Origin of the sequence: Pseudomonas sp. KT_2_4, from assembly GCF_041410225.1 — a bacterium.
GTDB lineage: Bacteria > Pseudomonadota > Gammaproteobacteria > Pseudomonadales > Pseudomonadaceae > Aquipseudomonas > Aquipseudomonas paracarnis.
On record NZ_CP166962.1, the window covers coordinates 3473361 to 3529996 of the forward strand.

Sequence of the window (56636 nt, forward strand, 5' to 3'; positions counted from 1 at the left end):
GGCACAAGGGCAGGCCACCACCAGCAGCACGAGGGCGCGGTAGATCCAGTCAAACCACACGCCCGCCATGAACAGCGGCGGAATCACCGCCACACCGAGGGCAAACAGGAAGACAGCCGGGGTGTAGACCTTGGAGAAACTGTCAACAAAGCGCTGGGTTGGCGCCCGTGCCCCTTGCGCCTGTTCCACGGCGTGAATGATCCGCGCCAGCGTGGAGTTGTTGGCCGCGGCGGTGACCTTGTACTCCAGGGCGCCGGCCTGGTTGATGGTGCCGGCAAACACTTTATCGCCCACGGTTTTTTCTATCGGCAGGCTTTCCCCGGTGATCGGTGCCTGGTCGATGGTGGACTGGCCGGCCGTGACTTCCCCGTCGAGCCCGATGCGCTCGCCAGGCTTTACCCGCACAATCGCCCCAAGATCAATGCTTTTGACCTCCTGTTCCAGCCAGGAACCGTCAGCCTGGCGCACCGTGGCCTGTTCCGGAGTCATCTGCATCAGGCCGCTGATGGCGTTGCGCGCACGGTCCAGGGACTTGGCCTCGATCAACTCGGCCACGGTGAACAGGAACATCACCATCGCCGCTTCGGGCCACTGGCCAATCAGGATCGCGCCCGTCACCGCGATGCTCATCAAGGCATTGATATTGAGGTTGAAGTTCTTCAGGGCAATCCAGCCCTTCTTGTAGGTGGTAAGGCCGCCGCTGAGAATCGACACCAACGCCACCAGCGCGATTACCCAGGTGGGCGCCACACCGGTGAAGTGCAGCACCTCGGCCCCCAGGGCACCCACGCCCGACACCGCCAGCGGCCACCAATGTTTCTTGGCGGGCGGCGCGGCAGCGGGGCTGCCTTCTTCGATAGGGTCGGCCTGCATGCCGATGGACTTGATTGCCTCAATGATCGGCGCGGTGTTCGGCAGGTCATGGGTGACGCCGAGGATGCGGTTGATCAGGTTGAATTCCAGTTGCTGCACGCCAGCGAGCTTGCCCAGCTTGTTCTGGATCAGCGTCTGCTCGGTAGGGCAGTCCATGGCCTCGATACGGAAGGTGCTCAGGCGCGAGCCGGCGGTGGGTGCCTCGCTCAGGGTCACGATGGCAGGCCCGGCAGCGCCGGAGCAGCAGGAGCCGGAATGGCCGTGGTTATCCACAGGCGTGAGTTTGGCGGGCCCATGGTCATGTTTGTGATCATGGCCGTGGTCATGATCGTGATCGTGATCGTGATCATGCTTGTGGTCGTGCTTGTGCGGGGTATGAATGGAGTGGCTCATCAGGTCGCGTCCGTAAAGGTGCCTGTTGCCAAGTAAAGACCCTGTAGCCACTATAGGGTCAAGCGCCCATTTGGAGATTGCTGCGATGAAGATCGGCGAACTGGCCAAACTCACCGATTGCCCGGTGGAAACCATCCGTTATTACGAGAAGGAAAACCTGCTGCCGCCCCCGGCACGCACCGACGGCAACTACCGCGTGTACACCCAGGCGCACACCGAGCGGCTGACCTTTATTCGCAACTGCCGCAGCCTGGACATGACCCTCGAAGAAATCCGCAGCCTGCTGGGTCTGCGCGACAGCCCCCAGGACCAATGCGAAAGCGTGAATGCCTTGATCGACGAGCATATCCACCATGTGAAAGCGCGGATCGACGGGTTGTTGGCCTTGCAGGAACAACTGCTGGACCTGCGCCAACGTTGCGGCGGTGGGAACCAGTGCGGGATCTTGCAGCAGTTGGAAGTCAGCGGCGGGATTGCGGCCAGCGAGGCCGAGCCTTCGCATGTGGGCAGAAGCCACGGCCATTAACTCAAGCGAACACCAAACCTATGTGGGAGCTGGCTTGCCTGCGATAGCGGCGGGCCCGCGACATTGATGTCGCCTGACACTCCACTATCGCAGGCAAGCCAGCTCCCACAGTTTCTGACCGCAACAGGCTCTAGATAGCCACGTCGGCCTTGATGCTTGGGTCGGCGTCGTAGCCCACAATCTCAAAATCTTCGAACTTGTAGTCGTAGATCGACGCAGGCTTGCGCTTGATCACCAGTTCCGGCAGTTTTTTCGGCGTACGCGCCAACTGGGTCTGGATCTGTTCCATGTGGTTGCTGTAGGCGTGGGTGTCGCCCGTGGTGACGATGATCTCGTGGGGGATCAGGTCGCACTGCTGGGCCAGCATGTGGGTCAGCAACGCCAGCGCGGCAGTGTTGTACGGCAGCCCCAGGAATACGTCGGAGCTGCGGATATACAGCTGCATCGACAGATGGCCGTCATGCACGAACGCCTGGTACAGCAAATGGCACGGCGGCAGGGCTTGCTTGCCGTTACGCGCGTTTTCCTGCGGGCTCTGGGTTTCGTCCGGCAGGTATTCGACGTTCCAGCCGTGGAACAGGATGCGGCGGCTGTTGGGGTTGGTCTTGAGCGTGTGCACCATGTAGTCGATCTGGTTGATCGTGCCGCCGTCCTTGGTCGGCCAGGCGGTCCACTGCTCGCCGTAGACCGGGCCCAGGTCGCCGTCTTCGGTGGCCCACTCATCCCAGATCTTCACGCCATTTTCGTTGAGCCACTTGATGTTGGTGTTGCCGCTCAACATCCAGATCAGTTCGTTGGCGATGCTTTTGAAGTGCAGCTTCTTGGTGGTCAGCAGCGGGAAGCCGTCGGCCAGGTTATGCCGATACTGACGCGCAAACACAGCCTTGGTGCCGGTGCCCGTGCGGTCGCCCTTGGTCAGGCCATTGGTCACGACGTCCTGCAGCAGTTCGAGATATTGCTTCATGTTTTTACCCGTATCGTTGAAGCCAAGACCTCCTGGTCCTGGCATTCGAATTTAAAGCGCGGCGTTCTTCAGCGGCTGCGGGCGATTGTACGCCCACCACAGCATGCCCAGGCCCGCCAGGATCATTGGCAAGCTAAGCACCTGACCCATGGTCAGCCAGCCCCATGCCAGGTAGCCCAACTGCGCATCCGGTACCCGTACGAATTCGACGATAAAGCGGAAAATCCCGTAGAACAGCGCGAACATGCCCGACACGGCCATGGTTGGGCGTGGCTTGCGCGAGAAGATATAGAGAATAAGGAACAGCGCCACACCTTCCAATGCGAACTGGTACAGCTGCGACGGGTGGCGCGGCAGTTGCGCCGGGTCGCTGAACGGCGGGAACACCATCGCCCACGGCACGTCGGTCGGCTTGCCCCACAGCTCGGCGTTGATAAAGTTACCAATGCGCCCAGCACCCAGGCCGATCGGCACGAAGGGGGCGACGAAGTCCATCAGCTGGAAGAACGACTTGCCATTGCGCCGGCCAAACCACCAGGCGGCGATCATCACGCCGATAAACCCGCCGTGGAACGCCATGCCGCCCTTCCACACTTCGAAGATCAGGGTCGGGTTGGCGAGATACGCAGACAGGTCGTAGAACAGCACATACCCCAGGCGCCCGCCGACGATCACCCCCATCGACATCCAGAACACCATGTCGGAGAGCTTCTCCTTGGTCCAGGTCGGGTCGAAACGGTTCAGGCGCCGGGAAGCCAACAGCCAGGCGCCGCCGATGCCGATCAGGTACATCAACCCGTACCAATGGATTTTCAGCGGACCGATGGCCAGGGCCACCGGGTCGATCTGCGGGTAAGGCAGCATTGCGACTCCTCGTTAAAACATTTAGTCATGACGCACCGGACCATGCCGATGTGCGATTAAGCCTGCGTTACAGCGGCGAGATCAAATTAAGAAGTTCACATACACGCCAAATAGCCCGGCATGTTAACGGATCAGAGGTGCACGGCCCAACTTCGAGACGATGGAACACCGGCGCGTCTGTGGGTAGAGTGGCAAAAACACAAAAGGGGTCACCCAATGTGCCTGATTGTTTTCGCCTGGCGACCGGGCCATGCCCAACCGCTGATCGTCGCGGCCAACCGCGATGAGTTCTACGCCCGCCCCAGCCTGCCGCTGGCCCAGTGGGCGGATGTGCCCCAGGTTTATGCCGGTCGCGATCAGGAGGCCGGGGGCACCTGGCTGGGGGTGAACGCGGATGGGCGCTTTGCCGCCTTGACCAACATCCGCGACCCGCACCAGCCACCGGCACGCAAGTCTCGCGGCGAACTGGTTGCGCGGTTTCTCAGCGGTTCGCTGCCGATCGACGATTATTTGGCCGATGTGAACGGCCGCTCGATTGAATATGCCGGGTTCAACCTGCTGGTGGGCACGCAGGATGAGCTGTGGCACTACAACGCCAATGACACCGAGCCGACGTTGCTGAAGGCTGGGGTGTATGGATTATCCAATGCCGGGCTGGATACGCCATGGCCGAAGCTGGTGAAGGCCAAAGCAGCGTTCAGCGCCGTGCTGGAGAACCCCGAGCCTGAGGCACTGCTGGGGATTCTCAGCGACCCGCAGACCGCGCCGTTTGCTGAGCTGCCGGACACCGGCGTAGGCCTGGCGACCGAAAGCCTGCTGTCGAGCGTGTTTATCGCCAGCCCCAGTTATGGGACACGGGCGAGCACAGCGCTGATCGTGAATGCCGATGGGACGCGGCGGATGCTGGAGCGCAGCTTTGGCCCGCACGGGGGGCGGCTGGGTGAGGTGGACCTGATGTTTTAGCGCTGCTTGGACCACCGCTATCGCAGGCAAGCCAGCTCCCACAGGGGAATGCATTCCACAGGTGGGAGCTGGCTTGCCTGCGATGAAGGCGCCTCGGTCTTTGATCGTTCCCACGCTCTGCGTGGGAACGCCTCTTGTGACGCTCTGCGTCACGCTCTAAAAGCCGACGCGGAGCGTCCAGGGCTGCCTTCCCACGCAGAGCGCGGGAACGATCTGCTAGAAGCTCGCTCCTACAGGGTTTTGGCCGAGGCCGGGTTGATCATCCGGGTCAACCCCAGGTTTTTCAGCGCCAATTGCAGCGAGCTGTGGATAACTTGCGGGTTGTCGATGGTCATCAACTCGGCGAGCAAATCCTTGGCCCTGCTCAATTCCACCTGGCGCAGCATCCACTTCACTTTCGGCAAGTTGGTGGCGTTCATCGACAGGCTGTCAAAGCCCATCGCCATCAACAGCACCGCCGCCGCCGGGTCGCCGGCCATTTCGCCGCAGATACTCACCGGCTTGCCTTCGGCATGGGCGTCGCGCACCACGTGTTGCAGCGCTTGCAGCACCGCCGGGTGCAGGTAGTCGTAGAGGTCGGCCACCCGTGGGTTGTTACGGTCCACGGCCAGCAGGTACTGGGTCAGGTCGTTGGAGCCTACCGACAGGAAGTCCACCTGCCGCGCCAGTTCCTTGGCCTGGTACACCGCCGCCGGTATTTCGATCATCACGCCAATCGGCGGCATCGGCACATCGGCGCCTTCATCGCGCACTTCGCCCCACGCGCGGTGGATCAGGTGCAGGGCTTCTTCCAGCTCATGGGTGCCGGAGATCATCGGCAGCAGGATGCGCAGGTTGTTCAAGCCCTCGCTGGCCTTGAGCATGGCGCGGGTCTGGACGAGGAAGATTTCGGGATGGTCGAGGGTAACGCGAATACCGCGCCAGCCAAGGAAGGGGTTGTCTTCCTTGATGGGGAAATAGGACAGTGACTTGTCGCCGCCAATATCCAGGCTGCGCATCGTCACCGGTAACGGGTGGAAGGCTTGCAGTTGCTCGCGATAAATCGCCAGCTGCTCCTTCTCGCTCGGGAAACGCTGGTTGATCATGAACGGCACTTCGGTGCGGTACAGCCCCACCCCTTCGGCGCCGCGCTGTTGCGCACGGGCTACATCCGCCAGCAGGCCAGTGTTGACCAGCAGCGGTACCCGGTGGCCATCGGGGGTCACACACGGCAGCTCGCGCAGCGAATCCAGGCCCTGGGCCAGTTGCTTCTCTTCTTCCACCACCTCGGCGTATTGCTTGCGCAGCACGTCGCTGGGGTTGGTGAACACCTCGCCGCGATGCCCATCGACGATCATGTCGATGCCATCGACCTTGGAGTACGGCAGGTCCACCAGGCCCATCACCGTCGGGATACCCATGGCCCGGGCCAGGATCGCCACGTGGGAGTTACCCGAACCCAATACCGAAACCAAGCCCACCAGCTTGCCTTCAGGCACTTCGCCAAGCTGGGTGGCGGTCAACTCTTCACTGACCAGGATGGTGTTATCGGGGAAGACCATGTTGGTGCTGCGGTCTTCCTGCAGGTACGCCAACAGACGTCGCCCCAGGTCGCGCACATCCGATGCGCGCTCGCGCAGGTAGGCGTCGTCCATCATTTCGAAACGGTTGACGTGATCGGTGACCACCTGGCGTAACGCGCCCTGGGCCCACTGGCCGGTCTTGATCACAGTCTTGACTTCGTTACCCAGGGACGCGTCGTCGAGCATCATCTGGTACACGTCAAACAGCGCACGCTCTTCGGGGCGCAGCTGGGTGGCCAGCTTGGTCGACAGGTTGCGCATGTCGGCGCGCACGCCTTCGAGGGCGGTCTTGAACAGTTTGATTTCGGCGTCGATGTCACTGACGGTCTTGTCCGGCACCACATCGAGGTCGGCTGGCGGCAGCATGACCACCGCGGTACCCACCGCAGCGCCTGGCGAACCCGGTACGCCGACGAACTTGGCTTCCTGGATACCCTTGCCCTGGCGCCCCAGGCCGCGAATCGAGCCGGTCGCTTCGGCGTGGGCGATAACCCCGGCCAGTTGCGCGCTCATGGTCACCAGGAAGGCTTCTTCGCCTTCGTCGAACTGGCGACGCTCTTTTTGCTGGATAACCAACACGCCGACAACGCGGCGGTGGTGAATGATCGGCGCACCAAGGAACGAGGCGTAGCGCTCTTCGCCGGTTTCGGCAAAGTAGCGATAACGCGGGTGATCGGCCGCGTTCTCGAGGTTCAGGGGTTCTTCACGCGTCCCCACCAGGCCCACCAGACCTTCATTGGGCGCCATGCTGACCTTGCCGATGGAGCGCTTGTTCAAGCCCTCCGTGGCCATCAGCACAAAACGGTTGGTCTCGGGGTCCAGCAGGTAAACCGAGCAGACCTGGCTGCCCATGGCTTCCTTGACGCGCAACACAATAATCCCCAACGCCGCCTTGAGATCCTTGGCGGAGTTAACTTCCTGGACGATCTTGCGCAGCGTATTGAGCATGGCTCGGGGTCGAACTCCGTCGTCAGTCGCGCGCTAAAAGGCGCGGGGCAAGCTCTTTGAGAGCGCGACGATAAACCTCGCGCTTGAATGTCACCACCTGGCCCAACGGATACCAATAGCTGACCCAGCGCCAGCCATCGAACTCCGGTTTACCGGTCAAATCCATCCGCACCCGCTGCTCGTTGGAGATCAGGCGCAAAAGAAACCATTTCTGCTTCTGGCCGATGCACAGCGGTTGGCTGTGGGTACGCACCAGGCGTTGCGGCAAACGATAGCGCAACCAGCCACGGGTACAGGCCAGAATTTGTACATCTTCGCGCTCAAGGCCGACTTCTTCGTTCAACTCACGGTACAAGGCGTCTTCAGGGGTTTCGTCGGGGTTGATTCCACCTTGAGGAAACTGCCAGGCATCTTGGTTGATTCGGCGAGCCCATAGCACCTGTCCGGCATCATTCGTCAGAATAATGCCGACATTAGGACGGAAACCATCGGGGTCGATCACGGCAACAACCTCGCAAACGCATGTCGCCGCATTGTTCCACAAAGGTTGTTCCAGCGGCAACGAGGCTTCTTACCTTATGTGCACTCTTGTGAAAAGACCGTATTCTGGACGCCTTTTTACAGACTTTTCAGCGAGTAACTGCAATGCGCCTGGCTTTATTCGACTTGGACAATACCCTTCTGGGCGGTGACAGCGATCACGCCTGGGGCGATTACCTGTGTGAACGCGGAATTCTCGACGCGGTAGCCTACAAGGCCCGCAACGACGAGTTCTACCAGGACTACCTGGCCGGCCGGCTGGATAACGCCGCCTACTTGAACTTCTGCCTGGAAATCCTCGGCCGCACCGAGATGGCCCAGCTGGACGCGTGGCACAACGACTACATGCGCGACTGCATCGAGCCCATCATGCTCCCGAAGGCCGTTGAACTGCTGGCCAGGCACCGCGCCGCCGGTGACAAGCTGGTGATCATCACCGCCACCAACCGCTTCGTCACCGCGCCGATTGCCGAACGCCTGGGCGTCGAGACCCTGATCGCCACCGAGTGCGAAATGGTGGATGGCCGCTATACCGGGCGCAGCACTGATGTGCCGTGCTTTCGTGAAGGCAAGGTGACGCGTTTGAACCGCTGGTTGGAAGAAACCGGGCATAGCCTGGAAGACAGCTACTTCTACAGCGATTCGATGAATGATTTGCCGTTGCTGGAGCAGGTGACGCACCCGGTGGCAGTGGATCCGGATCAGAATTTGCGCGCCGAGGCTGAAAAGCGTGGTTGGCCGGTGATTACACTGCGCAGCTGATGACGCTATCGCAGGCAAGCCAGCTCCCACATTTGGAATGCATTCCCCTGTGGGAGCTGGCTTGCCTGCGATGAACGCGACGCGGTCTAACGCTTTAAACCGGCTTGGCGCCCATCAGCCCTGCAATCGCCACAAACCCCACCAGGCTGACCACCGCCAGCACCAGGGTGAAATTCAGGCTCCCGCCCTCGCCCTTGCGCAGCCGATTGAGCCGCGCCACCAGCCAGAACCAGGCCAGCGCCGCCACGGTGTAGAGGATGCTGGAGCCCAAGATCCAGGTTTGCCCCAATGGCCAGCCGAGCAGGTGCACCAGCCACCAGCCGGTGAAGGGCATGCTCACCAGGCAAATCCCCATCAGCAGCCATACAAATGCCCAGGGGCGCTGCACGGTCGCGGCCGGGCCGGCGCTGCGTTTACGCCACGCCAATACCGCCAGGCCCAGGCCGCTGAGCAGCAGCAATACGGTGGCGGTGATGTGGATCACCTTGAGGGTGGTCAGCGTTTCCATGGTCTCTATTCCTTATAGGCCGCTCAGTCAGCGTAGTCGCTCAACCGAGGAACAGCTGGTAAGCCGGGTTTTCGCTTTCATCCCAGTACGGGTAACCGATTTGCGCCAACGCGGCAGGCACCAAGTGGCGCTCGTCCGCCGGTACTTGCAAGCCCGCCACCACTCGGCCGTCAGCCGCGCCGTGGTTGCGGTAGTGGAACATCGAGATGTTCCAGCGCCCGCCGAGCTTGTGGAGAAAGTTGAACAACGCCCCCGGCCGCTCCGGGAATTCGAAGCGAAACACCAACTCGTCGCTGACTTTGGCCGCATGCCCGCCGACCATATGGCGAATGTGCAACTTGGCCAGTTCGTTCTCGGTAAGGTCCAGCACCGGGAAACCCTGGCTGGTCAAACTGGCCACCAACGCGCTGCGCGGGTCGTTCTCCGGGTGGGTCTGCACGCCGACGAAAATGTGCGCTTCGCTGCCGGAGTGGTAGCGGTAATTGAATTCGGTGATCTGGCGTTTGCCCACCGCTTCGCAGAAGGCCTTGAAGCTGCCCGGCCGCTCGGGGATGGTCACCGCGATAATGGCTTCACGGCCTTCACCCAGTTCGGCGCGCTCGGCCACATGGCGCAAACGGTCGAAGTTGACGTTGGCGCCCGAGTCAATGGCGACAAAGGTCTGGCCGCTGACACCGCGGGTCTCGACGTACTTTTTGATCCCGGCCACGCCCAGTGCACCCGCCGGCTCGGTGATGGAGCGGGTGTCATCGTAGATGTCCTTGATCGCCGCACAGATTTCATCGGTGCTGACGGTGATCACTTCATCCACGTAGTCTTTGCAAATGTCGAAGGTGTGCTGGCCGATCTGCGCCACCGCCACGCCGTCGGCGAAGATGCCCACGGTCGGCAATACCACGCGCTCGCCCGCCGCCATGGCGGCTTGCAGGCAGTTGGAGTCGTCCGGTTCCACGCCGATGATCTTGATCTCCGGGCGCAGGTATTTCACATACGCCGCAATCCCGGCGATCAGACCGCCGCCGCCCACCGGTACGAAAATCGCGTCCAGCGGCCCTGGGTGCTGGCGCAGGATTTCCATCGCCACGGTGCCCTGCCCGGCAATGGTGTGCGGATCATCGTAGGGGTGGATGTACACGTAGCCTTTTTCGTCGACCAGCTTGAGCGAGTAGGCCAGGGCTTCCGGAAAGGAATCACCGTGCAGCACCACTTTGCCGCCCCGGGAGCGCACGCCTTCGACCTTGATCTCCGGGGTGGTCTTGGGCATCACGATGGTGGCTTTCACCCCCAGCACCTTGGCCGCCAGGGCCAGGCCCTGGGCATGGTTGCCGGCCGACGCGGTGACGACGCCGCGTGCACGTTCTTCGGCACTGAGCTGGGTCAGCTTGTTGTAGGCGCCGCGAATCTTGAACGAGAACACCGGCTGCAAGTCTTCGCGCTTGAGCCAAATCTTGTTACCCAGCCGCTCGGAGAGCTGGCGGGCAGTCTGCAAGGGGGTTTCCACGGCGATGTCGTAAACACGCGAGGTGAGGATTTTTTTGACGTAGTGTTCAAGCATCGGCAGGCATCTACTTCACGGGTTGGGCAGGGCCAAGGAGTCTAACCCAGCGTTTGGCCGGGCGACCACACGAATCCCGAGGTTTTGTTGGGTTATACTCGCCGCCCTCGTTAATTCCCCGCCCGTTCCGGAGCCCGCATGACCCAGGATCAACTCAAACAGGCAGTGGCCCAGGCCGCTGTCGATTTAATCCTTCCTAAACTCGACGACAAGAGCATCGTCGGTGTCGGCACCGGTTCCACCGCCAACTGCTTTATCGACGCACTGGCCCAGCACAAGGGCGCGTTCGACGGCGCCGTGGCCAGTTCCGAAGCCACCGCCGCCCGCCTCAAGGGCCATGGCATTCCGGTGTACGAGCTCAACACCGTGAGCGACCTGGAGTTCTACGTCGACGGCGCCGATGAAAGCGACGAGCACCTGAACCTGATCAAAGGCGGCGGCGCGGCCCTGACCCGCGAGAAGATTGTCGCGGCCGTGGCCAAGACCTTCATTTGCATCGCCGACGCGAGCAAGCTGGTGCCGGTGCTGGGCACGTTCCCACTGCCGGTGGAAGTCATCCCCATGGCCCGCAGCCACGTGGCCCGCGAGCTGGTGAAACTGGGCGGCGACCCGGTGTACCGCGAAGGTGTGTTGACCGACAACGGCAACATCATCCTCGACGTGTTCAATATGCAGATCACCAACCCGGTGGAGCTTGAGACGCAGATCAACGCCATTGTGGGCGTGGTCACCAACGGCCTGTTCGCGGCGCGCCCGGCGGATGTATTGCTGCTGGGTACCCCGGAAGGCGTGAAAACCCTCAAGGCCTGACCCTGTGGGAGCCGGGCTTGCCCGCGATGCAGACGACTCGGCGTATCAATGGATACCGAGGCGATGCCATCGCAGGCAAGCCAGCTCCCACATGTGTTAGCGCTCGACTCTAGAGCGATGTAACAAAAACGCTACTTTTCGCAGCACTCCTCGCCAAAACCGTGCGCTCTGTCACGGCACCCCCTGCCCCGCCTGGTATCCAATCCGTTACAAATTACAGCCACGCGACCCACGCGTTTAACAATGCGCCAATTCGCAGCCGCCCATGGAATGAGGCGCGCATTGTGCAAAGGGTCTGGGCTTGCACATTCCCATCACCTCAAGGAAGACCTTGTGATAAAGCCTCTAGCCTTCGCCATCAGCGTTGCCGGTGCCCTGCTGTCCACGCCTACCCAGGCCTACGATTACGGCCAGCACGCCAACACCACCCTGGAAAAACTGATCAACGACTACCCTGGCCGATATCGCGGCACGGCAAATTTTGCCGGGGCAGCCGACTGGATGCAGAGCCAGATGGGCACGGCCTATAGCATCAGCCGTCAGGACTTCACCTGGAACAACGGCAGCCGGGCTTCGCAAAACGTGGTGGCCTCTGCCGCTGGTACCAAGGCCCAGTACGTGGTGATTGGCGCGCATTTCGACACTTACTTCGGCCGCCCGACCCTGCAAGGCCTGGATGACAACGGTTCCGGCGCCAGCGTGCTGACCGAGGTGGCGAAGAACCTCAGCGGCCTGTCACTGGAAAATGGCCTGCAGGTAGTGGGCTTCGGCGCCGAAGAAGAAGGCCTGCGCGGCTCCCGTGCCTTTGTCGACTCACTCAACACCAGCCAGCGCGCCAACATGCTCGCGATGATCAACCTCGACAGCCTGATCACCGGCGACATGATGTACGCCCACGCCGGCCAGAACAGCACCGCCAACCCGGCCTTGGCCTCCTTGCGCGAGCACACCTTCCAGATCGCCAGGGAATTGAACATCCCCTTATTCAGCAACCCCGGCCTGGACCCGCAGTACCCGAAGGGCACCGGCTGCTGCAGCGATGGTGAAGCGTTTGAACCGCTGAATATCCCGATCCTTTATATAGAGGCCACCAACTGGGAACTGGGCGACCTGGACGGCTACACCCAGACCGACAACCCGAAAATCCCCGGCGGCTCGACCTGGCACGACCCGAACGAAGACAACAAAGCCGTGCTGACCGATGCATTCGGCCAGGCGCGCATCGACCAGCGCCTGCGCGACTATTCACGCCTGCTCAGCCGCCTGGTGCTGGAACTGACCAACGCCGACCTGATGGCCTCGACCGCTTCTGGCGGTGCCGTTGCGCGCAATATGCAAGACAACCTGCAGCGCCAGCATCAGGCCCTGGTGCGCCTGCATGATCGCCGTTGGCTGACCCTGCAAGCGGGCAGCCGCGGGGTCGGCAGCTTCGATGGCGAGATCGGCGTGGATGGCGAATACAACCCGGACAGCGGCTTCGACACGGCCCCCAACCCCGAAGCCCGGCGCGTGGGCCTGCATGCCCTCGGCGACTACCAACTGACTTCAAGCCTGAATATCGGCGCCAGCCTCAGCTACCTCAATGGGCGCGACAAACTGGAGCATCGCGGCAAGCTCGACAGCGACACCTGGCAGGCAGCCGTCTATGCACTGCTCAACGATGGCGGGCCACGCTGGCTGGCCGGTGACCTGAGCGTGGGCCACACGCGCTTCGACTCCAAGCGCAACCTGGTCATCCAGGCCAATGGCGGGCCGATCCTGCTCAACCAGCAACTGACGGGCGATACCGATGCCCTGGCGTTGGGCGCACGGGTGCTGGGTGGCTATGACTTTGACTTTGGCGCGATCAAGAGCGGGCCGTTCGCCGGCCTGGACTACAGCCATTACCGCATCGACAAGTTCCACGAAAAGCAGAACCTGCGCACGGCCCTAGAGTACGAAGAGCAGTCTTTCGACTCCCTGGAAGCCAGCCTCGGCTGGCGCGTGCGCGGCGCTGTTGCCCTGCCCTATGGCCTGAACCTGAAGCCCTACGGCGACATCGCCTGGGTCAAGGAATTGGCCGACGGCCGCCTGGACGACCTGCAACTCACCGCACGCGCCGATGGCCAGGCCCGCACCGCCAGGCTGGGCTCAGTGGATAAGAGCTTCGCTCGCGCACAACTGGGCAGCCAACTGGCGATCACCCCACAGTTGGGCGTGTTTGCCGAGGTCAATGGCCGCCTCGGGCATGCTGAAGGCAGCCAGACCGGTTATTCGCTGGGTGTGCAATGGATGTTCTGATCAGGGTTTCTTGAACACGTAAAACAGGTTGGGCTCGCTGACCATGTACAGCGTGCCGTCGTCATCCATGGCGATCCCTTCGGCCTGGGGCACGCGCTTGCTCAGGCCATGGCGCCCTTTAAGCAACGACAGACTGCTTAGAGGGCGACCATCAATATCCAGCTCCAAGACCAGGAACGACTCATCCGACAGCGCCAACAGATGGCCACTGCGCTCGTCGTATTGCAGGCTCGACAGGTCGCGCACAAACAGGCCGGCATCGCGCTTGGGGTTGTTGATCACATGTACCGAATAGGTTTTTTCCGGCTTGAAATGGGGAAACCCGTGCACCTCGTAGATCAGCATGGGGTCGCGTTCCTTGGCCACGAACAAGCGCTTGCCCACCGAGTCGTAGGCCAACCCTTCAAAGCCCTTGTTGCCGCCGACGTGCACGCCCAGGGTCATTTGCTCCGCATCGGCGGCGTCGAGGAACTTGGTGTCATCGTCCACATGCACTTTGATCAAGCGCTGCTGGCGCTCATCGCTGATGACGTAGATGTTGTCGCTGATAAATTCCACCGCTTCGGCATCGCCAAAGCCCACCAGCGGAATGCGCCGCAGGATCTTGCCCGCCAGCGACAACTCGACCAGTTCGGCGTTTTTATTGGTGACAGTAAACAGGCTTTTGCGCACGGGGTCGTAGGTCAGGGCCGAGACATCGTCGTCGAGCCCTTCGATCACCTGGCCTTCGAGGGTGACGCGATAATCCGCCAGGCCAATGGCGCGCTCATCCGCAGGCTGGTACCACACCTGCCAGTTGAACCAGGCGCGTTCGAACAGACGGAACTGCTGTGCCACCAGCCCGGCAGCGACTAGGGCGAGCAACAGCAGGATAAAAACAGCAGGTTTAGGGCGGGCAAGTCGACGCATCGGGGCGGGCTCAGAGAAAAAACTGGCGAATAGATATCAAGGTCACCTGAATTTAAACTTAAACGCACCGGACTGCCTGGCGAATGCCGTTTATAAAGAAAACTCTGACGTAATTCGTCAGTTATTTCTGCTTTTCAAAGCGATAGAACAGGTTTGGCTCACTGACCATGTACAGGTTGCCGCTCTCGTCCATGGTCACGCCTTCGGCACGGGGGATCGTATCTTTCAGGCCATTGAAGCCGCCAAGCAAGGTCATGAAGCTGACTTGCTCGCCCGTTTCATCCAGTTCCAGCAGCAGGTGGGAATCGGCGGACAGCACCAGCAAATGCCCGGTACGTGGGTCGATGGACAGGGCCGACAGGTTGCGCACATCCAGTTCGGTGCTGGCCAGTTTTTGCTTGTCGCCGGTCAGCGTATTGCCATCGCTTTTCCAGGTGAACAGGGCCGGGGGACGTTCTTCGCCCAGCACCAACTGCTGGTTGCGCTTGTCCCAGGTGACGGCTTCAAAGGCTTTGTTCTGATCTTTGGACGGGCCCAGGTCATAACTGGGGAAATCGGCCTTGTTCAGCGCCGTAGTGCCGGCGTCGACCTTGACCACGGTCAGGCTGTGATCGCGTTCATCGACCACCGCCATCAAGCCGTTTTCCATCACTGCCACGCCTTCCGGATTGTTCCAACCGTTGAGCGGCATTTTGCGCAACACATCGCCTTGCAGGCTCAGTTCGACCAGGAAGGGATTCTTGCCCATCACTGAAAACAGGGTTTTGGTCTGCGGGTTATAGGACAGGTCTGATGCCTCGTCCTTCTCCATACCGGGCAGCAACTTGGCGTCGATCACCGCGTGATAGTCCGGCAGCCACACACTTTCCCGGCGTTCGGCCGAACTCTCGAAACGCTCCAGCACCCACAGCAGGCCGCGATCATCCCAGTGCATGGCCCAGGCGATGCCATACAAAATGGCACCAGCCAAAAATACCCAGGAATACCAGCGCATGGACAAGCGAGAGCGAAGCGAGGTTTTCGAAGTGGGCAGAGGCACGACCATTGAGCGCTTTTCCGGAAAGTCAGCTGTAGGGGATAGCACAGGATTCAAGGACCCGCGCGCAAGAGCAGGGAATTATCCGGATAGTGTGTGAAAAAAATGCAAAACGCTGGATCCTGCAGATGTACACAAACAACTGTGGGAGCGGGCTTGCCCGCGATTAAGGGCGTTCAGTCAACTATTCAGTGACTGTCACACCGCCATCGCGGGCAAGCCCGCTCCCACAGTTTGATCGCAGTTTGGCAGTGATTTAGCGCACAACGCTTTCGAAGCGATTGACACCCGCCAGCTCCAACACCACTTCATCCCCCACATTCAACGGGCCAACGCCCGCCGGGGTGCCGGTCAGGATCACGTCGCCCGCTTGGAGGGAGAAGCAACCCGCCATGTACTGAATCATCGGCACAATCGGGTTAAGCATCTGCGCGCTGTTGCCGTCCTGGCGCAATTCGCCGTTGATGCTCAGGCGAATGCCGATATCGGTCACGTCCGCAAAGGTACTGCTGACCACGAAGGGGGCAATCACCGCCGCGCCATCGAAAGACTTGGCGATTTCCCACGGCAAGCCCTTGGCTTTGAGCTCGGCCTGTTTGTCGCGCAGGGTCAGGTCCAGGGCCGGAGCGAAGCCGGAGATGGCGTCCAGCACTTCTTCCCGGCTCGGCTTGGCGGACAAAGGCTTGCCGATCAATACGGCGATTTCCGCTTCGTAGTGCACCGAACCACGCTCGGTCGGAATGGCAAAGCCACCTTCCAACGGCACCACGCAGCTGCCCGGCTTGATGAACAGCAGCGGCTCGGTGGGTACCGGGTTGTCCAGTTCCTTGGCGTGTTCGGCGTAGTTACGCCCGATGCACACCACTTTACCCACCGGGAAGTGGATGTTGGTGCCGTCGACATACTTGTGCTGGTAGCTCATGGAACGACTCCTTCAGGTGCGGTTAAACAGCGAAGATCTTGCCGGGGTTCATGATCCCGTTAGGGTCGAACACGGCTTTGACGGCCTTCATGTATTCGATTTCAACCGGTGAACGGCTGTAGGTCAGGTAATCGCGCTTGGTCATGCCCACGCCGTGTTCGGCGGAGATCGAGCCGTTGTACTTGGCGACGGTCTCGAATACCCACTTGTTAACGGTGGCGCACTTGGCGAAAAACTCATCCTTGCTCAGGTTTTCCGGCTTGAGGATGTTCAGGTGCAGGTTGCCGTCACCGATATGGCCGAACCAGACGATTTCGAAGTCCGGGTAGTGTTCACCGACGATCGCGTCAATTTCGCTCAGGAACGCTGGCACTTTCGACACGGTCACCGAGATGTCGTTCTTGTACGGCGTCCAGTGGGAAATGGTTTCGGAGATGTACTCGCGCAGTTTCCACAGGTTGTGCAGCTGGGTTTCGCTCTGGCTCATCACGCCATCCAGCACCCAGCCCTGCTCCACGCAATGTTCGAACGTTTCCAGGGCGTGGTTGGCGACTTCTTCGGTGGTGGCTTCGAATTCCAGCAGGGCGTAGAACGGGCACTCGGTTTCGAACGGCGCCGGCACGTCGCCACGACCAAGGACTTTGGCCAGGGCTTTGTCCGAGAAGAATTCGAAGGCGGTCAGGTCCAGTTTGCTCTGGAAGGCGTGCAGCACCGGCATGATCGAGTCGAAATCAGTCGTGCCGAGCACCATTGCCGTGAGGTTCTTTGGCGCACGGTCCAGGCGCATGGTGGCTTCGACCACAAAGCCCAGGGTGCCCTCGGCGCCGATAAACAGCTGGCGCATGTCGTAGCCGGTGGCGTTTTTGATCAGGTCGCGGTTCAGTTCCAGCACATCGCCTTTGCCGGTGACGACCTTCATGCCGGCCACCCAGTTGCGGGTCATACCGTAGCGAATTACTTTGATCCCGCCGGCATTGGTGCCGATATTGCCGCCAATCTGGCTGGAACCGGACGAGGCGAAGTCCACCGGATAATACAGGCCGTTTTCTTCAGCGACGTTCTGCAGTTGCTTGGTCACCACACCCGGCTGGCACACGGCGGTGCGGTCGGTGAGGTTCACGTCGAGGATCTGGTTCATATAGTCGAACGACACCACCACTTCGCCATTGGCGGCAACGGCAGCAGCCGACAGACCGGTGCGCCCGCCCGAGGGCACCAGCGCCACCTTGTGCTCATTGGCCCACCGCACGATGGCCTGTACCTGCTCGGTGGTCTTGGGGAACACGATGGCGCTAGGTGCGGGAGCGAAGTGCTTGGTCCAATCCTTGCCGTAAGCCTCCAGGGAGTCGGCGTCGGTCAGCACTTTGCCGGGCTCAACCAGGGTCTTTAGCTCATCAATCAGGGCAGGATGGGTCATCGACAGAACTCTCGAACAATTCATGGTCATCCTGAGAACGCTTCACGTCGCAGGAATAGGTGTTTAGCGGGGTGCGTATGCTAGCATACCGCCCCCGCAGGACAGACCCAAAGGGCGTTTCTGCGGTGACGGCTTTCCTGCCGTCCGGGTCAGCTTGCGCTGCTCGACTCCCTGCCAATTTTCTCCGGGATACAGGTTTACGCAGATGAGCAAGACTTCTCTCGATAAGAGCAAGATCAAGTTCCTTCTTCTGGAAGGCGTCCACCCATCGGCTGTCGACGTTCTGAAAGCCGCCGGGTACACCAGCATTGAGTACATCACCAGTTCTCTGCCGGAAGCCCAGCTCAAGGAAAAGATCGCCGACGCGCACTTTATCGGCATTCGCTCCCGCACTCAGCTGACCGAAGAGATCTTCGACCACGCCAAGAAACTCGTGGCTGTCGGCTGTTTCTGCATCGGCACCAACCAGGTCGACCTCAATGCAGCGCGCGAGCGCGGCATCGCGGTGTTCAACGCACCGTACTCCAACACCCGTTCCGTGGCGGAGCTGGTGCTGGCCGAGGCCATCCTGCTGCTGCGCGGTATCCCTGAGAAGAACGCTTCCTGCCACCGTGGCGGCTGGATCAAGAGCGCGGCCAACTCCTTCGAAATCCGCGGCAAGAAGCTGGGCATCGTCGGCTACGGCTCGATCGGCACGCAACTGTCGGTGTTGGCTGAAGGCCTGGGCATGCAGGTGTTCTTCTACGACACCCTGACCAAGCTGCCATTGGGCAACGCCACCCAAGTGGCCAGCCTGACCGAGCTGCTGGGCATGTCCGACATCGTCACCCTGCACGTTCCGGAAACGGCCGAGACTCAGTGGATGATCGGTGAGAAGGAAATCCGCGCGATCAAGAAAGGCGGGATCCTGATCAACGCCGCTCGCGGCACCGTGGTCGAGCTGGATGCCCTGGCCGACGCGATCAAGGACAAGCACCTGATCGGCGCTGCCATCGACGTGTTCCCGGTGGAGCCGCGCTCCAACGATGACATCTTCGAAAGCCCGCTGCGTGGCCTGGACAACGTGATCCTGACCCCGCACATCGGCGGCTCCACCGCTGAAGCCCAAGCCAACATCGGCCTGGAAGTCTCGGAAAAACTGGTCAAGTACAGCGACAACGGTACCTCGGTATCGTCGGTCAACTTCCCGGAAGTGGCCCTGCCGGCTCACCCGGGCAAGCACCGTCTGCTGCACATCCACCAGAACATCCCTGGCGTGATGATGGAGATCAACAAGGTCTTCGCCGAAAACGGCATCAACATCTCCGGTCAGTTCCTGCAGACCAACGAGAAGGTCGGCTACGTGGTGATCGACGTCGACGCCGAGTACTCGGACCTGGCGCAAGAGAAGCTGCAGCACATCAACGGCACTATTCGTAGCCGCGTGTTGTTCTAAGGCTTCAAGCGCTGGATAAAAAATGGGAGACCCGCAGGGGTCTCCCATTTTTTTGCCCGAATAACGCTTATTTGACGTTAACGGTGATCACTTTCGAGGCGACTGTGGGTTCGAACTGGCGATGCACGTTGTCGCCGGCCACCAGTTGCAGGGTGTGCTTGCCTGGCGTCAGGGTCAGCTCGGTTTCGGTCTGCGCCTTGCCGAAGTGAATCGAGGTAGGCGTGGCCGGGATCGCCTCATTGGCGTTGAGCGACTCCACCTTCTGGTCTACCAACAGATGGTGGTGCCCGGCGTTAGGCACTTGTTTGTCGATCGGTTCCAGGTCCAGCTTCTTGACGCCGAATTTGACGGTGAAGGTTTTATCAACGGTGGCGCCATCTTTCGGCGAGACGATGAACACTTCGGCACCTTCAGGCGCAGGTGTACGAGGAAGGTCTGCGGCACTGGCCAACATCGAGGTACCCAGCAAAAGGCTGGCAATCGTTGCACGGGACAAAAGGGCTTTCATTCGCTTCTCCAGTTTTTCGGTGAAATCTGTAGGGTTATGACAACTTCGCGATAAATTGCGGTCCAAGGCACCCGACACCATAACAAAACGTTGCTGAACGGCGCCTCGCCTGTACGAATTCTTTAGGAGTGACCATGCGCTTTTCGCCTGGCCTGTTGCTGTTGCTTCCTCTTCTGAACCCCTTGGCTCATGCCGAACTGATTGACGACGTCAACGATCGCGGTGAACTGCGCATCGCCCTGGAAGCCAACACCCCGCCGTACAATTTCAAAGAGGGCGACAAACTCGCCGGCTTTGAAGTGGAGCTGGGTGAACTGCTGGCCAAGGAGATGGAGGTGCGCTCCTCGTTTATTACCACCGATAACGCGGACCTGCTGTCCGGTGTGGAAACCGGCAAGTACGACGTGGCCATTAACCATATGGCTATGACTGCCGAGCTTGAGGATCGTTTCGATTTCAGTGAGCCTTACCACCAGAAGCCGGCATTGGCGATCCCGTTCCAGAAGGGCAACCCGGCGTTCAAGACCAGTTTGAACGGGGCGTTGAAGCGGGTTAAGGACGATGGCCGGTTGAAGGCGCTGGCGCAGAAATGGCTCAAGGTGCAATAAATGTGGGAGCTGGCTTGCCTGCGATAGCGGTCTGTCAGTTACACATAAGGTGCTGATACACCGCTATCGCAGGCAAGCCAGCTCCCACACTTGATCTGTTTAAACTTCTTAAAGCTGCGTGAGGGCAATCGCCGCCTGTGGCAACTCCAACTCACTGAACACCTGCACACCATGGCGCTTGAGCAGCGCCGCCGTGACGCCTTCGCCACTGACCTTCACCCCGCTGAAGGTGCCGTCATAGGTCAACAGATTGCCGCAGGATGGGCTGTTGGCCTTGAGAATGGCGATGCGGATGTGATGGCGTTGCACCAGCGCCAAGGCTTGGCGGGCACCGTCGAGAAAGGCGCTGGTGAAGTCTTCGCCCTCGGCCGTCAGCACCTGGGCGCGGCCTTCCCACACGTCGATCCCCTGCCCGCCTGGGATTTCGGCCGGCGGGCGCGGTGTGGGCAAGCCCCCCGCCACTTCCGGGCAGATGGCAACCACGCGGCCTTCAGCTTGCCACGCTGCCAGTGGGTCGAATGGGCCGCTGGCCCCGCCGTCATAGCGCACCTTGTGCCCGAGCAGGCAGCGGCTGACCAGAATCTTTTCCATGTTTAAAACGGCTCGTTGCCCCGCCGGCGAAACCAGCCCGTCAAGGACAGGCGTTCGCGCGTAGCGGGCAGGACTTCGTGAGGCACCTCGCCCGACAGGAATACCACCAGGCAACCCCCGGTGGGCACCACGTCGTATTCGACACCGCCCTTGAGGTACATGCGCAGTTGGCCGCCATGCTCGGGCAGCCAGGCGTCATTCAAGTAGATCACCGCCGAGACCATGCGCCGGTCATCGTCGCGAAAACGGTCTACATGCTTGAGGTAAAACGCGCCCGGCGGGTACATCGCGAAGTGGCTTTCGAAATCTTCCAGGCCCAGGAACAGGCTGCGATTCATCGCCAGGCGCAGGCCGTCCATCACGCCCATGTAGGTGTCGCAGATAGGCGCGTCCCCCTCCTCCAACCACTGGATATGGTCACCGCGAATGCCTTCGCGAATCTCCTGGGCCGGCCCACGCCCTACCGCTGCGGGCGCCAGCTCACCCTGCGCCGCACGTTTACGGCACTCAGCCGCCAGCTCCAGGGTCAGAGCCTGGGGCAGGAAGCCATTTTGCTGCGACCAGCCTTTTTCGGCCAAGTCGTCGACGATGCGTTGCAGCAGCGGGTGATCGAGGGGTATTTGCATGGCGCGCATAGTATCCATACGCCTGAAAATCCGACAGCGCCGTTGAGCGTCTGAATGCACTTTAGTCAGGTGACCGATAGGACTTCTCGACAAATCCTACGCCCGACACGGACAATAGTGGCCGACTGACAGGAGTCCTTATGCGTCGTTTGTTTTTTTCTGTGTTGATGTTCTGCGTTTTGCCCGCCTGGGCAGACGGCCATGACCAGTTGTACAAGGTCGCCGGCTGGGCCGAACAACGTGCGCACTTCAATGACGCCCTCAGTGCCGCCCAGCAGCGCTACCGCAATAGCCTGCCGCCGGTGGTGTACCAGGCGCTGGTGGACAACAGCAATAAACGCTTTGCCGCCCAGGCCATGGACCAGCGTGCCGAGGCGCAACTGCGCAAGCACTTGCCCGACCCGAAACCTGCCCTGGCGTTTTTCCAGTCGCCCCTGGGCCGCAAAATCGTCGCCGCTGAGTTGCTGGCCACGCGCCGCGATCAACTGGCGAAAAACGCACAGGGCCTGCCCAAACTCGAAGCCGATGCCACCCGCAGCCTGATCATCGGCCACCTGGCCCAGGCCCTGCCCGCCCGCGAGGCCGGTGCCGAGGTCAGCCTGGCGATTGCAGGCGTGGCGGCCGACAGCTTGAGCCAGATGATCCCCGGCCTGCTCGGCGGTGGCCAGGCGCAAGGAATGTTGAATGGCCAGCGCGAGCGGTTGATGCAGCAGATCGACAAGGATTTGAACAATACCTTGCTGTATGTCTATCGGGATTTGTCCGACCCTGAGCTGGAAGAGTTCGCCACCTTTGCCGAGTCGCCGGAGGGCAAGGCGTATTACCAGGCTGCCCTGGCGGCCATTCGCGCAGGGCTGGCTGTCGGCCAAAGCACCTCAAGCCTGACGCAGTAAACCCTGTGGGAGCTGGCCTGCGATTGCGATCTGTCAGTGACACCGCTATCGCAGGCAAGCCAGCTCCCACATTTGAACCGCGTTATTTCAGGTGATCCGTGAGGAAGTTAAAATATGCTTCGCGAATCTGCGGAATTTCATTGGCCAAGTGATGCCGACCCCGCTTGAGCATCAACACCTCAGGCCGGTCGAACTTACCTCGCAACACCTGCAAATTGTGCTGCCAGTCCACCGTCATATCTTCCTCACCCTGCACGATCACCGGGCGCCGGGGGCTGCGTGGTGCGGCTTCGATGCGTTTGATCCAGCGCGCCAGCGACCCCACCCAGGCGGTAGGCAGCTGGCGAGGCTGTAGCGGGTCGGCTTCCAGGAACGGCTTGAACGCAGGGTCGTTGGAGTTATCGCTGAAACGCCGGGCGATGCCTTTGACGAACGGGCGCAGCAGGTAATAGCTGACCTGGGACCAACCCCAGGCACGCGGCCGCACCAAAGGCGACAGCAGGAAAGTCTTGCCCTGGGCCGGACTCTGGGCGCCGTGGTGGAGCAGATGGTCCACCACGATGGCGCCGCCGGTGCTTTGCCCGAACAGGTGCCAGGGTTGCGGCAATTGCAGCGCCTTGGCCTCGACGAACAAGGCCTGCACCACGCTCTGGTACACCGCAAAGTCATCGATGCTGGCGCGCACGCCGCTGGACAAGCCATGGCCCGGCAGGTCGCAGGCGATCACCACGAAGCCCTGGTCCAACGCCCAATCCACCACATGGCGATACAGCCCCATGTGATCGTAGAAACCGTGGAACAGGAACATGGTCGCGACCGGCGCTGGCGGCCACCAGACCTGGGCCACCACCTCGAACCCATCCACCTGCAAGCGCCCCAGGCGGCTCACCGCCGGCACCTGGCGTGCGGCCAGGTCGAGCCCGTAGAAACGCTGGTAAACCCTCGCCTCGGCTGACAGCGGCTGCGCATCCACCAGGGGGCGCAAGCTTTCGCGCAGATGATCAGGGTCAAAGGTGACGGGCATAAAGGCTTCCAGACTTGCGGTGAAGATGAATATCGAGCTGCGATATTCATCTGTCAGGACAAGCATGGCAAGCTACGCGACCTGTGAGGATACATCCAATGCGACCGCCCTACCGTAACGCCCTGTTCGCCAGCCTGATCCTGGTTATCTGCGCCGGGGTGCTGTGGGCGGCCTATGACTGGTTCCAAGGCCGCTACCTGCGTGCCTTCAGCGAACACACCGCGGTATTTTCCGGCGATGCGCTGCAACTGCCCGCCGCCCTCAGTGGCCCGGGCCCGATTCGCCTGGTGCACTTCTGGGACCCGGCCTGCCCGTGCAATGTCGGTAACCAGCAGCACCTGGGCGAGTTGATCGAGCAGTACGCGCCCCAAGGGGTGGAGTTCTATGCCCTGCAAAAACCCGGCAGCCACGGCCAGTTGCCCGAGAACCTGCGCCACATGAAAGTCCTCGATGCCCTCCCCGGCGCGGACCAGATCCCCGCCAGCCCGGCCGTGGGCATTTGGGATCGCACCGGCAAGCTGGCGTATTTCGGCCCCTACAGCGAAGGCCTGACGTGCAACGCCAGCAACAGTTTTATCGAGCCGATCCTCAAGGCGCTTGGAACCGGACGCGAAGTGAATGCCACTCACACCCTCGCGGTAGGCTGCTATTGTTCGTGGCCTAAGGATCTGTAGCCCGTCCACTTTGGTAAGGAATGTTCATGAAGCGCGTCCTGCAGGTTTTTGCGGTGCTGATTGTGCTGGTCGCCCTGGGCGCCGGTTGGTACGTCTACAGCAAACAACCCACGCGCCAGGGCACGGTGACGCTGGCGCACCTGCAAGGTTCGGTCACGGTGCGCTACGACGACCGTGGCGTACCGCACATCCGCGCCGAGAATGAGGCCGATCTGTACCGCGCCTTGGGCTATGTGCATGCCCAGGACCGGTTGTTCCAGATGGAGATCATGCGGCGCCTGGCCCGTGGCGAACTGGCCGAGGTACTGGGGCCCAAGCTGCTGGAGACCGACAAACTGTTTCGCAGCCTGCGCATTCGCGAGCGTGCCTTGAGCTATGTGGAGCACATGGACCCTGACTCGGCCTCGTCCAAGGCCCTGCAAGCCTACCTGGACGGGATCAACCAGTATCAGGACAGCCACGCCAGCCCCATGGAGTTCGATGTGCTGGGCATCGCCAAGCGCCCGTTTACCGCCGAAGACAGCATCAGCGTCGCCGGGTACATGGCCTACAGCTTTGCCGCAGCCTTTCGCACCGAGCCGGTACTGACCTATGTGCGCGACCGACTGGGCAGCGCCTACTTGAACGTCTTCGATCTCGACTGGCAACCCAAGGGCGCTCTCAACCTGGCCGCCAGCGATTGGCAGACCCTTGGCGCCATCGCCGCCCTGAGCGAACAGGCCCTGGCCGACAACGGCCTGCCGCAGTTCGAAGGCAGCAATGCCTGGGCCGTCAGCGGCAGCCATACCCAAAGCGGCAAACCGTTGCTGGCGGGTGACCCTCATATCCGTTTCTCGGTGCCTTCGGTCTGGTACGAGGCGCAGCTGTCGGCGCCAGGCTTCGAGTTGTACGGCTACCACAACGCGCTGGTACCGGTGGCGTTTCTGGGGCACAACCTGGACTTCGGCTGGAGCCTGACCATGTTCCAGAACGACGACCTCGACCTGGTCGCCGAGAAGGTCAACCCGGACAACCCCAACCAGGTCTGGTATCACGGCCAATGGCTGGACATGAGCAGCAGCGAGCAGCAGATCCAGGTCAAGGGCCAGGCGCCGGTGACCCTCACCCTGCGCCGCTCGCCCCACGGCCCGATCATCAACGACGTGCTCGGTGAGAACGCCGGCAGCACACCGATTGCCATGTGGTGGGCGTTCCTCGACAGTGAAAACCCGATCCTGGATGGTTTCTACCAGCTCAACCGTGCCGACACCCTGGCCAAGGCACGTGCCGCAGCCGCCAAGGTCTCGGCACCGGGCCTGAACATCGTGTGGGCCAATGCCAAGGGCGATATCGGTTGGTGGGCAGCGGCGCAGTTGCCGATCCGCCCGGCCGGCGTTAACCCTGCGTTCATCCTCGACGGCAGTACTACCCAGGCCGACAAGCTGGGTTTCTACCCCTTCAGTGCCAACCCCCAGGAAGAAAATCCGTCGCGCGGCTATGTGGTGTCCGCCAATGCCCAGCCGGCATCGCCCACCGGCATGCCGATTCCCGGCTATTACAACCTGGCTGACCGCGGCCAGCAGTTGAACGCGCAGTTGAGCGACACAAGCGTGAAGTGGGATGTGACCAACAGCCAGGCCCTGCAACTGGGCACCACCACCGCCTACGGCCCACGCCTGCTGGCGCCGCTGTTGCCGGTGCTGCGCGAGGTGGTCAAGGACCCGGCGCAACTCAAACTGGTGGAACAGCTTGCCAACTGGAAGGGTGACTACCCGCTGGACTCCACCAGTGCCACGCTGTTCAACCAGTTGCTGTTCAACCTTAGCGACGCGACCTTTCACCCCAAACTCGGCGATGCCTTGTTCAAGACCCTGCTCGGCACCCGCGTGATCGACGCCGCCTTGCCACGCCTGGCCGCATCGGCAGACTCACCCTGGTGGAACGGCAATCGGGCCGACACCGTCAAGCTCGCCTGGGACAACAGCCTGACCCACCTCAAGGCGACGTTCGGCGATGACCCGGCGCAGTGGCAGTGGGGCAAGGCGCACACCCTGACCCACGGTCACCCGCTGGGCCTGCAAAAACCGCTGGATAAAATCTTCAACGTCGGCCCGTTCCCGGCACCGGGCAGCCATGAGGTTCCGAACAACCAGACCTCTCCGATTGGCCCAGCACCGTGGCCGGTAACCTACGGCCCGTCGACACGACGCCTGATCGACTTCGCCGACCCGGCCCACGCCCTCACCATCAACCCGGTGGGGCAAAGCGGTGTGCCTTTTGATACGCACTATGGCGACCAGGCGCAGAGCTATATCGAGGGCAGGTATGAGCAGGCGCATTTCAGTGAGGAGGAAGTGACGGCCAATACCCGCGGCACCTTGAAACTGCTGCCCGCCCGATGATCGTTCCCACGCTCCGCGTGGGAATGCAGCCATGGACGCTCCGCGTCCGCCCTTAGAATCGGGACGCAGAGCGTCCCAAGAGGCGTTACCAGGCAGAGCGTGGGAACGATCACGCACGCTCAAACCGGCGCTGCAAAGTTAAGCCTGAACTGTTGCGGCGTGACGCCCAGCCGGCGGTTGAACACACTGCGCATGTGCTGGGCGTCGCGAAAGCCGCATTGATAGGCCACGGTCTTAAGCGGTGCGTGGCTGCTTTCAAGCATCACCCGCGCTGCATCCACGCGCGCCCTCTCGACAAATTCCGCTGGCGTAATCCGCGCTTCACGGGCAAACACCCGGGAGAAATTGCGCGCACTCATATTGGCCGCCTTGGCCAGGTCGGCAATGGTCAAGTCTCCCGTCAGGTTGGCCAGCACGTACAGCTGCACCAGCGCCACCGCCGAGGTGGTTTCGGCATGGGGCGTGAGGAACGGGCTGAACTGCGATTGCCCGCCCGAGCGCTGGGTGAACACCACCAGGCGCTTGGCCACGCTCAGGGCCACTTCCGGGCCGTGATCCTGGGCCAGCAAGTACAACGACAGGTCGATACCTGCCGTGACCCCGGCGGAGGTGTAGAGCTTGCCGTCCTGCACATAGAGACGGTCGGCTTCGACCTGGGCCGAGGGGCACAGGCGCGCCAGGCTGGCGGCATCGTTCCAATGGGTCGTGACGGTCTTGCCGTCCAGCAAGCCTGCACGGGCCAGCATGAAGGCGCCATTGCAGATCGAACCAAAACGCTGCGCCTTCGCGGCGGCCGCGCGCAGCCAAGCGTCAAACTCGAAGCCGAAATCCTCGAAGGGTAACTGCGGGCCACCGGCGACCAGCAACAGGTCATAGGGTTGCCGGGCTTCGCTGTAGTGCTTGTGCGCCTGCAGTGACAAACCGTTGGAGGCCGCCATGGCGCCGTGGCCAAAGCCGAGTACTTCCAGCCGATAGTGATCCTCGGGCGCCAGGAAGCGGTTGGCCTCGCAGAACACATCCATCGGCCCGGTCACGTCCAGCGACTGGACACCGGGGAAGATCAGGATGGCGACGGTTTTGCCCATGGTCACAAACACCTTTTTCCAACTGGATAAACGCGACCCCCTTGTGGGAGCTGGCTTGCCTGCGATGCAGACGACTCGGTACCTCAGGTACACCGAGGTGATGCTATCGCAGGCAAGCCAGCTCCCACAGGGGATCGCCTACATGCTTGGCACGATGTGGCGGCACATTGGCCGGGATCGCCTCCCTGTGGCGATAGCCGCTTCAGGGTCATGGGACCAGACTGGAATCTTTCCAGAGGAGATCCACCATGAGCACCACCATAGCCGGTATCCAGATCCCTGACAGCACCTTGGCCAGGGCCACCACCGAATACATCCGCGACGTCGAATCGGACCTGCTCTACCACCATTCGCGCCGCGTCTTCCTGTTCGGCGCCTTGAGCGGTGAGCGCAAGCAATTGGCCTACGACCCGGAGTTGCTCTACGTCGGCGCGATGTTCCATGACCTGGGGCTGGTGGAAGGCCACCGCAGTGACGACGAGCGTTTTGAAGTGGACGGCGCCAACGCCGCCGCCGCATTTCTCAAGCCCTATGGGTTGAGCGATGACGATATCGAACAAGTGTGGTTGTCCATCGCACTGCACACCACGCCGGGCGTGCCGAAACACTTGCGTCCCACCGTAGCGCTGGTGACCGCTGGTGTGGAGATGGATGTGCTGGGCATGGACTACGCCGCGTTCAGCAGCGCGCAGCGCGAAGCGGTGGTGCACGCGCATCCACGGGGTGAAGGGTTCAAGGAGTGCATCATCTGCGCGTTCGCCGACGGCTTGCGCCATCGCCCGCAGACCACGTTTGGCAATGTTAAGACCGACGTGCTGGTGGACCAGGAGCCGGGGTTCACGCCGATGAATTTTGTGCAGGTGATCCGCACGTCGCCGTGGGCTGACTGAAACCCGATGTTATAAGCCCCGCAAAACTACTGTGGGAGCTGGCTTGCCTGCGATGACGGTGAGTCAGCACCTTATAAGTGACTGATACACCGCCATCGCAGGCAAGCCAGCTCCCACATTTTCACCCTGCTCCGGCAGTCAGACCGGCGCTGGCGCCCGGCGCTTGTCCGGCTGCTGCCAGCCATCCGCTGCGGCTTCTTCAATCGCTTGCTGAATAGCCTTCTTGCGATGCTCTTCGGCCCGACGGCTGAAGAACCACACCAGGAAGGTCACCAGCGACACCGCCAACAGAATCAGGCTCGCCACGGCGTTGATCTCGGGTTTAACCCCCAGACGCACCGCCGAGAACACTTCCATCGGCAAGGTGGTGGAACCAGGGCCCGACACGAAGCTGGCCAGTACCAGGTCGTCCAGCGATAGCGCGAACGACATCATGCCGCCCGCTGCCAGCGATGGCGCGATCATCGGGATGGTGATCAGGAAGAACACCTTCCACGGCCGTGCGCCCAAGTCCATCGCCGCCTCTTCGATCGACAGGTCCAGCTCACGCAAGCGCGCCGACACCACCACCGCCACATACGCCGCACAGAAGGTGGTGTGGGCGATCCAGATGGTGACGATGCCACGTTCCTGGGGCCAGCCGATCATCTGCGCCATGGCCACGAATAGCAGCAACAGCGACAGACCGGTGATCACTTCGGGCATCACCAACGGTGCCGTCACCAGGCCACCGAACAGCGTGCGGCCCTTGAACTGGCTGATGCGCGTCAGCACGAAGGCCGCCAAGGTACCCAACGCCACCGCCGCCACCGCCGTGTAGCAGGCGATTTCCAGGGAGCGGGCCACCGAGCCCATCAACTGGGTGTTGTCCAACAGGCCCACGTACCACTTGATCGACCAACCGCCCCACACTGTCACCAGCTTGGATTCGTTGAACGAGTAGATCACCAGGATCAACATTGGCAGGTAGATAAACAACAAGCCTGCGACCAGCATGAAGCTGGAGAAACGAAAGCGCTTCATATCTTGCCCTCCAGCTCTTTGGCTTGGCTGCGGTTGAACAGGATGATCGGCACGATCAGGATCGCCAGCATCACCACCGCCAGGGCAGACGCCACCGGCCAGTCACGGTTGTTGAAGAACTCTTGCCACAACACCTTACCGATCATCAGGGTTTCCGGGCCGCCGAGCAGTTCAGGAATCACGAACTCGCCCACCACCGGGATAAACACCAGCATGCAACCGGCGATGATGCCGTTCTTGGACAGCGGCACGGTGATTTTCCAGAAGCTGTTGAAGGTGCTCGAACCGAGGTCCGAAGCGGCTTCCAGCAGGCTCTGGTCGTGCTTCACCAGGTTGGCGTACAGGGGCAGGATCATGAACGGCAGGTACGAATAGACCACGCCGATGTACACCGCGATGTTGGTGTTGAGGATCTGCAGCGGCTCGTTGATCAAGCCCATGGACATCAGGAAGCCATTGAGCAGGCCGTTGTTGCTGAGGATGCCCATCCACGCATACACCCGGATCAGGATCGCGGTCCAGGTGGGCATCATGATCAGCAGCACCAGCACGGTCTGCATCTCTTTGCGCGCGGTGGCAATGGCGTAGGCCATCGGGTAGCCGATCAGCAGGCACAGCAGCGTGCTGAAAAACGCCATCTTCAGCGAGCCCAGGTAGGCGGCGATGTACAACTCGTCGCCCGCCAGCAAGCTGTAGTTGGCCAGGTTCAGCACCACCTCCAGCTTTTGCTCAACGTAGGTATAGATCTCGGTATAGGGCGGGATCGCCACATCGGCTTCGGCAAAGCTGATTTTCAGCACGATGAAAAACGGCAGTGCGAAAAACAGGAACAGCCAGAGGAAAGGAATTCCGATGACCACCTGCTTGCCATTGGGCACGATGCGATCCAAGCGCCGCTTGAATTTCTTCATGTTCATGAGCGAAGTACCACGCCGCTGTCGTCTTCCCACCACACGTACACCTGGTCACCCCAGGTTGGGCGCTGGCCACGGCGTTCGGCGTTGGCGACGAAAGACTGCACCAGCTTGCCGCTCGGCAGCTCCACGTAGAACACCGAGTGGCCGCCCAGGTAGGCGATGTCGTGCACCTTGCCGCTGGACCAGTTGTGCTCGCAGGTTGGCATTTCAGTGGTCACCAGCAGCTTTTCCGGGCGAATCGCGTAGGTCACCGACTTGTCTTCCACCGAGGTGGCGATGCCGTAGCCCACGTAGATGTCGCGGTCCAGGTCCGGGCACTTGAGCACCGCGTGGCCTTCAGCGTCGTCCACCACTTGGGTGTCGAAAATGTTGACGTTGCCAATGAACTCGCACACCAGGCGGCTGGTGGGCGTTTCGTAGATATCGATGGGGCTGCCGATCTGGGCGATCCAGCCCAGGTGCATGATCGCGATGCGTTCGGCCATGGTCATGGCTTCTTCCTGGTCGTGGGTCACCATCACGCAGGTCACGCCGACGCGCTCGATGATTTCCACCAACTCCAGTTGCATCTGCGAGCGCAGCTTCTTGTCCAGGGCGCCCATCGGCTCATCGAGCAGCAGCAGTTTCGGGCGCTTGGCCAGGGAGCGGGCCAAGGCCACACGCTGGCGCTGGCCGCCGGACAATTGGTGCGGCTTGCGCTTGGCGTACTGGCTCATCTGCACCAGCTTGAGCATCTCGGCCACGCGTGCGTCGACTTCAGCCTTGGGGATCTTGTCCTGTTGCAGGCCGAAGGCGATGTTCTGCGCCACGGTCATGTGCGGGAACAAGGCGTAGGACTGGAACATCATGTTGATCGGCCGCTCGTAGGGCGGCATGTCGGTGATGTCCACACCGTCGAGGTAGATGCGACCTTCGGTTGGGCGCTCGAAACCTGCAAGCATGCGCAGCAAGGTGGATTTGCCCGAACCCGAACCGCCGAGCAAGGCGAAGATCTCGCCTTTCTTGATTTCCAGGGACACATCGTCCACGGCAATCGTCTCGTCGAACTTCTTCGTGACCCGGTCGATTTTGACCAACACCTTTTTCGGTGTCTGGTCGCCCTCGAGGGCTTTCTTATAGGCGCCGGAGGCAACTGCCATTTACGAAACTCCCAAAAAAAACTGTGCAGCCGGCCCAATGCGGGCCAGCCTTGGATAGTTTTAGCCTTACTTGCCCGTCTTGACCTTGGTCCAGCTACGGGTCATTAAACGCTGCACTTTCGGGGGTAGCTCAAAGTTGACGAATGTCCGCTCGAGAACCGCCTGCGGTGGGTAAACCGCTGCGTCGGTGCGTATCGATTGCTCCATCAGTTTGTCCGCCCCTGGGTTAGGGTTGGCGTAACCGACTTGATCGCTGACCTGAGCGATCACCTCAGGCTGCAGCAAATAGTTGATGAAGGCATGGGCTTCCTTGACGTTGCTGGCATCCTTGGGAATCGCCAGCACGTCGAACCACAGGTTGCCGCCTTCTTTGGGAATCGTGTAGGCGATGTTCACGCCTTTGCCCGCCTCCGCCGCACGGGCCTTGGCCTGGAACACATCGCCGGAGAAACCGGCCGCCACGCAGATGTTGCCGTTGGCCAGGTCCGAGATGTATTTGGAGGAATGGAAGTAGGTCACGTAGGGCCGCACCTTCAGCAGTTTTTCCTCGGCTTTCTTGTAGTCGGCCGGGTTGGTGCTGTTGGGGTCCAGGCCCATGTAGTTGAGTACTGCGGGCAGCATTTCATCGGCCGAGTCCATGAACGACACGCCGCAAGTGGCCAACTTCTTCATGTTTTCCGGTTCGAACAACACGGCCCAGGAGTCGATCTTGTCGACCCCCAGCACTTCCTTGACCTTGTCGACGTTGTAGCCAATGCCATTGGTGCCCCACAGGTACGGCACCGCGTACTGATTGCCCGGGTCGTTCTTTTCCAGGCGCTTGAGCAGCACCGGGTCGAGGTTGGCGTAGTTTGTCAGCAGTGACTTGTCGAGCTTCTGGAATGCCCCGGCCTTGATCTGCTTGCCAAGGAAATGGTTGGACGGCACCACCACGTCGTAGCCGGTGCGCCCGGCGAGCAACTTGCCTTCCAGGGTTTCGTTGGAGTCAAACACGTCATACACAGGCTTGATACCACTGGCCTTTTCGAAGTTGGCCAGGGTGTCGGGGCCGATGTAGTCCGACCAGTTATAAATATGCACCGTCGGTGCGGCCTGTACGCTGGCAGCCAGCGTGATACCTGCACCCACCAGCATGGCTTTGCGAAATAAAGAAATTGGCAAGTGGAGGTCCTCTTGAATAGTTGGGGCCTTGAAGTTGTTGCCCGGCAACAAAACCGGCGCGCAACTTACCGTCGATAAACCGATCCGGCAAAACTTTCTTTGATCTAATTTGTGGGAGGGGGCTTGCCCCCGATGGCGATGTACCATCCGAGAGAATCGCCGACTGACACTCCGTCATCGGGGGCAAGCCCCCTCCCACAGGTTTTAAGGCTTACTTGCCCGATTTGATCTTGGTCCAGCTACGGGTCATTTCACGCTGAGTTGCCGCTGGCATGTCGGCAATGGCGTAGAGCTTGGATTGCACTTCGGCCGACGGATAAATACCCGGGTCGCTGGTGATGTCTTTATCGACCAGGGCAGTGGCTTTCTCGTTACCGTTCGGGAAACGCACACTGTTGGTGATCGCGGCCATGACGTCTGGCTTGAGCAGGTAGTTCATGAATGCGTAGGCAGCCTCGACGTTTTCGGCATCCTTGGGAATGGCGACCATGTCGAAGAAGCTGCCAGCACCTTCCTTGGGAATGTCATAGGCGATCTTGACCTTGCCACCGGCTTCAGCCGCACGGGTTTTGGCCTGTTCGATGTCACCCGAGTAGCCCACAGCCACGCAGATGTTGCCGTTGGCCAGGTCGGAGATGTACTTGGATGAATGGAAGTAGCCGATCGAAGGACGGATTTTCATGAACAGGTCTTCGGCCTGTTTCAGATCAGCCTTCTTCGTCGTGTCGGTCGGCAGGCCCAGGTAATGCAGCGCTACCGGCAGCATTTCGGTTGGCGAATCGAGGAAGCTCACGCCGCAGCTTTTCAGCTTGGCGATGTTTTCCGGCTTCATCAGTACGTCCCACGAGTCGATCTTGTCCACGCCCAGTGCGGCCTTGACCTTCTCCGGGTTGTAGCCGATGCCCATCGAGCCCCACATGTACGGGAAGGCGTGCTTGTTGTCCGGGTCGCTGACCGATACAGCCTTGAGCAGGGATTTGTTCAGGTTGCCGTAGTTGGACAGCTTGGACTTGTCCAGCTCCTGGTAGACACCGGCCTTGATCTGCTTGGCGAGGAAGCTGTTCGACGGCACGACGATGTCGTAGCCGGACTTGCCTGCCAGCAACTTGGCTTCCAGGGTTTCGTTGCTGTCAAAAACGTCGTACACCACTTTGATGCCCGACTCTTTTTCAAAGTTGGCGATGGTGTCCGGTGCAATGTAGTCGGACCAGTTGTAAACGTGCAGCACTTTATTGTCTGCCTGGGCCGCGCCCGCCATTGCGCCCATCAGGGACAAGGCGAGGAGAGTCTTGCCAGCGTTCTTCAAACCTAATGCCTTCATTTGGTGATGCTCCAATTTTTTCTTTTTTGGGCCACAAGCGTTGTATGTTTTACGGCCCAACCGAAGGGCAACAAAACAGGGCGACAGTCTGGCAAGTTCAGGGGCCGGCTTTCAACCAAAGCCCCTGCATTTTTAACTGCCCAGTGCACCGCGCACTGAGCCTAGCACTTAGCCCTGCAAGGCAGCCAAAGTCAGGTCCAGGCAATGGCGGGCCTTGGTGACCAGCTCGTCGATTTCAGCCTTGCTGATGACCAGTGGCGGCGAAATGATCATGGTGTCGCCCACGGCGCGCATGATCAGGCCATTTTCAAAGCAGAAGGTTCGGCAGATCATGCCGGCGCCTTTGCCTTCGTGACGCTTGCGCGTCGCCTTGTCCTGCACCAGCTCGATCGCACCGAGCATACCGACGCCGCGTACTTCACCCACCAGCGGATGATCGCCCAGTTCCCTCAGACGTTTCTGCAAATACGGTGCCGTTTCGTCGTGCACACGGTTAACGATTTTTTCATCGCGCAGGATGCGGATGTTTTCCAGCGCCACGGCCGCGGCCACCGGGTGGCCGGAGTAGGTAAAGCCGTGGTTGAAATCGCCCCCTTCGTTGAGCACCGCCACCACTTCGTCACGCACGATCAGGCCGCCCATGGGCACGTAGCCCGAGGTCAGGCCCTTGGCGATGGTCATCATGTGCGGCTTGAGGTCGTAGAAATCGCTACCGAACCACTCACCGGTACGGCCGAAGCCGCAGATTACTTCGTCGGCGACAAACAGGATGTCGTACTTGGCGAGGATTTCCTTGATGCGCGGCCAGTACGTGGCAGGCGGCACGATCACGCCACCGGCGCCCTGGATCGGCTCGGCAATAAAGGCGCCGACGTTGTCCACGCCCAGCTCCAGGATTTTCTCTTCCAACTGGTTTGCGGCCCACACACCGAATTCTTCGGGGCTCATGTCGCCGCCTTCGCCAAACCAGTACGGCTGCGCGATGTGGGTAATGCCCGGGATCGGCAAGTCGCCCTGCTCGTGCATATAGGTCATGCCGCCCAGGCTGGCGCCGGCCACGGTAGAGCCGTGGTAGCCATTCTTGCGGGCAATGATGGTTTTCTTGTTGGGCTGGCCCTTGATCGCCCAGTAGTGGCGGACCATGCGCAACATGGTGTCGTTGCCTTCGGAGCCGGAGCCGGTGAAGAACACGTGATTCATGCCTGCCGGCGCGACATCGGAAATGACCTTGGCCAACTCCAATACCGGCGGGTGTGCGGTCTGGAAGAACAGGTTGTAGTACGGCAGTTCTTTCATCTGCTTGGCGGCGGCATCGGCCAGTTCATCGCGACCGTAACCGATCGCCACGCACCACAGGCCGGCCATGCCGTCGAGGATCTTGTTGCCTTCGCTGTCCCACAGGTAAACGCCGTGGGCTTTGGTGATGATCCTTGGGCCTTTCTCTTTCAATTGCTTGAAGTCGCTGAACGGCGCCAGGTGGTGATCATTGCTCAAGGCTTGCCATTCACGGGTTTGCGGGTTGTTGCTGGACATACCAATCTCCTAGACTTTTCAGTGAAGGCGCGCCATTTAAAAGGCGCGCCCGGCGCATCAGACGGCGAAGAGCAGGAATTCCCGCTCCCACGAACTGATCACGCGCTTGAAGTTTTCATGCTCGGCCCGCTTGACCGCGACGTAGCCCGTGATGAATTTTTGCCCCAGGTATTTCTCGATGGTCTTGCTGTTTTCCATGCGTTCCAGAGCGTCTTCGATGGTCAACGGCAGGCGCAGGTTGCGCCGCTCATAACCACGGCCCACCACCGGCGCGCTCGGGTTATGGCCTTCGACCATGCCGATGTAGCCGCACAACAGGCTGGCGGCAATCGCCAGGTACGGGTTGGCGTCGGCGCCCGGCAGGCGGTTTTCCACGCGGCGGTTCTGCGGGCCGGCATCCGGTACGCGCAGGCCGACGGTGCGGTTTTCTTCGCCCCATTCCACGTTCACCGGCGCCGAGGTATCGGGCAGGAAGCGGCGGAACGAGTTCACGTTGGGGGCGAATAAAGGCAGCAATTCAGGGATGAACTTCTGCAGGCCGCCGATGTGGTTGAGGAACAGCTGGCTCATGGTCCCGTCTTCATTGGAGAAGACGTTCTTGCCGGTGGCAATGTCGATGATGCTCTGGTGCAGGTGCATCGCGCTGCCGGGCTCGCCGGTCATGGGCTTGGCCATGAAGGTGGCGGCCACGTCGTGCTTGAGCGCGGCTTCACGCATGGTGCGCTTGAACACCAGGATCTGGTCGGCCAGGGACAGGGCATCGCCGTGACGGAAGTTGATTTCCATCTGCGCGGTGCCGTCCTCGTGGATCAGGGTGTCGAGGTCCAGCTCCTGCAGTTCGCACCAGTCGTAGACGTCTTCGAACAGCGGGTCGAATTCGTTGGCTGCTTCTATAGAAAAGGACTGGCGACCGGTTTCCGGGCGGCCGGAGCGGCCAATCGGCGGTTGCAGCGGGAAGTCCGGGTCTTCGCAGCGCTTGGTCAGGTAGAACTCCATCTCCGGCGCCACGATGGGCTGCCAGCCGCGGTCGGAGTAGAGCTTGAGGACTTTCTTGAGCACGTTGCGCGGCGACAGCTCGATCGGGTTGCCTTGCTTGTCGTAGGTGTCGTGGATCACCTGGGCGGTCGGTTCGATGGCCCAGGGCACCAGGAATACCGCGTTCTGGTCGGGGCGGCAGATCATGTCGATGTCGGCCGGGTCGAGCAATTCGTAATAGATGTCGTCTTCGACATAATCGCCGGTCACGGTCTGCAACAGAACGCTCTCGGGCAGGCGCATGCCTTTTTCGGCAATGAACTTGTTGGTCGGCGAGATCTTGCCCCGGGTAATGCCGGTGAGGTCGCCAATCATGCATTCGACTTCTGTGATCTTGTGGTCTTTCAACCAATCGGTGAGCTGGTCGAGGTTGTTACTCATAAATGCCTCTGGGCTGGGTTTCCTGGCATCCATTAAAGGCCAGGCGTTGGTTGACGCAGCATCCGCGTCGTTTTTTCATTCAGGGTAGGAGCTTACCTGCCATTTGCCCGCAGGTTGCATTCCTCAGGCCAAAGTTGTGCGCAATTATGATCGGCACGGCGGATGAGGGTCGCTCAGTGGCGTCGGAGATGGCAAAAAGGAGATCGGCCGGGCCGTCAAGAATATTGGCCGGTGCCTGGGCATTCACACGGGGCGAACGAGCTGCGGACAAAGCCTGGCTGGAGCAGGCGCAGACGCCGATTGGCGGCAGGTGAAACATGAAGCACCCCGGTATTATTGCTGTTATGGGTTTGAATCGAGCTTAGCCTTGTTCATTTTTTTACACAACACCCCCGTAAAAAATCCTACACGGCCCGCTCAAGCCTGCAGGTCCCAAGCCCCTAAAACCCAAAAAACCGCCCCAAAACCCCGCAAAAAAGGCTCCATGGCGCTTTTTTAGGGCAAAAAATGCCTCGCTTGACTTCGGCAGGCCGTTCGGGTTGACTGAAACCAGAAAAGATCAATGATTGATATTTTTAACAACAAAGGTGTTGCATCATGTCGGTACCCCCGCGTGCCGTTCAGCTTAACGAAGCGAACGCGTTCCTTAAGGATCATCCTGAGGTTCTGTACGTAGACCTTCTAATTGCGGATATGAATGGTGTGGTGCGCGGTAAGCGCATCGAACGCACCAGCCTCCACAAGGTTTACGAGAAGGGCATTAACCTGCCTGCCTCTTTATTTGCCCTGGATATCAACGGCTCTACGGTGGAAAGCACCGGCCTGGGCCTGGACATCGGTGATGCTGACCGAATCTGTTATCCAATCCCCGACACCCTGTGCAATGAACCCTGGCAAAAGCGCCCTACCGCGCAACTGCTGATGACCATGCACGAACTTGAAGGTGAACCTTTCTTCGCCGATCCGCGCGAAGTGCTCCGCCAAGTTGTTACCAAGTTTGACGACCTCGGTCTGACCATCTGCGCCGCCTTCGAGCTTGAGTTCTACCTGATCGACCAGGAGAACGTGAACGGCCGGCCACAACCGCCCCGCTCACCGATCTCCGGCAAACGCCCGCACTCGACACAGGTCTACCTGATCGACGACCTCGACGAATACGTCGACTGCCTCCAGGACATTCTGGAAGGTGCCAAGGAGCAAGGCATCCCGGCGGACGCCATCGTCAAGGAAAGTGCCCCGGCGCAGTTCGAAGTGAACCTGCACCACGTTGCCGACCCGATCAAGGCCTGTGATTACGCGGTACTGCTCAAGCGCCTGATCAAGAACATCGCCTACGACCATGAGATGGACACCACCTTCATGGCCAAGCCTTACCCAGGCCAGGCAGGCAACGGTTTGCACGTGCACATCTCCATTCTGGACAAGGACGGCAAGAACATCTTTGCCAGCGAGGATCCCGAGCAGAACGCCGCATTGCGTCACGCGATCGGCGGTGTGCTGGAGACCCTGCCCGCCCAGATGGCGTTCCTGTGCCCCAACGTCAACTCCTACCGTCGTTTCGGCGCACAGTTCTACGTGCCGAACTCGCCGTGCTGGGGCCTGGATAACCGCACCGTGGCGATTCGCGTACCCACTGGCTCGTCCGATGCCGTGCGTATCGAACACCGTGTGGCTGGCGCCGATGCCAACCCTTACCTGCTGATGGCCTCGGTATTGGCGGGCGTGCACCACGGCCTGACCAACAAGATCGAGCCGAACGCTCCGGTGGAAGGCAACAGCTACGAGCAGAACGAGCAGAGCCTGCCGAATAACCTGCGCGATGCCCTGCGTGAGTTGGACGACAGCGAGGTAATGGCCAAGTACATCGATCCTAAATACATCGATATCTTCGTCGCCTGCAAGGAAAGTGAGCTGGAGGAGTTTGAACACTCCATCTCCGACCTTGAGTACAACTGGTACCTGCATACCGTGTAAGCGGTTGCTGCAATAAAAGAACGCCGCTGATTTTGGTCAGTGGCGTTTTTTTATGGGTTTATTTTGGAAACCGGGTTCGCCTCATCGCAGGCAAGCCAGCTCCCACATTTGATCGCGTTCCAACCTTCAAATGCGTTCCATTGTGGGAGCTGGCTTGTCGGGTCGCCGCATCGCTGCGATAGCGGCCTGGCAGACAACACACCTTCCTGCTCATACAATGCCCGCTGCCTTGTAGGAGACATCCATGACCACCCGCCCCGCCGCCCCTCGCAAACCCCGCGCCCGCAGCCAGGCCCGGATCGATGCGATCCTCGACGCCGCCCGCACCTTGCTGGCCGCCGGAGGTGTGGCCAGTTTGTCGATCTACAGCGTGGCCGAACGAGCACAGATACCACCGTCATCGGTGTACCACTTTTTCGCCAGTGTGCCGGCGTTGCTGGAGGCGTTGACCGCTGACGTTCACGCAGCCTTTCGCGCCGCCATCCAGGCGCCCATCGAGCATGAATCGCTCAAGCATTGGCGCGACCTGTCCTACATCGTTGAACAACGCATGCTCAGCATCTACAGCAACGATGCCGCGGCGCGCCAGTTGATCCTCGCTCAGCACGGGTTGGCCGAAGTGACCCAGGCCGACCGCCAGCATGATCTGGAATTGGGCGACTTGATGCTGGCGGTGTTCAATCGCCACTTTGAAGTGCCAACGCTACCGAGCGATGTGGACGTGTTTGCCCTGGCATTGGAGTTGAGCGACCGCGTGTACGCGCGTTCGGTGCATCAGCATGGGCTGATTACGCCGCGCATGGCGGAGGAAGGGATGCGGGTGTTTGACGCGTATGTGGGGCTTTATTTGCCGGCCTATCTGCCCAAGCGCTGATCGTTCCCACGCTCTGCGTGGGAATATATCCCGTGGCGCTCTGCGTCACCTTTTGGCACAGCGGGACGCGGAGCGCCCCAGGCGGCATTCCCACGCAGAGCGTGGGAACGATCAGTGGCGTTATCACAACTTGGCAATCGACACCTCAGTGGATTTCACAAAGGCAATCACTTCACTGCCGATCACCAGCTCCAACTCCTTGACCGAACGGGTGGTGATCACCGAGGTGACAATGCCGGACGCGGTCTGCACGTCAATTTCCGACAGCACGTCACCAACCACGATTTCCTTGATGGTGCCTTTGAACTGGTTACGCACGTTGATGGCTTTAATAGTCATGGTGTTTTTCCTGTGTGAGTTATTGAGCCCAACGCAATTGCGTCGGCAGCGGTGAAACAGGTTCGGGTTCCGGTGGGGAACCGGGTAGCGACAGCACGCGGTTGAGCACTTCGGCTTCCAGCGCGGCCAGGCGGTGTGAGCCACGGGCCCGTGGGCGTGGCAGGTCGATGTTCAGGTCGAGGCCGATTTCGCCGTTTTCAATCAGAATCACGCGGTCGGCAATCGCCACGGCTTCGCTGACGTCGTGGGTCACCAGCAACACCGTGAAACCGTGCTTGCGCCACAGGTTTTCGATCAGTTGCTGCATCTCGATGCGGGTCAGGGCATCCAGTGCGCCCAGCGGCTCATCGAGCAGCAACAGGCGCGGCTGATGGATCAACGCCCGGGCGAGTGCCACGCGCTGTTTCTGGCCACCGGACAACGCCGCCGGCCATTCATTGGCGCGCTCGGCCAGGCCAACCGCTTCCAGCGCATCCAGCGCTTTGGGCCGCCAGTCGCCCTTGAGGCCCAGGCCGACGTTATCGATGATCTTTTTCCAGGGCAGCAAACGCGCTTCCTGGAACATCAACCGTGTATCTTCAATCGCTTCGTGCAGTGGCGCGGAGCCGGCCAGCAGCTCGCCGCCACTGGCTTTGTCCAGCCCCGCCAACAGGCGCAGCAAGGTACTTTTGCCGCAACCGCTGCGGCCGACCACAGCCACGAACTGCCCCGCGGGAATATGCAGGTCGATCTCTTTGAGCACTTCGCGGGTACCAAAGGCCTTGCGCAATTTGCGCACCGCCAGTGGGATACCCTTCAACAGACGCGGAGGTTGTTGGGCCGTCATGCTGCACCTCCTTTGACTTGATACGCCGGGTGCCAGCGCAGCCACACACGTTCCAGCCCACGGGCTGCCAGGTCGGCCAGCTTGCCGAGGATGGCGTACATGACGATGGCCAGCACCACCACGTCGGTTTGCAGGAATTCACGGGCATTCATCGCCAGATAACCGATGCCGGAACTTGCCGAGATAGTTTCCGCCACGATCAGCGTCAGCCACATGAAGCCCAGGGCGAAGCGCACCCCCACCAGGATCGACGGCAGCGCGCCCGGCAGAATCACTTGCCAGAACAGGCTGAAACCGGACAAGCCATAGCTGCGCGACATCTCCACCAATGCCGGGTCGACATTGCGAATGCCGTGGTAAGTGTTCAGGTAGATCGGGAACAAGGTCCCCAGGGCCACCAGGAAAATTTTCGCGGTCTCATCAATGCCGAACCACAGGATCACCAGCGGAATCAGCGCCAGGTGCGGCACGTTGCGGATCATCTGCACGGAGCTGTCGAGCAAGCGCTCGCCCCACTTCGACAAGCCGGTGATAAAGCCCAGGGCCAGACCGATGCTGCCTCCGATCACAAAGCCCAGGCCGGCGCGCCAGCCGCTGATGGCCAGGTGCGTCCAGATTTCGCCGCTGACCACCAGGTTCACCCCGGCTTCGATCACTGCACTCGGCGCTGGCAGAATGCGCGTCGACAACCAACCCGCCGACACCGACAACTGCCACACCGCCAGCAATAAGATCGGCAGCACCCAGGGCGCCACGCGATGGCTGATTTTTTCTAAGTCCATAACGGCGCCTCAGCTCTGTGACGCAGCTTTGGGAAGGATGTCGTTGGCAACCATCTCGCCAAACGGGCTGACGTAGCCGGCGCTTTTGGGCAGCTCGGGACGTTCGATATCCAGGTGCGGGAACAACAGCTCGGCGACCCGATACGACTCTTCCAGGTGTGGATAACCGGAGAAGATAAAGGTATCGATACCCAGGTCCGCGTACTCCTTGACCCGCGCCGCAACCGTTGGGCCATCGCCCACCAGCGCCGTTCCTGCGCCGCCACGTACCAGGCCGACGCCGGCCCACAGGTTGGGGCTGACTTCCAGGTTGTCACGGCTACCGCCGTGCAAGGCTGCCATGCGTTGCTGGCCCACCGAATCGAAGCGCGCCAGGGACGCCTGGGCGCGGGCGATGGTCTCGTCGTCCAGGTGGGAGATCAGTTTGTCGGCGGCTTTCCAGGCTTCGTCGTTGGTTTCGCGCACGATCACATGCAAACGAATGCCAAAGCGCACCGTGCGTCCCAGTTTTGCAGCCTTGGCGCGTACCTGCGCGATCTTTTCCGCAACGGCTGCCGGCGGCTCGCCCCAGGTCAGCACCATCTCCACCTGTTCGGCCGCCAAGTCCTGGGCGGCTTCGGAGGAACCCCCGAAATACAGCGGCGGGCGTGGCTGCTGGATCGGTGGGTAGAGCAATTTGGCGCCTTTGACGCTGATGTGCTCGCCGTCGTAGTCCACGGTCTCGCCTTCCAGCACACGGCGCCAGATGCGGGTGAATTCCACCGACGCCTGGTAGCGTTCTTCATGGCTCAAGAACAATCCGTCGCCAGCCAGTTCTTCCGGATCGCCACCGGTGACCAGGTTGAACAGCGCACGGCCACCAGACAGGCGATCCAGGGTCGCGGCCTGACGCGCGGCCACGGTCGGGGAGATGATCCCAGGGCGCAGGGCAACCAGGAATTTCAAGCGCTGGGTCACGGGGATCAGCGAGGCGGCCACCAACCACGAGTCTTCGCAAGAGCGGCCCGTAGGGATCAACACCCCGCCGAAACCCAGGCGGTCGGCAGCCTGGGCCACTTGTTGCAGGTAACCGTGGTCGACAGCGCGGGCGCCTTCGGCGGTGCCAAGGTAATGACCGTCGCCGTGGGTGGGCAGGAACCAGAAAATATTGAGGCTCATGGAGTTGTCTCCTGAATGAAGTCGGATTACGGCGCTTTGGCAACCGCGGCGGGTGGCGTCCAGATCACGTCCTTGATGCTCAAGGGCTTGGGGATCAATTTGAGTTGGTAGAAGGTGTCTGCGATTTTCTGCTGGGCGGCGACCACTTCCGGGGTCAGGAACAGCGCGCCGTAGCCCTGGCGTTTCACCGATGTGAGGGTGATATCTGCCGGCAGGCCGAGCAGTGGGGCGACCTGCTCAGTCACTTCCTGCGGGTTGGCCTTGGACCATTCGCCTACCGCACGCACCTCTTCCACCAACGCCTTGATCACTTGCGGGTGCTGTTCGGCGTAGGATTTGGTGGCCAGGTAAAACTGATGGTTGTCGGCAATTGCGGTGCCGTCTCGCAGGGTGCGCGCTTGCAGTTGCTTCTCGGCGGCGGCCTGGTACGGGTCCCAGATTACCCAGGCGTCCACGCTGCCACGCTCGAATGCGGCACGGGCATCGGCGGGGGGCAGGAACACGGTCTTTACGTCGGTGTAGTTGAGGCCGGCATCTTCCAGGGCACGCACCAGCAGGTAGTGCACGTTGGAGCCTTTGTTGAGCACGACCTTTTTACCCTTGAGCTCGGCCACCGATTTGATCGGCGAGTCCTTGGGCACCAGAATCGCTTCGCTGGTAGGCGCGGGTGGTTCGTAGGCGACGTAGAGCAGATCGGCGCCAGCCGCCTGGGCAAACACCGGTGGGGTTTCGCCGGTAACGCCGAAGTCGATGGAGCCGACGTTCAGGCCCTCGAGCAATTGCGGGCCACCGGGAAACTCGGTCCACTGCACCTGCACGCCTTGGTCGGCCAGGCGTCTTTCCAGGGTGCCCTTGGCCTTGAGCAGCACCAGGGTGCCGTACTTCTGATAACCGATCCGCAAGGTCTCGGCGGCTTGGGCTTGAACGATGGCGCCGAAGGACACAGCCGCAGCAAAGAGTGCGACCAGACCACGACGCAAGATGACAGTGCGCATGGCGCTCTCTCCAACTGTGCGATTAGGGTTTTGGCTGCACCTGCTTGGCCGTTGTCGGCTGAGTAAGGTGAGGGTTTCCAGCTTTTCGGGGTGAGGCTCAGATGCTCCAGCGAGCACTCAACAAACGTTCATTCAATACGTCAGGGTCCAAAGGTTTTGGCCGTCGCGCCATGGCGCTGTAGAGCTGCTCCAGGGCTTCGTGCAGACGCTGTTCAAGTACCGGCACCAGTTGCGCCTGAACACTGCCTTCGCCATAGGCGATCTGGCTGTCTTCGGCAAAAATACCGTGGAGCAATTCCTGGGCCTTGAGGGCCGACAGCACCGGCTTCAGGGCGTAGTCCACCGCCAGCATGTGGGCGATGCTGCCGCCGGTCGCCATCGGCAGCACCACCTTATGGGCCAGCGCACGCTCGGGCAGCAGGTCCAGTACGGTTTTCAACGCCCCGGAAAACGACGCCTTGTACACCGGCGTGGCGATCACCAGCCCGTCAGCATTGGCGACTTGTTGCAGCAGGTCGATGACCTTGGGGCTGTCGAAGCGTGCGTGCAGCAAGTCTTCAGCCGGGAAGTCCCGTACCTGGTAACTCACCACTTCCACGCCCTGCTGTTGCAGCCACTGACGGGTTTTATCCAGCAAGACCCCAGAGCGGGAACGCTGGCTGGGACTGCCTCCAAGTGTTACGACCAGCATGCAGGAGATTCCTTGAGCAAGTGTCGGCGGTTCGCTGTGCGGCGATGGCGCCAAGATGGGATAGACCTTATCAGCAGATTTATATATCTATAAATCTTATTTATTCATTTGTTTATTCCATAAATACATAAGCGTTTAACCAATCGCCAGGCGAAAAAAAAGGCCGTCGAAACGGCCTGAAAACCCCTGCTGTGTGAGACGGTTTGCAACTTGAAGTCTGTGCTGTTCATGAGGCCGCCATCGCGGGCAAGCCCGGCTCCCACAGGGGAATGCGGTCAACTGTGGGAGCCGGGTTTGCCCGCGATGGCGATATCAGCCTTAACGATTGGGTTGTGGGGTAAGACGCAGGTACGGCTTCACCACGCGATAGCCCTTGGGAAAGCGTTTCTTGATCTCTTCCTCGTCCTTGAGTGACGGCACGATCACCACTTCATCCCCATCCTGCCAGTTGGCCGGCGTCGCCACCTTGTGGTTGTCGGTCAGTTGCAGCGAGTCGATCACCCGCAGGATTTCATGGAAGTTACGCCCGGTACTGGCCGGGTAGGTGATGGTCAGGCGGATCTTCTTGTTCGGGTCGATCACGAATAAGGAGCGCACGGTGAGGGTATCGCTGGCATTCGGGTGGATCAGGTCGTAGAGGTCCGAGACCTTGCGGTCGGCGTCGGCCAGGATCGGGAAGTTGACCACGGTGTTCTGGGTCTCGTTGATGTCTTCGATCCACTTGTGGTGCGAGTCCACTGGGTCTACCGACAGGGCGATGGCCTTGACCCCACGCTTGGCGAATTCGTCCTTGAGCTTGGCGGTGAAACCCAGTTCGGTAGTGCACACCGGCGTGAAGTCCGCCGGGTGGGAAAACAACACTCCCCAGCTGTCGCCCAGCCATTCGTGGAAGCGAATCTTGCCGGCGCTGGAATCCTGTTCGAAGTCGGGGGCGATGTCGCCCAGTCTTAGGCTCATGGTGTGGCTCCTGATGAGTGCTTATGGAGCCCACTGTGCATGGATTTTTTGTGATTTAAAAAGAATAAATATCGATTTATCTAGACGATAAAAGAATATTAAAAATCAGTTCATTGGACTTGGGAACGGCCTGAGGCCAACATCGCCTCCAAGGTTCGAGAAGGCCTTGAGACGCTGCAAAAAAGAGGGATTCAGGAAGGGCTTGCGGGGGTTGAGCCCGACTTGAACAGCAAGACACCTTGCCCGGCATTGCGCCGGGCAAGGTTTTACAGTCTTACAACAGCGGGATCGAGTAGCTGACGATCAAGCGGTTTTCGTCCTGGTTACGCGCGTTGGCGATGTCGCTGCGCCACATAGCGTTTTTCCACGCCACGCCGACGTTTTTCAGCGGACCTTCCGGTACGACGTAGGCAACAGTGATGTCACGTTCCCACTCGGACTGGCCGGTGAATTCGGTACGGTTGCTGGCGACGGTGTCGATATGATCACCTTTCAGGTAAACCACACCGGCGGTCAGGCCAGGCACGCCGACTTTGGCGAAGTCGTAGGAGTAGCGAGCTTGCCAGGTGCGCTCGCCGGCACGGGCGAACTTCTGGATCTGCATGTCGGTGGTGATGTAAGCCGACGAGCCGTCACCCTGGTTCAGCCAAGGGAAGTCGCTGCTGCCGTTGCTGACCTGGTAACCGCCACCGAAGGTGTGGCCGGCAACCGAGTACAGGAACAGGCCGCTGTACAGGTTGTTGTCGACTTTGCCACGGCCGGAGTTCACGCCGCTGTAGTTGCCCGTCGAGAAGTAAGCGGACTGGTTGCCGTTGTTACCATCGTCGGAGCTGTTGAAGTAGCGCAGGTCAGACTTCAGCACGCCAGGACCAATGGCCCAGTTGTGGGTCAGGCCCAGGAAGTGTTGCTTGTAGAAATCTTCCAGGTTGCCGTAGTAGTACTGGGCGGTCAGATCCTTGGTGATCTTGTAGTCGCCACCGGCGTAGTAGAACTTGTTGCTCGAACGCCAGTTCACACCACGGCTGTTGGCGCCGGAGATGGACAGGCTTTCGTTGTTGCTGGAGTTACGGCCCTTGGCTTTTTCGATCTGGCCGGCGACCAGGGTCAGGTCCTTGATGTCGCTGGAGGTGATCTGGCCACCCTGGAAGGTCTGCGGCAGCATACGACCATCGTTGGTGACGATGACCGGCAGCTTGGGCTGCAAGGTACCCAGCTTCAGTTCGGTCTGGGAGATCTTGGCCTTGGCGGTCAGGCCCAGGCTCGAGTAGTTATCAACGGCTTCGCCATTGGACTTGCTCGGGAAGATAGTGCCGCCGTAAGAGCTGGCAGTCGCACCGTTGGTGCCGCCGCCGGAATCCAGGCGAACACCCAACAGGCCGATAGCGTCGAGACCGAAGCCAACAGTGCCTTGGGTGTAACCGGAGATGAAACGCAGATCGAAGCCTTGGCCCCATTCTTCGTTCTTGCTCGGGTTGGCCGTGCCTTCGCGGTTATCGGTGTTGATGTAGAAGTTACGCAGGCCCAGTGTGGCCTTGCTGTCTTCGATGAAACCGGCAGCGCCTGCTTGCTGGGCGATTGCGCCCAACGTTACAGCCACAGCCAAGGTGGACTTCTTCATGTACCGCTCCTCTCATTTCTAATTTTTGTATTTCTTTGGTCTCGGGTCTGACGCCCTCGATCCACAGATGCGCGATTAGCGCCAGATAGTGACCACCAAGTCAATCGTAACCTTGTGTGTCTACTACCTTCGTCTAATCGCAGTTGATTTGGTCCCTGCAGGGTAATGAGTTTTTCATACACCCAAAAAGAATTATTTCATTCTTTTTCATACGATCCAGGAATAAGACTTTCCGTGAAGCTGGTCGGTCAGGATAGACGCGCCGCTCCATAAGCTAATTCCTAAAGGGTATTTACTGGTGCTTTTTTAGATCGATTAGTGTTGCCGTACGGTTGCATACGTCACTCACGATCAAAAAGGCGACGCCATCATGGCCAAACGCACATCCTCCCGTCAATTTGTTACAGTTTTTGTATCGCTATTACTTTCTTTGGGTGTCAACGCCGCCGACCTGACGGTGGGCTACCAGACCGGCATCGATCCCAGCAAGGTTCCCCAGGCCGACGGTCTGTACGAAAAAGCCATCGGCGAAAAAATCGCCTGGCGCCGCTTCAACAGCGGGCCAGAGGTAGTCACGGCCATCGCTTCGGGTGATGTACAAATCGGCAACCTCGGCTCCAGCCCGCTCGCGGCGGCGGCCTCGCGCAACCTGCCGATTGTGGCGTTTATCGTATCGGCACAGATCAACGCTTCTGAAGTCCTGGTGGTGCGCAACGGCAGTGGCATCGACAACCCCCAGGACTTGATTGGTAAAACCATCGCCACGCCCTTCGTCTCCACCTCCCATTACAGCCTGCTCGGCGCGCTGAAACACTGGGGGCTGGACACCAAACAAGTCAAAGTGGTGAACCTGCAACCGGCCGAAATCGCCGCCGCCTGGAAGCGTGGCGATATTGATGGGGCTTTTGTGTGGTCACCGGCCCTGGGCGAAATCCGCAAGACCGGAAAAACCCTGACAGACGCGGCGCAGGTGGGCCAATGGGGCGCACCGACGTTTGAGGTGTGGGTGGCGCGCAAGGATTTTGCGCAAAAACATCCTGACGTAGTGGCCAAGTTCGCCAAAGTTACCCTGGATGCCTTTGCCGGCTATGCCGCCCACAAAGACAGCTGGACGGTGGATTCCGAGCCAGTGCAGAAAATCGCCAAATTGACAGGTTCAAATGCCGACGACATTCCGGAACTGTTGGCCGGTACGACGTTTCCGGATGCGCAGGCACAGCAAACCGCTGCGCTGCTCAAGGGCGGCACGGCGAAGGCGATTGAGGAAACGGCGAAGTTCCTGAAGGAACAGGGGAAGGTAGAGACGGTGCTGCCGGATTATTCGGCCTATGTGACCGACAAATTCATCCCACAATAAATACAGTCTTTGGTGGGAGCTGGCTTGCCCGCGATACCAGCAACTCGGTCCTGCAGTTAAACCGAGGCGCCGCTATCGCAGGCAAGCCAGCTCCCACACAGAGCAGTATTCTTTTACAGGGCCTTCTCGAAAATCTTCGAGTTGCGCTGATAGTTGTACAGCGACGCCCGCGCCGACGGCAGGCGGTCCACGCTGCTCGGCACAAAACCGCGTTCGCGGAACCAGTGGGCCGTACGGGTGGTGAGTACAAAGAGGGTTTTCAAGCCCTGGGCGCGTGCCCGGGTCTGGATGCGTTCGAGCAACACATCGCCTCGCGCGCCGTGGCGGTACTCCGGGTTCACTGCCAGGCACGCCAACTCCCCCGCATCCGAATCCGCGATCTGATACAGCGCCGCGCAGGCGATGATCATGCCTTCGCGCTCGACCACGCTGAACTGTTCGATCTCACGCTCCAGCACTTCCCGCGAACGGCGCACCAGAATGCCCTGCTCTTCCAGCGGGCTGATCAGGTCCAGCAAGCCGCCGACGTCTTCAATCGCCGCTTCGCGCACCAGTTCGAATTGTTCCTGGGCCACCAGCGTACCGCCACCATCGCGGGTGAACAGTTCGGTAAGCAAGGCGCCATCTTCGGCGTAGCTGACGATATGGCTGCGCCCTACTCCACCCCGGCAGGCTTCGGCAGCGGCATCGAGCAGTTCGGCTTGATAGTTGCTGCCCAGGCGTTGCAGGTGCGCGGGTACTTGTTGTGGGCGCAATTCACGCACCAGGCGGCCGTTCTCATCGATCAGACCGGGATCGGCGCCGAACAGCAGCAATTTGTCGGCGCCCAGGTCGATGGCGGCGCGGGTGGCGACGTCTTCGCAGGCCAGGTTGAAGATCTCGCCGGTGGGCGAATACCCCAACGGCGACAGCAGCACGATAGAGCGCTCATCCAACAGGCGGTTGATGCCCTTGCGGTCGACCCGGCGCACTTCGCCGGTGTGGTGGTAGTCCACGCCTTCAAGCACGCCGATTGGCCGTGCGGTGACCAGGTTGCCGCTGGCCACGCGCAGGCGCGAGCCCTGCATCGGCGAGGACGCCATGTCCATCGACAAGCGCGCCTCGATGGCAATACGCAGATGACCCACCGCGTCGATCGCACACTCCAGCGTCGCAGCATCGGTGATGCGCAAGCCTTCGTGGTAAGCCGGGGTAAGGCCGCGTGCTTGAAGGCGGGTTTCGATTTGCGGGCGCGAGCCATGCACCAGCACCAGGCGCACACCCAGGCTGTGAAGCAGCACCAGGTCGTGGACGATATTGCCGAAGTTGGGGTGGTCCACACCATCGCCGGGCAGCATGACTACAAAGGTGCAGTCGCGGTGGGCGTTGATGTAGGGCGAAGCGTGACGAAGCCAATTGACGTATTCGGGCATAACACCTGGGCCTGTAATAAAAAGCAGCCAAATAAAGGATCAATCGTGAAAGCGCACAGCGGCTGATGGTTATCGTCGGAACAGGCTTGGCGACACGCTCACTCTCCTTATGTACGAATGGGCAAGGGCAAATTTATGCAGGTTTCAGGCAGTAGTGTTCGATCAGTTCCCGCAATAGACGCACTGTAGGCGTCAAGCGTGACATTTCAAGGTATTCTCCCGGCTGGTGAGCGCAGGCAATGTCGCCAGGCCCGAGCACCAGGGTTTCGCAACCAAGGCGCTGAAGATAAGGCGCTTCGGTGCCGAACGCTACTGCTTCGGCACGATGACCGGTCAAACGTTCCGCCACCCGCACCAGCTCGGCGTCTTCGGGCTGCTCAAAGGGGGGGACTTCGGGGAACAACGGCGCGTAGTCGATCTTGACCTTATGCCGCTCGGCCACGGGTTCGAGCTTCTGGCGAATCGCGGCGCGCAGCACCTCGGGGTCCATGCCCGGCAGGGGGCGCAGGTCGAACTCCAGGGAGCACTGGCCGCAGATGCGATTGGGGTTGTCGCCGCCGTGAATGCAGCCGAAGTTCATCGTCGGCTGCGGCACGCTGAATTGCGCGTTGCGGTACTCGCGCTGCCAGGCCAGGCGCAGGCCGCGCAGTTCGCCGATGGCGTCATGCATGGCTTCCAGGGCGCTGTGGCCCAGGCTGGGGTCCGACGAGTGGCCGCTGCGCCCGAGGATGTCGATGCGCTCCATCATCACGCCTTTGTGCAAGCGGATAGGCTTGAGCCCGGTCGGCTCGCCGATCACAGCTGCACGACCTAATGGGCGCCCCGCCTCGGCCAGCGCACGGGCACCGGACATAGAGCTTTCCTCATCACAGGTGGCAAGGATCAACAGCGGTTGCTTGAAGGGTTGGTCCAGCAGCGGCAACACCGCGTCGATAACCAGTGCGAAGAACCCCTTCATGTCACAACTGCCCAGCCCTACCCAGCGACCATCGACTTCCGTCAGCTTGAGCGGGTCGGTCTTCCACAGCGCCGCGTCATACGGCACGGTATCGCTATGCCCCGCCAACACCAAGCCACCGGGGCCGCTGCCGAAACTGGCCAACAGGTTGAACTTGCCGGGGCTGACTGGTTGGATATCGATGGCAAAGCCCAGGTCGCCCAGCCAAGCGGCGAGCAGGTCGATCACCGGGCGATTGCTCTGGTCGAGAGACGCCTGGGTGCAGCTCACCGACGGCGCGGCGATCAAGGCGGCGAACTGCTCTTTCATGGACGGTAACGGCATGCGCGGTCTCCCAACTTCCCGGATGAACCTCACTATAGAGGCATCTGCGCAACACAATAAACCGTTGCGGCACGTTGCCGGGCTCAGTCCTGTACACTGCACGACCTTGGCAGCCACACTTTTCCCCGGCTGCGCTCCCGATCCTGGATTTTCCGGCCATGCAGAAAGAAACCGAAATCAAGCTACGCGTCAGCCGCGAAACACTCGCCGCGCTGCGTGAGCACCCGTTACTGAAAAAACGCAACAAAAGTGGCTGGGAACGCCGTGAGTTGATGAACCAGTACTTCGACACCCCCGAGCGTGACCTGGCCCAGGCCAAGGTTGCCCTGCGCCTGCGCAAGGACGGTGACGACATCATCCAGACCCTCAAGACCCGCGGCCAAAGCGTCGCCGGCCTGTCGGAACGCAACGAATACAACTGGGACCTGCCCAAAGCCAAGCTCGACGTGAAGAAACTCGATGGCGAGTGCTGGCCCGAGCAACTGGCCGAGCTGGACAAAAAGACCCTCAAGCCGATCTTCACCACCGACTTCGTGCGTGAACGCGCCGAGATCGCCTGGGGCCGTGGCAAGGCCAAGGTGGTGATCGAAGCCGCCCTGGACCTGGGCCATGTGGTGGTCGGCAAGCAGAAAGAAGAAATCTGCGAGCTGGAACTGGAACTGCGCGAAGGCGAACCGTCGGCCCTGCTGGAACTGGCCGCCGAGCTGGCCGCAACCCTGGCCCTGATGCCGTGCGACATCAGCAAGGCCGAACGCGGCTATCGCCTGTATGACGCCAGCAGCTACTCCCTGAGCCTGCCGGCGCCACAGATCCACGCCGAAATGCCATTGGACGACGCCTTCGCCGCGATCCTGTGGCACCTGCTGGGCAGCAGCCAGCGCCTGGCTGAGCAATACCGCTTCAATGGCCACTGGCGCCTGCTGCAGGACTGGGTCGAGAACCTCGGCGAGTTGCGCGCCCTGATCGGCAGCCTCGGTCAGGCCGCGCCGCGCCAATCCACCAGCGAACTGCGCAGCGCCCTGGATGCGTTGCTGGAAGACTGGCGCCCGCTGGTCCAGGCCGGTGACGACGATGAAGACATTCGCAAAGCCGCGCCCGAGCAGTTCATCGAAGAGCTGCAAGACGTGCGCTGGGGCCTGTTCTCACTCAACCTCTCGCGCTGGCTGCTGGCCCGCACCTGGACGGCCGAGCGTAATGTGCGTGGCAACCGCCAGGGCGCTGCGCAAATCACCAACTGGCTGCCACGCCTGCTGGCCGACGACGCCGTCGCCCTGCAACTGCAGCGCTACCAGCAACAGCCGGAAGATCTGGCCGAGCAACTGCCGCGTATCGAACGCATCCAGGCCTGGCTGCACCATGCGCGCCATGTGGTGGACATTCCTGAGCTGGACCGATTGTACGGCGAACTGAACAAGCTGGCGCACCTGGCCAACCAGCCGATTACCGATGAATCCCTGGATGCGCGTATGCATCAGGCGATTGCGGTGTATCAGAATCGTGCCTGGAAGACCCTTCTGCGCCTGTAATCGCTATCGCGGGCAAGCCCGCTCCCACATTTGCTGTGGGAGATTCTATGGTTGAGGGGCAACCCTCAACCAACTTTTGGCTGATATTCGCTTTGCCCTTTCAGCAGAGCGAACACCACCCTAGCAAGCTTGCGGGCCAGTATTACCAGCGCCTGTGTGGTGCTATAGCCTCGCGCCCTCTGTGCTTGATAAAACGCTTTCCATGTCTCTGTTCGGCTAGCCGCCATCGCTGCGTTATGCAGCAGGCGCCGAGCTTCTGAGTCGCCGCGCTTACTTAAACTACGACGACCATCCTTCTGTCCTGACTTGTTGACGCGCAAATCCATACCAAGAAAGGCGATAAACGCGTCCGAATTCCTGAACTCTCCCCGTTGGAAGGTGGCAATCAAACGCGCGCCAGTCAAAAAACCGATACCTTCGACTTTCAAGCAACGCTTCAACTGACCCAGTAAACCTGCTTCTTTCAGGCAGTCACTGATCATTTTTTCGATTAACCCTTCCAGTCTCTGCATCGACTTCACCTGCTCGGCAAACGAGGCCTTAAGAAGCGGCTCGTTCGCCCAGCTTTGCGTCAGGCTGACGCGCGCCTGAACCAAGGCTGCGCGCCGACGAAACAGGCTTAGAAGATGGCGATACAGCGGTGATGGAGGTGTCCAGGGACGCAGTTCGTCTGCCTCCTTTCTCAAATAGCGGACGAGCAGCTTGGCATCCAAAGCATCGGTCTTGGCCCGGATCTTCACGCTTTCGCGGTAATGCTTGAGCTCATAACCTCCAACCATGTAAACCACGCAACCAGCTTCATGAGCTAGATCAGCAAACTCCAAGTGGTAGATATTGGTGGCTTCAATTGCGATGGCCACTTTGCAGGACAAGGCCTTCAGCCATTTTTTGATAGCGGCTTTGGTGTTTGGGATTGTTTCTAACAGATCGACTTCAGCGTGATAAATCACCAGTTCATTCTTAGCGACATCGACGCCTACGATTGGCTTTGAGACAGAAACTGGCATTGCCATGGGGCTTCCTCCGGGCTAAGGTTTTGAGCACTTGAAGGGCTCACCCAGAGGCGCAGGCTTGTTCCTATCGTCGGTCATAGCCAGATGCATTCTTTATCGGCGCTTGGGTGAAAGGAGGAGGGGCGAAATCTCCCACGGTCTGTACTGCGTCAACAGTCAGAATCGGGCTTTGTCCCTTCTCCTCCCTTCAAGTCCTAGCATACAAGCGGGCTTGCCCGCGATGAGGCCCTCCCTGTCAGCGCAAGACTGGCAGGCTGGTGGTGGACTTGATCTCCGACAGCGCCACAATCGAGTTGACCTCCTGGATCCCCGGCACCATCGACAACTTCTCGAAGAAAAACCGCTCGTACGCCTCGATATCCGAGGTGACGATACGCAGCAGAAAATCCACCGCCCCCATCAGCACGTAGCACTCCAACACTTCCGGAAAACCGCGAATCGCCTCGGTGAACTCAGTGAAATTGGAGCGACCGTGGGCGTTGAGTTTGACCTCGGCGAAAATCTGCGTGTTGAGCCCGATTTTCTTGCGGTCCAGCAGGGTGACCTGGCCGCGGATCACGCCCTCCTCCTTGAGCCGCTGAATACGCCGCCAGCATGGCGACTGCGACAGGCCGACCTGCTCGGCAATCTGTGCACTGGAGAGCGAGGCATCCTCTTGCAGCAAGGCCAGGATGCGGCGGTCGTAGGCGTCCAACTCACTGTGCATAAACGTACCCATGAATAGGCTTATCTTGAATTGTTCTGGTCGATTTATCGCCAAACAGGCTTATTCTAGATAAGAAATCTCCCGAGGCGAATGTAAAAATTTCTCCAGTCTAAACTGGAGAGTCAGCATGCATGCCGTCGAAACCGCCTACCCCGCCACCCGCGTCGATGCGTGGGCCGCCAATAGCAGCCACTGCCAGGCGCACTATCGCATCGTCGCCGAGGCTGAACCGGACGTGCTGTGCCGGGTGCTGAACTACTTCGCGCTGCAATTGCTCACGCCCACCCAGGTCAGCATGAACCGGGAAGCCGACCTGCTGAGCATCGATATCGTGATGACCGGCCTGAGCTGGCACCGCGCCCAGGTGATCGGTGAAAAGATTCGAAACCTGATCAGCGTCTGCACCCTGGAGCTGTGGTCGGCTGATTCCGAGCGGCCTCAAGCGCTGGCGGCGATGGCGCAGTAAAAACCGGCAACACACGCGCCAGCAGGACCTTCAGCGGCTGGCTAGCCTGGGATTACCCCCACGCCCCAGGAAAACCTGCATGCCCGTCGCCGCTCACGATCACCTCTTGGAACTGCAGCAATTGTTGCCGGCGCTGGTCGAGCAAGGGTTGATCACGGCGCAGGCGGCGCAAAAGGTAGCGCCAGCGTCCGGCAGCCAGCATCCCTTGGAATGCATCGCAGCCCAGGGCCCTTGTCTGGAGACCTTGATTCAATGGCTGGCCCGGCAGGTCGGCCAACCTTACCTGCGCATCGACCCATTGAAGATTGATGTGGCGGCCGTGGTGCCCTTGATGTCCCACGCCTTTGCTCAGCGCCACGGCATTCTTGCAGTCGCGGTGGATGCCCACAGCGTGACGGTCGCCAGTGCCCAACCCCATATCACCACTTGGGAAGCCGGGCTGTCCCAGGTACTCAAACGCACGATCAAGCGCGTGGTTGCCAACCCTCAGGATATTCAGCGCTGTATCAACGAGTTTTACCGCTTGGCCAAGTCCGTCAGCGGTGCGGATCAAAAAATGACGGCGCCTGGCAATGTCGACTTGCTCAGCCTCGGCGCCAGCGACAAGGAGCCGGACGCCAACGACGCGCATATCGTCAACATCGTCGACTGGCTGCTGCAATACGCCTTTGGCCAACGAGCCAGCGACATCCATATCGAGCCCTGCCGCGACCAGGGTCGGGTGCGCTTTCGCATTGATGGGCTGCTGCATGACGTCTATCAATTTCCCCCGCAGGTCACCATGGCCGTGGTCAGCCGCCTGAAAAGCCTGGGGCGAATGAACGTGGCCGAAAAACGCAAGCCCCAGGATGGCCGCGTCAAGACCAGGAACCCTGCGGGTGTCGAAGTGGAATTGCGGCTTTCCACCCTCCCCACGGCATTCGGCGAAAAACTGGTGATGCGAATTTTCGACCCACAGGTGCTCAAGGATTTCGACCAGTTGGGTTTGTCCAGCGCCGACCAGCAACGCTGGCACGCCATGACGCGACGCACCCACGGCATCATCCTCGTCACAGGCCCGACCGGCTCAGGCAAGACCAGCACCCTCTACACCACCCTCAGGCAACTGGCGACCCGCGAGGTCAACCTGTGCACGGTGGAAGACCCGATTGAAATGGTCGAGCCGGCCTTCAACCAGATGCAGGTCCAGCACAACATCGACCTCACCTTCGCCAGCGGCATCCGCGCCCTGCTGCGCCAAGACCCGGACATCATCATGATCGGCGAAATCCGCGACCAGGAAACCGCAGAGATGGCTATCCAGGCCGCGCTGACCGGGCACCTGGTGCTCTCGACCCTGCACACCAACGATGCACCCAGTGCCATCAGCCGTCTGCAGGAACTGGGCATTGCTCACTATTTGATCAAAGCCACGCTCATAGGTGTGATGGCGCAGCGCCTGGTGCGGCTTCTGTGCAGCCACTGCAAGCACCCCGCGGGCCTGGAGGACGATGGCGGCTACGAAGCTGTCGGCTGTGCACACTGCCGTGACAGCGGTTATCGAGGCCGGGCCGGACTGTATGAAATCATGCTCATGGGCCCGGCACTCCAGGCGCTGGTCACT

52 protein-coding genes (2 of these 52 cut by a window edge) are annotated in these 56636 nt (G+C 60.5%); 17 read left to right on the forward strand and 35 right to left on the reverse strand.

Features of this window, described 5'->3' with window-relative positions; all coding sequences use genetic code 11:
- A protein-coding gene (locus AB9N64_RS16140; RefSeq protein WP_371359522.1) for a heavy metal translocating P-type ATPase crosses the window boundary here: on the reverse strand, nt 1–1266 show its 5' portion. 1035 nt of this gene lie to the left of the window's left edge; 1266 of the gene's 2301 nt are visible here — the first part of the coding sequence; the start codon lies at nt 1264–1266; the stop codon falls past the left edge of the window.
- Between the two features lie 85 nt (nt 1267–1351).
- On the opposite strand from AB9N64_RS16140, the gene cadR reads away from it, so the two are divergent.
- The gene (cadR, locus tag AB9N64_RS16145) at nt 1352–1792 is read left to right on the forward strand and encodes a Cd(II)/Pb(II)-responsive transcriptional regulator (RefSeq protein ID WP_003195185.1); all 441 of its coding nucleotides are present in this window, start codon (nt 1352–1354) and stop codon (nt 1790–1792) included.
- Between the two features lie 130 nt (nt 1793–1922).
- On the opposite strand, the gene AB9N64_RS16150 is transcribed toward cadR, so the two are convergent.
- Together AB9N64_RS16150 and lgt are read right to left on the reverse strand one after the other, a co-directional pair.
- Nucleotides 1923–2756 (reverse strand): thymidylate synthase, encoded by an 834-nt coding sequence (locus AB9N64_RS16150; protein WP_014720362.1) that lies wholly within the window; start codon nt 2754–2756, stop codon nt 1923–1925.
- Between the two features lie 51 nt (nt 2757–2807).
- The gene (gene lgt, locus AB9N64_RS16155) at nt 2808–3620 is read right to left on the reverse strand and encodes a prolipoprotein diacylglyceryl transferase (protein ID WP_003195189.1); all 813 of its coding nucleotides are present in this window, start codon (nt 3618–3620) and stop codon (nt 2808–2810) included.
- Nucleotides 3621–3836: 216 nt separating this feature from the next.
- Between lgt and AB9N64_RS16160 the strand changes: the two genes are divergently transcribed.
- On the forward strand, nt 3837–4583 hold the full coding sequence (locus AB9N64_RS16160; protein WP_371359523.1) for an NRDE family protein: 747 nt from the start codon (nt 3837–3839) through the stop codon (nt 4581–4583).
- A gap of 230 nt (nt 4584–4813) precedes the next feature.
- Here AB9N64_RS16160 and ptsP read toward each other — a convergent pair whose 3' ends face one another.
- A complete protein-coding gene (gene ptsP / locus AB9N64_RS16165; protein ID WP_014720364.1) occupies nt 4814–7093 on the reverse strand; it encodes a phosphoenolpyruvate--protein phosphotransferase in 2280 nt (759 codons plus the stop codon).
- Between the two features lie 22 nt (nt 7094–7115).
- Nucleotides 7116–7595 (reverse strand): RNA pyrophosphohydrolase, encoded by a 480-nt coding sequence (locus AB9N64_RS16170; RefSeq protein WP_003176750.1) that lies wholly within the window; start codon nt 7593–7595, stop codon nt 7116–7118.
- A gap of 143 nt (nt 7596–7738) precedes the next feature.
- Here AB9N64_RS16170 and AB9N64_RS16175 point away from each other — a divergent pair, with 143 nt between their 5' ends.
- Nucleotides 7739–8395, forward strand: coding sequence for an HAD family phosphatase (locus AB9N64_RS16175; protein ID WP_020301836.1), 657 nt, complete (start codon nt 7739–7741; stop codon nt 8393–8395).
- Between the two features lie 94 nt (nt 8396–8489).
- Here the strand turns inward: AB9N64_RS16175 and AB9N64_RS16180 are convergent, their stop codons facing one another.
- Nucleotides 8490–8903, reverse strand: a complete 414-nt coding sequence (locus tag AB9N64_RS16180; protein ID WP_014720366.1) for a DUF2269 family protein — start codon at nt 8901–8903, stop codon at nt 8490–8492.
- A gap of 40 nt (nt 8904–8943) precedes the next feature.
- Nucleotides 8944–10458: a threonine ammonia-lyase, biosynthetic gene (gene ilvA / locus AB9N64_RS16185; RefSeq protein ID WP_014720367.1), complete on the reverse strand. Its 1515-nt coding sequence runs from the start codon at nt 10456–10458 to the stop codon at nt 8944–8946.
- 138 nt (nt 10459–10596) lie between these two features.
- Between ilvA and rpiA the strand changes: the two genes are divergently transcribed.
- A complete protein-coding gene (gene rpiA / locus AB9N64_RS16190; protein ID WP_003195201.1) occupies nt 10597–11268 on the forward strand; it encodes a ribose-5-phosphate isomerase RpiA in 672 nt (223 codons plus the stop codon).
- A 333-nt stretch (nt 11269–11601) separates the two neighbouring features.
- Nucleotides 11602–13548, forward strand: coding sequence for an autotransporter domain-containing protein (locus tag AB9N64_RS16195; protein ID WP_371359524.1), 1947 nt, complete (start codon nt 11602–11604; stop codon nt 13546–13548).
- On the opposite strand, the gene AB9N64_RS16200 is transcribed toward AB9N64_RS16195, so the two are convergent.
- The 4 genes from AB9N64_RS16200 to AB9N64_RS16215 form a co-directional block, all read right to left on the reverse strand.
- Nucleotides 13549–14457 (reverse strand): SdiA-regulated domain-containing protein, encoded by a 909-nt coding sequence (locus tag AB9N64_RS16200; RefSeq protein WP_333959093.1) that lies wholly within the window; start codon nt 14455–14457, stop codon nt 13549–13551.
- Between the two features lie 121 nt (nt 14458–14578).
- Nucleotides 14579–15502, reverse strand: coding sequence for an SdiA-regulated domain-containing protein (locus AB9N64_RS16205; RefSeq protein ID WP_014720370.1), 924 nt, complete (start codon nt 15500–15502; stop codon nt 14579–14581).
- Nucleotides 15503–15749: 247 nt separating this feature from the next.
- Nucleotides 15750–16415: a fumarylacetoacetate hydrolase family protein gene (locus AB9N64_RS16210; protein ID WP_014720371.1), complete on the reverse strand. Its 666-nt coding sequence runs from the start codon at nt 16413–16415 to the stop codon at nt 15750–15752.
- Nucleotides 16416–16437: 22 nt separating this feature from the next.
- Entirely contained in the window at nt 16438–17832 is a 1395-nt protein-coding gene (locus tag AB9N64_RS16215) for an FAD-binding oxidoreductase (protein ID WP_005792341.1), read from the reverse strand.
- A gap of 205 nt (nt 17833–18037) precedes the next feature.
- On the opposite strand from AB9N64_RS16215, the gene serA reads away from it, so the two are divergent.
- Complete coding sequence (serA, locus tag AB9N64_RS16220; protein WP_003195214.1) at nt 18038–19267, forward strand: phosphoglycerate dehydrogenase; 1230 nt, start codon at nt 18038–18040, stop codon at nt 19265–19267.
- 67 nt (nt 19268–19334) lie between these two features.
- Here serA and AB9N64_RS16225 read toward each other — a convergent pair whose 3' ends face one another.
- Entirely contained in the window at nt 19335–19775 is a 441-nt protein-coding gene (locus tag AB9N64_RS16225; protein ID WP_034128985.1) for a DUF4399 domain-containing protein, read from the reverse strand.
- Nucleotides 19776–19909: 134 nt separating this feature from the next.
- On the opposite strand from AB9N64_RS16225, the gene AB9N64_RS16230 reads away from it, so the two are divergent.
- Complete coding sequence (locus AB9N64_RS16230; RefSeq protein ID WP_371359525.1) at nt 19910–20383, forward strand: transporter substrate-binding domain-containing protein; 474 nt, start codon at nt 19910–19912, stop codon at nt 20381–20383.
- A gap of 108 nt (nt 20384–20491) precedes the next feature.
- On the opposite strand, the gene AB9N64_RS16235 is transcribed toward AB9N64_RS16230, so the two are convergent.
- Nucleotides 20492–20974 (reverse strand): DUF523 domain-containing protein, encoded by a 483-nt coding sequence (locus AB9N64_RS16235; RefSeq protein ID WP_032902258.1) that lies wholly within the window; start codon nt 20972–20974, stop codon nt 20492–20494.
- A gap of 2 nt (nt 20975–20976) precedes the next feature.
- Nucleotides 20977–21609 (reverse strand): 2OG-Fe(II) oxygenase, encoded by a 633-nt coding sequence (locus AB9N64_RS16240; protein WP_003195222.1) that lies wholly within the window; start codon nt 21607–21609, stop codon nt 20977–20979.
- Nucleotides 21610–21740: 131 nt separating this feature from the next.
- Between AB9N64_RS16240 and AB9N64_RS16245 the strand changes: the two genes are divergently transcribed.
- Entirely contained in the window at nt 21741–22493 is a 753-nt protein-coding gene (locus tag AB9N64_RS16245) for a DUF2059 domain-containing protein (protein ID WP_003195224.1), read from the forward strand.
- Between the two features lie 82 nt (nt 22494–22575).
- On the opposite strand, the gene AB9N64_RS16250 is transcribed toward AB9N64_RS16245, so the two are convergent.
- On the reverse strand, nt 22576–23517 hold the full coding sequence (locus AB9N64_RS16250; RefSeq protein ID WP_014720378.1) for an alpha/beta hydrolase: 942 nt from the start codon (nt 23515–23517) through the stop codon (nt 22576–22578).
- Between the two features lie 98 nt (nt 23518–23615).
- Between AB9N64_RS16250 and AB9N64_RS16255 the strand changes: the two genes are divergently transcribed.
- Nucleotides 23616–24191 (forward strand): DUF6436 domain-containing protein, encoded by a 576-nt coding sequence (locus AB9N64_RS16255; RefSeq protein WP_020301831.1) that lies wholly within the window; start codon nt 23616–23618, stop codon nt 24189–24191.
- 26 nt (nt 24192–24217) lie between these two features.
- A complete protein-coding gene (locus AB9N64_RS16260; RefSeq protein ID WP_102665877.1) occupies nt 24218–26572 on the forward strand; it encodes a penicillin acylase family protein in 2355 nt (784 codons plus the stop codon).
- Between the two features lie 119 nt (nt 26573–26691).
- Here the strand turns inward: AB9N64_RS16260 and AB9N64_RS16265 are convergent, their stop codons facing one another.
- Nucleotides 26692–27657, reverse strand: coding sequence for a GlxA family transcriptional regulator (locus AB9N64_RS16265; protein WP_014720381.1), 966 nt, complete (start codon nt 27655–27657; stop codon nt 26692–26694).
- Nucleotides 27658–27905: 248 nt separating this feature from the next.
- On the opposite strand from AB9N64_RS16265, the gene AB9N64_RS16270 reads away from it, so the two are divergent.
- Complete coding sequence (locus AB9N64_RS16270) at nt 27906–28547, forward strand: HD domain-containing protein (RefSeq protein WP_060766858.1); 642 nt, start codon at nt 27906–27908, stop codon at nt 28545–28547.
- Nucleotides 28548–28685: 138 nt separating this feature from the next.
- Here the strand turns inward: AB9N64_RS16270 and AB9N64_RS16275 are convergent, their stop codons facing one another.
- The 7 genes from AB9N64_RS16275 to AB9N64_RS16305 all read right to left on the reverse strand — a co-directional run bounded on the left by AB9N64_RS16275 (nt 28686) and on the right by AB9N64_RS16305 (nt 37057).
- Nucleotides 28686–29570: an ABC transporter permease subunit gene (locus tag AB9N64_RS16275; protein ID WP_003195236.1), complete on the reverse strand. Its 885-nt coding sequence runs from the start codon at nt 29568–29570 to the stop codon at nt 28686–28688.
- Nucleotides 29567–30487: an ABC transporter permease subunit gene (locus AB9N64_RS16280; protein WP_003195238.1), complete on the reverse strand. Its 921-nt coding sequence runs from the start codon at nt 30485–30487 to the stop codon at nt 29567–29569. Before AB9N64_RS16280 ends, AB9N64_RS16275 begins: the two co-directional genes overlap by 4 nt.
- A complete protein-coding gene (locus AB9N64_RS16285) occupies nt 30484–31626 on the reverse strand; it encodes an ABC transporter ATP-binding protein (protein WP_003195240.1) in 1143 nt (380 codons plus the stop codon). The genes AB9N64_RS16280 and AB9N64_RS16285 overlap by 4 nt, the downstream gene beginning before the upstream one ends.
- A gap of 66 nt (nt 31627–31692) precedes the next feature.
- Nucleotides 31693–32787, reverse strand: coding sequence for a polyamine ABC transporter substrate-binding protein (locus AB9N64_RS16290; protein ID WP_014720384.1), 1095 nt, complete (start codon nt 32785–32787; stop codon nt 31693–31695).
- A gap of 211 nt (nt 32788–32998) precedes the next feature.
- Nucleotides 32999–34093: a polyamine ABC transporter substrate-binding protein gene (locus AB9N64_RS16295; protein ID WP_019817783.1), complete on the reverse strand. Its 1095-nt coding sequence runs from the start codon at nt 34091–34093 to the stop codon at nt 32999–33001.
- Between the two features lie 183 nt (nt 34094–34276).
- Nucleotides 34277–35641: an aspartate aminotransferase family protein gene (locus tag AB9N64_RS16300; RefSeq protein WP_014720386.1), complete on the reverse strand. Its 1365-nt coding sequence runs from the start codon at nt 35639–35641 to the stop codon at nt 34277–34279.
- Nucleotides 35642–35698: 57 nt separating this feature from the next.
- Nucleotides 35699–37057 carry a glutamine synthetase family protein gene (locus AB9N64_RS16305; protein ID WP_003195249.1) on the reverse strand — a complete coding sequence of 453 codons (1359 nt, stop codon included), beginning with the start codon at nt 37055–37057 and terminating at the stop codon, nt 35699–35701.
- A gap of 597 nt (nt 37058–37654) precedes the next feature.
- On the opposite strand from AB9N64_RS16305, the gene AB9N64_RS16310 reads away from it, so the two are divergent.
- Both AB9N64_RS16310 and AB9N64_RS16315 read left to right on the forward strand, forming a co-directional pair.
- Complete coding sequence (locus AB9N64_RS16310) at nt 37655–39031, forward strand: glutamine synthetase family protein (protein WP_003195252.1); 1377 nt, start codon at nt 37655–37657, stop codon at nt 39029–39031.
- A gap of 244 nt (nt 39032–39275) precedes the next feature.
- Complete coding sequence (locus tag AB9N64_RS16315) at nt 39276–39905, forward strand: TetR/AcrR family transcriptional regulator (RefSeq protein WP_371359526.1); 630 nt, start codon at nt 39276–39278, stop codon at nt 39903–39905.
- A gap of 123 nt (nt 39906–40028) precedes the next feature.
- Here AB9N64_RS16315 and AB9N64_RS16320 read toward each other — a convergent pair whose 3' ends face one another.
- The 8 genes from AB9N64_RS16320 to AB9N64_RS16355 form a co-directional block, all read right to left on the reverse strand.
- On the reverse strand, nt 40029–40244 hold the full coding sequence (locus AB9N64_RS16320) for a molybdopterin-binding protein (protein ID WP_003176783.1): 216 nt from the start codon (nt 40242–40244) through the stop codon (nt 40029–40031).
- Nucleotides 40245–40263: 19 nt separating this feature from the next.
- Nucleotides 40264–41070: an aliphatic sulfonates ABC transporter ATP-binding protein gene (gene ssuB / locus AB9N64_RS16325; protein WP_032902254.1), complete on the reverse strand. Its 807-nt coding sequence runs from the start codon at nt 41068–41070 to the stop codon at nt 40264–40266.
- Nucleotides 41067–41852, reverse strand: a complete 786-nt coding sequence (ssuC, locus tag AB9N64_RS16330) for an aliphatic sulfonate ABC transporter permease SsuC (protein WP_003195258.1) — start codon at nt 41850–41852, stop codon at nt 41067–41069. The genes ssuB and ssuC overlap by 4 nt, the downstream gene beginning before the upstream one ends.
- A 9-nt stretch (nt 41853–41861) precedes the next feature.
- Nucleotides 41862–43010 carry an FMNH2-dependent alkanesulfonate monooxygenase gene (gene ssuD, locus AB9N64_RS16335; protein ID WP_003195260.1) on the reverse strand — a complete coding sequence of 383 codons (1149 nt, stop codon included), beginning with the start codon at nt 43008–43010 and terminating at the stop codon, nt 41862–41864.
- Nucleotides 43011–43036: 26 nt separating this feature from the next.
- Entirely contained in the window at nt 43037–44005 is a 969-nt protein-coding gene (locus tag AB9N64_RS16340; RefSeq protein WP_371359527.1) for a sulfonate ABC transporter substrate-binding protein, read from the reverse strand.
- A 97-nt stretch (nt 44006–44102) separates the two neighbouring features.
- Nucleotides 44103–44696, reverse strand: coding sequence for an NADPH-dependent FMN reductase (gene ssuE / locus AB9N64_RS16345; RefSeq protein WP_014720392.1), 594 nt, complete (start codon nt 44694–44696; stop codon nt 44103–44105).
- A 318-nt stretch (nt 44697–45014) separates the two neighbouring features.
- Complete coding sequence (locus tag AB9N64_RS16350; protein ID WP_371359528.1) at nt 45015–45653, reverse strand: peroxiredoxin; 639 nt, start codon at nt 45651–45653, stop codon at nt 45015–45017.
- A gap of 274 nt (nt 45654–45927) precedes the next feature.
- Complete coding sequence (locus AB9N64_RS16355) at nt 45928–47271, reverse strand: OprD family porin (RefSeq protein WP_014720393.1); 1344 nt, start codon at nt 47269–47271, stop codon at nt 45928–45930.
- 370 nt (nt 47272–47641) lie between these two features.
- Between AB9N64_RS16355 and tauA the strand changes: the two genes are divergently transcribed.
- Nucleotides 47642–48628, forward strand: coding sequence for a taurine ABC transporter substrate-binding protein (gene tauA / locus AB9N64_RS16360; RefSeq protein WP_371359529.1), 987 nt, complete (start codon nt 47642–47644; stop codon nt 48626–48628).
- Between the two features lie 113 nt (nt 48629–48741).
- Here the strand turns inward: tauA and argA are convergent, their stop codons facing one another.
- Both argA and argE read right to left on the reverse strand, forming a co-directional pair.
- Nucleotides 48742–50040 (reverse strand): amino-acid N-acetyltransferase, encoded by a 1299-nt coding sequence (gene argA, locus AB9N64_RS16365; protein WP_371359530.1) that lies wholly within the window; start codon nt 50038–50040, stop codon nt 48742–48744.
- A 133-nt stretch (nt 50041–50173) separates the two neighbouring features.
- Nucleotides 50174–51322 carry an acetylornithine deacetylase gene (argE, locus tag AB9N64_RS16370; RefSeq protein WP_014720396.1) on the reverse strand — a complete coding sequence of 383 codons (1149 nt, stop codon included), beginning with the start codon at nt 51320–51322 and terminating at the stop codon, nt 50174–50176.
- A gap of 158 nt (nt 51323–51480) precedes the next feature.
- On the opposite strand from argE, the gene AB9N64_RS16375 reads away from it, so the two are divergent.
- Complete coding sequence (locus AB9N64_RS16375) at nt 51481–52848, forward strand: inorganic triphosphatase (protein WP_019817786.1); 1368 nt, start codon at nt 51481–51483, stop codon at nt 52846–52848.
- A gap of 65 nt (nt 52849–52913) precedes the next feature.
- Here the strand turns inward: AB9N64_RS16375 and AB9N64_RS16380 are convergent, their stop codons facing one another.
- Together AB9N64_RS16380 and AB9N64_RS16385 are read right to left on the reverse strand one after the other, a co-directional pair.
- On the reverse strand, nt 52914–53855 hold the full coding sequence (locus tag AB9N64_RS16380) for a transposase (RefSeq protein ID WP_172832683.1): 942 nt from the start codon (nt 53853–53855) through the stop codon (nt 52914–52916).
- A gap of 241 nt (nt 53856–54096) precedes the next feature.
- Nucleotides 54097–54567: an Lrp/AsnC family transcriptional regulator gene (locus AB9N64_RS16385; protein WP_003195279.1), complete on the reverse strand. Its 471-nt coding sequence runs from the start codon at nt 54565–54567 to the stop codon at nt 54097–54099.
- A 127-nt stretch (nt 54568–54694) separates the two neighbouring features.
- Here AB9N64_RS16385 and AB9N64_RS16390 point away from each other — a divergent pair, with 127 nt between their 5' ends.
- The gene (locus AB9N64_RS16390) at nt 54695–55033 is read left to right on the forward strand and encodes a hypothetical protein (protein WP_014720398.1); all 339 of its coding nucleotides are present in this window, start codon (nt 54695–54697) and stop codon (nt 55031–55033) included.
- Between the two features lie 79 nt (nt 55034–55112).
- Nucleotides 55113–56636, forward strand: partial view of a GspE/PulE family protein gene (locus tag AB9N64_RS16395; RefSeq protein ID WP_371359531.1) — the 5' portion only. The gene runs 168 nt beyond the window's last position; the window shows 1524 of its 1692 coding nt (coding positions 1–1524); the start codon lies at nt 55113–55115; the stop codon falls past the right edge of the window.

What these genes read in the sequence shown, in the direction of transcription:
- cadR (WP_003195185.1), top strand. Translation starts at nt 1,352, where the DNA reads ATGAAGATCGGCGAACTGGCCAAACTCACCGATTGCCCGGTGGAAACC.
- AB9N64_RS16150 (WP_014720362.1), bottom strand. Translation starts at nt 2,756, where the DNA reads ATGAAGCAATATCTCGAACTGCTGCAGGACGTCGTGACCAATGGCCTG.
- lgt (WP_003195189.1), bottom strand. Translation starts at nt 3,620, where the DNA reads ATGCTGCCTTACCCGCAGATCGACCCGGTGGCCCTGGCCATCGGTCCG.
- AB9N64_RS16160 (WP_371359523.1), top strand. Translation starts at nt 3,837, where the DNA reads ATGTGCCTGATTGTTTTCGCCTGGCGACCGGGCCATGCCCAACCGCTG.
- ptsP (WP_014720364.1), bottom strand. Translation starts at nt 7,093, where the DNA reads ATGCTCAATACGCTGCGCAAGATCGTCCAGGAAGTTAACTCCGCCAAG.
- AB9N64_RS16175 (WP_020301836.1), top strand. Translation starts at nt 7,739, where the DNA reads ATGCGCCTGGCTTTATTCGACTTGGACAATACCCTTCTGGGCGGTGAC.
- AB9N64_RS16180 (WP_014720366.1), bottom strand. Translation starts at nt 8,903, where the DNA reads ATGGAAACGCTGACCACCCTCAAGGTGATCCACATCACCGCCACCGTA.
- ilvA (WP_014720367.1), bottom strand. Translation starts at nt 10,458, where the DNA reads ATGCTTGAACACTACGTCAAAAAAATCCTCACCTCGCGTGTTTACGAC.
- rpiA (WP_003195201.1), top strand. Translation starts at nt 10,597, where the DNA reads ATGACCCAGGATCAACTCAAACAGGCAGTGGCCCAGGCCGCTGTCGAT.
- AB9N64_RS16200 (WP_333959093.1), bottom strand. Translation starts at nt 14,457, where the DNA reads ATGCGTCGACTTGCCCGCCCTAAACCTGCTGTTTTTATCCTGCTGTTG.
- AB9N64_RS16205 (WP_014720370.1), bottom strand. Translation starts at nt 15,502, where the DNA reads ATGGTCGTGCCTCTGCCCACTTCGAAAACCTCGCTTCGCTCTCGCTTG.
- AB9N64_RS16210 (WP_014720371.1), bottom strand. Translation starts at nt 16,415, where the DNA reads ATGAGCTACCAGCACAAGTATGTCGACGGCACCAACATCCACTTCCCG.
- AB9N64_RS16215 (WP_005792341.1), bottom strand. Translation starts at nt 17,832, where the DNA reads ATGACCCATCCTGCCCTGATTGATGAGCTAAAGACCCTGGTTGAGCCC.
- serA (WP_003195214.1), top strand. Translation starts at nt 18,038, where the DNA reads ATGAGCAAGACTTCTCTCGATAAGAGCAAGATCAAGTTCCTTCTTCTG.
- AB9N64_RS16225 (WP_034128985.1), bottom strand. Translation starts at nt 19,775, where the DNA reads ATGAAAGCCCTTTTGTCCCGTGCAACGATTGCCAGCCTTTTGCTGGGT.
- AB9N64_RS16230 (WP_371359525.1), top strand. Translation starts at nt 19,910, where the DNA reads ATGCGCTTTTCGCCTGGCCTGTTGCTGTTGCTTCCTCTTCTGAACCCC.
- AB9N64_RS16235 (WP_032902258.1), bottom strand. Translation starts at nt 20,974, where the DNA reads ATGGAAAAGATTCTGGTCAGCCGCTGCCTGCTCGGGCACAAGGTGCGC.
- AB9N64_RS16240 (WP_003195222.1), bottom strand. Translation starts at nt 21,609, where the DNA reads ATGCGCGCCATGCAAATACCCCTCGATCACCCGCTGCTGCAACGCATC.
- AB9N64_RS16245 (WP_003195224.1), top strand. Translation starts at nt 21,741, where the DNA reads ATGCGTCGTTTGTTTTTTTCTGTGTTGATGTTCTGCGTTTTGCCCGCC.
- AB9N64_RS16250 (WP_014720378.1), bottom strand. Translation starts at nt 23,517, where the DNA reads ATGCCCGTCACCTTTGACCCTGATCATCTGCGCGAAAGCTTGCGCCCC.
- AB9N64_RS16255 (WP_020301831.1), top strand. Translation starts at nt 23,616, where the DNA reads ATGCGACCGCCCTACCGTAACGCCCTGTTCGCCAGCCTGATCCTGGTT.
- AB9N64_RS16260 (WP_102665877.1), top strand. Translation starts at nt 24,218, where the DNA reads ATGAAGCGCGTCCTGCAGGTTTTTGCGGTGCTGATTGTGCTGGTCGCC.
- AB9N64_RS16265 (WP_014720381.1), bottom strand. Translation starts at nt 27,657, where the DNA reads ATGGGCAAAACCGTCGCCATCCTGATCTTCCCCGGTGTCCAGTCGCTG.
- AB9N64_RS16270 (WP_060766858.1), top strand. Translation starts at nt 27,906, where the DNA reads ATGAGCACCACCATAGCCGGTATCCAGATCCCTGACAGCACCTTGGCC.
- AB9N64_RS16275 (WP_003195236.1), bottom strand. Translation starts at nt 29,570, where the DNA reads ATGAAGCGCTTTCGTTTCTCCAGCTTCATGCTGGTCGCAGGCTTGTTG.
- AB9N64_RS16280 (WP_003195238.1), bottom strand. Translation starts at nt 30,487, where the DNA reads ATGAACATGAAGAAATTCAAGCGGCGCTTGGATCGCATCGTGCCCAAT.
- AB9N64_RS16285 (WP_003195240.1), bottom strand. Translation starts at nt 31,626, where the DNA reads ATGGCAGTTGCCTCCGGCGCCTATAAGAAAGCCCTCGAGGGCGACCAG.
- AB9N64_RS16300 (WP_014720386.1), bottom strand. Translation starts at nt 35,641, where the DNA reads ATGTCCAGCAACAACCCGCAAACCCGTGAATGGCAAGCCTTGAGCAAT.
- AB9N64_RS16305 (WP_003195249.1), bottom strand. Translation starts at nt 37,057, where the DNA reads ATGAGTAACAACCTCGACCAGCTCACCGATTGGTTGAAAGACCACAAG.
- AB9N64_RS16310 (WP_003195252.1), top strand. Translation starts at nt 37,655, where the DNA reads ATGTCGGTACCCCCGCGTGCCGTTCAGCTTAACGAAGCGAACGCGTTC.
- AB9N64_RS16315 (WP_371359526.1), top strand. Translation starts at nt 39,276, where the DNA reads ATGACCACCCGCCCCGCCGCCCCTCGCAAACCCCGCGCCCGCAGCCAG.
- AB9N64_RS16320 (WP_003176783.1), bottom strand. Translation starts at nt 40,244, where the DNA reads ATGACTATTAAAGCCATCAACGTGCGTAACCAGTTCAAAGGCACCATC.
- ssuB (WP_032902254.1), bottom strand. Translation starts at nt 41,070, where the DNA reads ATGACGGCCCAACAACCTCCGCGTCTGTTGAAGGGTATCCCACTGGCG.
- ssuC (WP_003195258.1), bottom strand. Translation starts at nt 41,852, where the DNA reads ATGGACTTAGAAAAAATCAGCCATCGCGTGGCGCCCTGGGTGCTGCCG.
- ssuD (WP_003195260.1), bottom strand. Translation starts at nt 43,010, where the DNA reads ATGAGCCTCAATATTTTCTGGTTCCTGCCCACCCACGGCGACGGTCAT.
- AB9N64_RS16340 (WP_371359527.1), bottom strand. Translation starts at nt 44,005, where the DNA reads ATGCGCACTGTCATCTTGCGTCGTGGTCTGGTCGCACTCTTTGCTGCG.
- ssuE (WP_014720392.1), bottom strand. Translation starts at nt 44,696, where the DNA reads ATGCTGGTCGTAACACTTGGAGGCAGTCCCAGCCAGCGTTCCCGCTCT.
- AB9N64_RS16350 (WP_371359528.1), bottom strand. Translation starts at nt 45,653, where the DNA reads ATGAGCCTAAGACTGGGCGACATCGCCCCCGACTTCGAACAGGATTCC.
- AB9N64_RS16355 (WP_014720393.1), bottom strand. Translation starts at nt 47,271, where the DNA reads ATGAAGAAGTCCACCTTGGCTGTGGCTGTAACGTTGGGCGCAATCGCC.
- tauA (WP_371359529.1), top strand. Translation starts at nt 47,642, where the DNA reads ATGGCCAAACGCACATCCTCCCGTCAATTTGTTACAGTTTTTGTATCG.
- argA (WP_371359530.1), bottom strand. Translation starts at nt 50,040, where the DNA reads ATGCCCGAATACGTCAATTGGCTTCGTCACGCTTCGCCCTACATCAAC.
- argE (WP_014720396.1), bottom strand. Translation starts at nt 51,322, where the DNA reads ATGCCGTTACCGTCCATGAAAGAGCAGTTCGCCGCCTTGATCGCCGCG.
- AB9N64_RS16375 (WP_019817786.1), top strand. Translation starts at nt 51,481, where the DNA reads ATGCAGAAAGAAACCGAAATCAAGCTACGCGTCAGCCGCGAAACACTC.
- AB9N64_RS16380 (WP_172832683.1), bottom strand. Translation starts at nt 53,855, where the DNA reads ATGCCAGTTTCTGTCTCAAAGCCAATCGTAGGCGTCGATGTCGCTAAG.
- AB9N64_RS16385 (WP_003195279.1), bottom strand. Translation starts at nt 54,567, where the DNA reads ATGCACAGTGAGTTGGACGCCTACGACCGCCGCATCCTGGCCTTGCTG.
- AB9N64_RS16390 (WP_014720398.1), top strand. Translation starts at nt 54,695, where the DNA reads ATGCATGCCGTCGAAACCGCCTACCCCGCCACCCGCGTCGATGCGTGG.